Origin of the sequence: Methylobacter sp., from assembly GCF_036845245.1 — a bacterium.
Lineage (GTDB): Bacteria > Pseudomonadota > Gammaproteobacteria > Methylococcales > Methylomonadaceae > Methylobacter_A.
Window position 1 is genome coordinate 1 of record NZ_DAIUEH010000021.1, and the last position, 57671, is coordinate 57671.

A 57671-nucleotide genomic window follows, 5' to 3' on the forward strand; every position below is an offset into this window, starting at 1 on the left:
AGGATTGTTCGTGGGTAATTGGGCATAAGGTGTCATGACGATCCGTATTTTCAGAAGTATGGCTGTTATTTTAACCCCATAAAGAGAGGTGCCATATCGATTATTTAGGAAAGATGTCTATTGTTGATGAAATTGAAGTGTCTAATTTTTACAATAAAATCAATCAGTATCATCTAATAGTCTTTAAGCACAATATCCACCATGCATGACCAATTTCGATAAGGCGATAGAACTGTCTCAAATCCAAATACCCCTTATTTTGTTTTTGTAAAGGAAGCAATAGCACAGTTCAACCCCTAGCAAGGCTGATATTTCAGACTTTTGCTTATCAGGAACATCAAAATAATTCTTTAAGTCTGTCCTTAATTCAAAGTTCGAGAACCAATAAACACTTTCTATGTCAAGGCGCACAGTGTGTACGAGCAGTAACGTAAAGTAACTGAGCCCTGATAAAAATACCCATAAAAAAAACAACAAAATAACTTGCCATATTAAATGGTAATGATTATCATTCGTTTCGTAGGGTAGAGTAACTTCACACTTCTTTCAGCGAATACGGCATATATCTGGGGGGGCTTATGTTTCGACAGCAATCCACTCTTGAAAGGGGGGAATCAATTCAATTGCTCCCGACAACGTGTCTCTTGAAAGCGCAGTTTCTCAACAGTTATCGCTATTCTTTAAATATGGCAATTTAAAGCCAGGATATTCTGATGATACGAAAAAACGGCCTGCTTTCTATATTTTTTCTCGGCTTGGCGACACAATCAGTCGCTTACGGTTCTGATGTCGAGGACGAGCATATTCGACAGATTGTTCAAAGTTTGCTGAAGGAAAAAGACCGGAAGATCGAGCAGCTAGAAGCGCGCATCCAGCAATTGGAAGGGGAGCAGCATAACAGCACAGCCGTGCAAAATCAGAATCCTGCATCTCATGCTGCAACGGTAATGCCGGAGCCGGCAAAAACCGCGTTAACTGGTAAGATCGAGCCTGCGGTCAGCAGCAAGTTGCAGGATTTGGACAAAAAAATCGACGCGCTCAAAGAAGCGGCTTCGGACAGTGGCCTGGAAGTCAGTAGTTTTTTCGATGTCAACGCCAAAACCGGTAATTCCACCGATCAAACTTTCAGTGTCGGTTCTGTGGAATTGGATCTGGATTATGTATACGACGAACATTTCGGCGCCAGCTCGGCACTGGTGCTGTGCGGCAACTCGTCTAATGCCGATTACTCCGCCCCGGTCGCCATCACCTGCGGTAACAGCGGGCCGGGCGGGCTGAGCGGCGGCAGTACAGCCGCCGGCATTGCCGTTGCGCTGATCGATTACCATTTGTTTAACGATCGCATCCCGCCCCGTGGCCGGATTTTTAATAATCAGGGACTCCATATCCAGGCAGGCCGTTTCGACTTGCCGTTCGGCACTGATTACCAAAACTTTGCCAATAAGGATCGCATTACTGTCACTGCACCGCTTACCACATCCAGAATGCAGCTGGGCGGATATAACGGCGATGGCGTGCGTTCGTACGGCGCATGGGGACTGTTCAACTACTCGGTATTCTGGACCGACGCAATGTACGCCGACGACGGGCATGCGATCGGCGGCCGGTTGGGCATGGCGTTGGGACAGAGAGCTTATAGCGTTCATAACCCTAATCAGGATGGCATAGAATTCGGCGTATCCCATCTCAGCGAGCTGGATGGCGGCAACCACATTAGAAACACCGTTTACGGCGCCGATTTAAGCATCGGTTACGGCATGCTGCGTTTGCAGAATGAAGTCATGCTATTACAGGCCCACCAAGGTTTGACGGTGGCTGCAGAAAGTAACCCGGTTCTCGACGATTTCGGCAACCCTATCGGCAAAGTCCATCAACTCGGCTACCACGCTACACTGATCGCCAACCTGGAAAACGTCGTAAAGCACCCGATATTGGCGTTTGCCCGGTTCAGCCGTTGGCAGCCGAAGCAGGATTTCGGGCTCGATTTTGATGGTAGCCGGGTTGCTATCGGGGACATATCAATGCTGAGCGTCGGCTTCAACTACAAGTTCAACGATCACCTGCGCCTGAAATTCGAATATAACAATTCACTGGGCACGTCGATAGCGGAGCAATACTTCGACAAAAAACTGGCTATCGGCCAAATGGTTATCGCTTTCTAACGGATGGTACGAAAAATGACGGCGCTATTTTTTAATTTCCGGTTTTTCATCATCGCTAATGCGCAGCGCCCATGCCCCAATGTACGCGGCGTAGCGTATCGGAAAACAGCGTGCTTTACCCAGTATCCGTTTCTAATGAGCAAACGCTTACTTAAATCCTTAGTGACCGCCTCCTGCTTGATGCTGCTATTGTTTGCTCTGACAGCGTACAGTGCGGAGGATAACCCGCACATCGTTACCCAACAGACTAGCCAGTCAGGTTGCACCGACTGCCATATCAATACGCCGGAACTGAAAAATACCGGCATCCTGAATACCAATAATTTTCCGGTCGACCTTAGCCGGTTTAAACAGGATGGCGTGGCAATGTGTTCATCCTGCCACTCACACAAACATATCCACAAAAATGTTGCCGAGAAAGTCGATTTTCCGGTGCCGGTCGACATGCCCTTGAGCCAGAACCACGAACATATCTGTCTGACCTGCCATTACAGCCACGGCAGATTGGACAGCGACCAGCCGCAGGCAAATGTCAGTTTCATGGATCGCCTGTTCGATACTGAGCGTTTGCATAAAAGTTATTTACTCCGCCGCGACAATAGTGACGGAGGACTGTGTTTAATCTGCCACAGCTCTGATGAAGGTCCGGAACAATGAACGATTTTTACTTACCATTATGGGGCCGGATCATTGGTGGCCTGGAATTCAGTGCATACAACCTTTGTAAGCGTGTGACGCGGAGTTTTGCACCTATCCCAAAAAGCCTAAATGAATCTATCGTTATAGAGCTTCACTTAGACAGTAAGCGAATCGCAAGCCAAGTGCCGCGTCAAAGGAGGGTTTCGACGTTCGCCATAGCGTCCGGCTTTTTTCTTTTTCATGGAAGGGCAGCGTGATGTTCGCGTTTGAAGAACTGCGCGACAACCTTGCCTATGTCCGCATAGCCCATCATATCCGCGGCCGCATTCGGCTGAAGCTCGAAGCCAAGTTAGCGGTGGATGCGCTACCGGGCAGGCAGATACGGCAATTCCAAGCCATTCTCGATCGCACCCCGGGATTTCATTCGGCAAGGGTCAATTTTTTAGCACGCTCATGCGTCGTGGAATATGATCCGATAGCCATTCCGGAGCAAGCCTGGAGCGATTTTCTTAGCGGTACGGATTCTCCCGCCGCAAGCCTGCTCGAACAAATCCTGCGCGACACCTATCAGGAGATTATCAATGCAAAATTATGACGAACCCATCCTGCGGATGCGCAGGACTGACCTAACCGCACCTTTTCCGATAGTGCACCAAGCGGTGCGTATTGCCGTTTATGACAAATACGCCGCCCGCAGCTTTTATGCCGCAGTCGTCGAAGCCTTCGGCCAACGCCCGCCATTTGTCAATATTTTACGCTCGGAGGAGCAACATATCGCCGCGCTTTCAAGGCTGTGCGAGCGTTTGGGCATCCCTCGTCCGATGGACCCGTTTCTGCACGAAACTCAGATTGCAGCCACTTGGCTTGCCAATTGTGAGCGCGGTGTCGCCGGAGAAATCGCCAATATACGGCTTTATCAAATTCTGCTCACCCAAGTGGTAGAACCTGAAGTGCGGCACGTATTTCAAAATCTGCAAGCGGCATCCCTGGAAAATCATCTGCCCGCCTTTCGCGAGGCAGTGCTGGATGCAATGGCGCAGGAGCGTTATCACGCGGCCCAAGGCATCCCGCCGCAACAAGCTTATGTGCGGCACGGCCCCCTGTCCGATTTGATGGAAAAAGCATTGGTGCAGTTAGGCACTCATGCCGGACCGCTCGGTATTTTCAGTCCCCTTCTGCGTCACACCCACCCCGCGATGCTGGCCGGCATGGCGGTAGGTGGGGCAGGAGTTTATTTGTTGAAACACAAGACCGGTCGAAATAAACAGGAGAACTGACATGTCACATTTTATCCGCTTTGCTGCCGGTGTCATCACCGGCATAGCCGCCATGCAACTGATCAAGAGTAAATCAACCAAGACCGCTCTGGAAAACGCTCAAGGTCGGTTGCGCGATGCCGCTAGTGGCATCAACACAAGCCCTTTCACCGACAAACTGGAAAAAGCTCAGGAAGTGTTGCGTGATGCAACGGTCTCAAGCCTACAGGCTATTGAAAACGCTTCGGCGCGGGCACGTGCACAACTTGCTTCCGATTCAGCGGAGATAACTGAAGAGTCGCATAGCGTAATCGAACCGGCCGCCGAGACTCAGGAGAAAATTGGCGGAAGTGAGGAAGCATCATGAAATATCCACACCAATTCTATGTACCGGTCAGCATGACAACGCCGAGCGAAAGCAGTTTCACCAAAGGTTTTGTCGCTTCAGCCTGCCTGTCAGCGTTTCAGGAGGTTGCTGACCCGGTTTCCACGGCCAATCTCAAACGGGTGCTGCGTCATAGCCTGCAAGGAGGAACAGCGCTTGCCGCCGGTACCCACGCTTCAATGGCGCTTCGCTGTTGCGACTTTTCAGGCGCATTATTTGCTGCCGCAACGGGTGCCGTCGGTGTGCTGCTTATCGAAAACCTGCTGCGCGATGCAGCGCAACCTCAAGAGGAAAAACATCATGAGTAAAAAGCATAAAAAACATTTTAACAGGAACGGCTATGGCTATACTGCTCCGCCTCCCTACGGCACTTGGCAGCACAATGGCTTTGGCCCCGAAGCAGGCATGCCCGGTAACGAATATCCCGGCATGGGCTCAGGCTATGGCGCTCCCGGCTATGGCCCGGCCGGTGTCAATCCCAATACCGACTTTTTGCAAGGTATGTCCGGCTATCTGCCTACACGCCATACGGATCAGTTCCTGATGGGGCTGATGCTGGGCGCCGGAGCCGCCTGGATACTGAGCGACGAGGAATTGCGCGGTAAACTGATCAAGGCCGGCATGAAGTTCTATTCAGGCGTCGCCGGCGGCTTTGAAGAAATCAAGGAGCAAATGGCCGATATTAGGGCCGAGGTCGCTACGGAACGTCACGGAGACGAATAATGGCCGGCACCTGGTTCTCCCAACTGGTGCCGGTACACAAGACGCGCGCACGGGTGCGTTTCCGTTATCGTTGCCGATTGGGTACGTCCTTTGATCCGCGCCAGATTTTGCGTGCAGTCGAGGCGCATAAGGGAGTGCTAAAGGTGGAAGTCAATCCGGTCATCTGTTCGCTGGTGATCGAGTTCGAGCGTGGTATCACCGATGCAGATACGTTAAGCTCATCCATTCTCAAGCTCCCCCCTCCCGACATGGCGCTGCCCGCCGGCATGCATCACACGAGTGATGCTGCGCGCTTGGGCGCGGTAGCGATGAGCGCCGCCACATTGATGGCAAGCCGTAGCCTGCAACCAACCCTCCAGATGCCGGTAGCTTTCGCTACCGCCGTACCTCTACTTGGCGAAGCTGTCGATGATTTCCTGGAAAAGGGGATTACCTCGCATGTCCTGGAAGCCATGGCAGTGGCGATTTCAATTGGCCGACACGACTACATGGCGGCTAACACGACCTCTTTCCTGCTGGCCTTGGGGGAATATCTCGAACATTCTATCGAACGCCGTTCGGATGATTTGCTGAAACACCTGCTGCAACCGGCCGGCGACGAAGTGTGGGTCGAGCGCGACGGCGTTGAAGCCTTGATCGAAGCGGGTGCCGTACAGGTTGGGGACACGGTGATTGCCGCTACCGGTACCGTTATTCCGGTGGACGGCACAGTACTCGGCGGCGAAGCCCTGGTCAACGAAGCGACGATGACCGGTGAAAGCGTGCCAGTGGTGCGGGGCCGTGGCGACAGAGCGCTCTCGGGCACCTTGGTGGAAGAAGGGCGGCTGCGCATCTATGCCGAGCAGGTGGGACGTCAGGCCGCCGCCTCGCGCATTGCCGATTTTGTCGAACAATCTCTCACTATCAAGAGCGAAACCCAACTTGAAGCTTCGCGCCTGGCCGACCGAACGGTACCGATGGTGCTCGGCCTGGCTTGTGCGACTTGGCTGGCATCACGGGATGGCAAGCGGGTGGCAGCCGTATTGCAGGCAGACTATTCCTGCGCCCTGAAGCTGGCGACGCCGGTAGCTTTCAAGGCGGCAATGTACCAAGCCGGACATTCCAATATTTTGATCAAAGGCGCGAACGCGCTCGAACGTCTGGCCAAGGCCGACACCTTTGTTTTCGATAAAACAGGCACCTTGACCAAGGGCGCTCTGATGGTGACCGATTCGATCTCCTTCGGCAGCGACTACACACCGGAAGACCTGATCAATCTGGCTGCGTCGGTGGAGGAGCATTATGTCCATCCCATCGCCCACGCGGTGGTGGAAGCGGCCCACCATCTTGACCGCCAACACCATTTCAACCATCAGGCGGTGGAGTTTGTGGTCGCCCACGGCGTGGCGAGTGTGATCGACGGGCGGCGCATTGTGGTCGGTTCGCGCCATTTCATTGAGGATGACGAAGGCATTTCCGTCGCCGCCCATGTCCCGGTGATTGAGCGCTTGCAGGAAGACGGGAAAACCTTGCTGTATATCGGTTTCGGCGGTGAATTGGTGGGCGTGTTGGCCCTGACCGATACGGTACGCGACAACAGCGCCGCTACCGTGGCGCGCCTGCGTGAGCTGGGCGTCAAGCGCATCCTGATGTTGACCGGCGATAATCACGAGCGGGCTCGCGCCTTGGCGGAAGAGCTTGGGCTCGACGAATTCCGGGCCGGTCTGTTGCCCAACGAAAAAGCCCAAGTGTTGCAGGAACTTGCGGCCCAAGGCGCAAATATCGCCTTTGTCGGCGATGGCGTCAATGACGCCCCGGCGCTGAGCGGCGCCCTGGTCGGTATCGCGATGCATTGCGGCTCGGACATTGCCCGTCTGGCCTCCGACATCACGCTGCTTGAAGACGACATCGGCCGCATTGCCGACGCCCTGGCTTTGGCCCTGGACACCCGTAGCCTGATCGACAGCAATTTCAAGCTCACCGTAGGCCTCAACACCGGTATTCTGTCGGCCGCCGCTTTCGGCCTGTTGACCCCGGTAACCGCTTCGATGCTGCACAACGGCAGCACCATCGCCATCCTGCTGCGCGCATTGATCGGAGCCGGCCTGCCGCAACCCGCCAGACCGAAACGCGCAGCTTCACGCAGGTTGGACGGAAAGTCCGCATGAACGCAACGTCCGGCTCCCGCGCATTTCCGCTCTCGATGGCCGGTGAGAACGCCGCCGTTCGTGTGGTAGCCATTCTGGGCGGGGCAGGGCTGGCGCGTCGGGTCTCGGAGATGGGACTTAACGTCGGCTGTGAACTCATTGTGCTCCAGCGTCAAAACGCCGGGTTGGTGGTGATGCGCGGCGAGACGCGTTTTGCGCTCGGCGACGGCATTGCCCACAAGATCATGGTTTGCGAGATTTAAACCCGAGGAGATAAAACATGATGGCGAAAGAACTTAATGTTAGAGACCGGGCAAAAGCCGCCGGTTTTTTCGGCGGCGGCAAGTCCTACCGCCGTAAATCGCTTTCGATGGGTCCGCTAAACTCAGCATGAGAATGGGCGGTTGCATCCGCGGCTTTATTCTGTTCATGCGCAAAGACGAAGCCGGTGCTCCGTCAATGGAGAAACTGTAATGAAGACGAACTATACGATTGCCCTGGTCGGCAACCCCAACTGCGGCAAGACCACGCTGTTCAATGCCCTGACCGGGTCGCGCCAGCGGGTCGGCAATTGGCCGGGGGTAACGGTCGAGAAGAAAAGCGGCGAATATCGCCTGGATGCGTTGCATTTCGAAGTGGTGGATTTGCCGGGCACTTATTCGTTGGATGTGGTGGATCAGGAGATTTCGCTCGACGAAAAGGTCGCCCGCGATTACGTCCACGGCAACGAGGCCGATCTCGTCATCAACATTGTCGATGCGGCCAACCTTGAACGTAATCTCTACCTTACCAGCCAGCTCGCCGAAATGCGCGTGCCGCTGCTGGTGGCGCTCAATATGGTGGACGTGGCTAAAACCAAAGGCATCAAAGTGGATGCCCAAGTCCTGGCCCAGCGTCTGGGCTGTCCGGTCATTCCTGTCGTTGCTTCGGAAGGCGAGGGCATTGATGCGCTCAAGACGGCTATCAGTAGGGATATGACCGAGCCCCATCCCGCCAGCGCGGAGGTCCGCTATGAAGAGGCGCTGGAGCGGATTATCTCCGTTTTGGCCCCGCAACTGGCCGATATCGCCCAACAAAACAGAATTCCCTCACGCTGGCTGGCCGTGCGCCTGCTTGAGGGCGACGACTGGGCTCGACGTACCGCAGGCGGCGAGCTGAGCCGGAAAGTCGATGAACTCGCGCAGGATCTCGGCGACGATCTGGATATCATGATCGCGGACGCCCGCTACGGCCTTGCCAACCGTATCGCCGGCGATGCCGTCTCCGTCAGCGGACGTATCAACCGGGATCTGACCAATCGTATCGATCGGGTGGTGATGAACCGGGCTTTGGGCATTCCTATCTTCCTGCTGATGATGTACCTGATGTTCATGTTCACGATTAATATCGGCGGCGCTTTCATCGACTTTTTCGAGCAATTCAGCGGCGTCCTGTTGGTGGACGGTTTCGGCGAATGGTTAAGCCGTATCGGCACGCCGGCATGGCTCACTCTGTTGCTGGCCAAGGGCGTCGGTGGGGGATGTCAGGTGGTGGCGACCTTCATTCCGGTCATCGGTTTCCTGTTCCTGTTCCTGTCGGTGCTGGAAGATTCCGGGTACATGGCGCGGGCGGCTTTCGTCATGGATCGCTTCATGCGCTGGGTCGGGCTTCCGGGCAAGTCCTTCGTGCCGTTGATTGTCGGCTTCGGCTGCAACGTACCGGCGATTATGGCCACGCGCACGCTGGAGCATCGCCGCGACCGCCTAATGACGATCGCGATGGCTCCTTTCATGTCTTGCGGCGCGCGCCTGCCGGTGTACGTGCTGTTCGCCGCCGCTTTCTTCCCGGCAGGCGCGCAGAACGTGGTGTTCGGCCTCTACCTGATCGGCATCGCGGTAGCGGTATTAACCGGGCTGGTGCTCAAGAACACCCTGCTCAGGGGCGAGGCCACCCCTTTTATCATGGAACTGCCGCCCTACCACTTGCCCACGCTGAAGGGCATACTGATCCATACCTGGGACCGGTTAAAAGGTTTCATTATCCGCGCCGGCCGGGTCATCGTGCCGATGGTTTTGGTGCTGAATGTTTTGAACGCGGTAGGTACCGACGGCAGCTACGGCAATGAAAACAGCAACAATTCAGTGCTGGCCGCAGTAGGCCGCAGCATCGTCCCGGTTTTCTCGCCGATGGGACTGAACGAAGATAACTGGCCGGCCGCTGTGGGCATTTTTACAGGAGTGCTGGCCAAGGAAGCCGTCGTCGGCACGCTTAATGCCGCGTATTCTGCGCTTGCCGAGAGCGGCGGCGCTAAGAAGGAACCGTTCAATCTGAGCGCAGGACTCACTGCCGCTTTCGCCACCATTCCCGTCAATCTCGCCGATGCGCTCGGCGCTTGGGCCGACCCTCTCGGCCTGGACGTGGGTGACGTCAGCGACCAAGCGGCAGTTGCCGAGAAACAGGAAATCTCCACCGGTACCTTCGGTGCGATGGCGAGCCGCTTTGACGGTGCAGCCGGTGCCTTCGCCTACCTGTTGTTTATTTTGCTGTACTTCCCTTGTACCGCGGCTATCGCCGCGGTCTATCAGGAATCGGGTACGCGCTGGACGATCTTTGTCGCGGTCTGGACTACCGGGCTTGGCTACGGGATCGCTACACTGTACTATCAGGCCGCGACTTGGGCTAATCACCCCGACTCCTCGTCGGTCTGGATCGGCGCAGTAGTGACCGGCTTCGCGCTGGTGTTGTACTCGCTACGGCTTATAGGCCGGCGCGAGGCTGCCGGTTTGGCGTAGCGGTCGTAATAAAGCTGAGGGTAAGGGAATGATTTTATCGAATGTCAGTCATTATCTGCGTCAACATCGACGCGCCAGCCTGGACGACATAGCCCAAGGTACCGGCAGCACGCCGGAGGCCATTGCAGCCATGCTTGCGACCCTGGAACGCAAAGGCCGAGTACAGCGCCTGCCTATTGGGTCTTCCTGCGGAGCCTCTTGTTGCAAATGCGATCCGGCCAAGCTCGCAATCTACGAATGGACCGGAGAGAACCGATCCGGCGATAAAGGCGATAAATAAGTGTCGCAACGGTCTATGAAGTCCTTGCCATTATTGCTGATCGGCATTCATCGAGAGGAATTGGCCTTCGGTTTGGCAGTGGCTGAAGGACTGGATCCAACTCAAGTGGCTGTTTTGACCATACCGGAGGGAATTTCGGGACAACGTCCGCAGGCGGATCAACAGTTCCGCTACGAAACCCTGCATCGCGCTCTGTATCTGCAACTGCTGCCCCATGTGCTGGACCATTATCAATTATTGATCGATCTCCATACCGGTTTCGATCCACTCGGTCCCAGCGCAGACCTTATCTGTGCCGATGCCGCATTGCGCGCCCGTTTGGAGGTCGCTATCAGGGATAACACCGGGACGGCTAAGCGGAATATTCGAGTGATTTCGCTCGGGACCGGGGCTACCTCCATCTATGCTCGCACCGTTATTCCCCGGCAGATATGGGGAAATCCCGCGTTCAATTATGTCGGGATGGAAATTTATCTGCCCGAACCGGTAGAAGGTCAGGAAGTCGCACAGAAGCTTGCCCGGGAATTGGTCGGGATCACCGCAAACTGCGCAGCCATTGACCGGCATCAGTACAGCAGAGAACGGTGATATGCTCCCGGGGGCAGACAACGAAAATGCCGCCGGTGACAGCGTGCAAGCGTTTGGCCGGTAGCTCTGCAAGAGCAATGGGAGACGACAGTCTCCTTAATACTTCGCGTGGGCACGAAAAGCGTGTGCCTCCCTACCGGGGCTGAACGCTCACCATTAATCAAACCGCCGATGAAATACAGTACGATTTTGATATCCTTGACCAATAACCCGCTCAAGCTTGAAGGTTAACTTGATTGTTGACGCCAGTCCATTGATTGGACTGGTATTGGTTGATGGTTTAGTCTGGCATCCAACTTGACTTGATTACGGTCAAGTTGGGTACCTTGCAAGCTAAAGTCAGAGTTTGTCAAAGCGGTCCAAGTTCATCACCTTACTCCAAGCATTAACAAAGTCCTGCACAAACTTCTCTTTGGAGTCATCCGATGCATACACCTCTGCAATTGCACGCAACTCGGAGTTGGAGCCGAAGATCAGGTCGACTGGCGTAGCCGTCCATTTGACTTGGTCGGTTGTCCGGTCATGCCCCTCATAAACGCCCTCGGATGAAGATGATTTGGACCACTTAGTGGACATATCAAGCAGGTTAACGAAGAAGTCATTGCTTAATGTACCGGGTCGGCTGGTGAATACGCCGTGCTGGGAGTGCCCGGCGTTTGCATCCAGCGTTCGCATGCCACCGACCAGAACCGTCATTTCGGGCACGCTCAAGGTCAGGTAGTTCGCACGCTCGACTAGCATTTCCGCAGGCGAGCGAGCATTATCCTTACCGAAGTAATTGCGGAAACCATCCACTTTTGGCTCCAAGACCGCGAAAGACTTGGCATCGGTTTGTTCCTGCGATGCATCCATACGGCCCGGCTTGAAGGGCACCTGTACCTTGTAACCGGCTTTCTTGACGGCTTCCTCCACGGCCGCGGAGCCGCCCAGCACGACCACGTCGGCGAGCGACACTTTCTTACCGCCTTTCAGTGAGCGGTTAAAGTCGTTCTGGATATTTTCCAGGCTAGTTAACACCTTGGTCAGTTCGGCAGGATCGTTGACTTCCCAATCCTTCTGCGGGACCAGGCGAATGCGTGCGCCGTTTGCACCGCCACGCATGTCGGTACCGCGGAACGTCGCTGAGGAAGCCCATGCTGTCCTGACCAGTTCGGGAACCGTCAAGCCCGAGGCCAGGATAGTCGACTTCAGTTTGGCAATATCCTTGATATCGATCAGCTTGTGATCGACCTTGGGGATAGGGTCCTGCCAGACAAAGTCATCGGCAGGCACCTCGGCACCGACGTAGCGTGCCTTGGGCCCCATGTCGCGGTGAGTCAGCTTGAACCACGCCTTGGCGAAAGCAAGCTCGAACTCTTTGGGGTTATCAAGAAACCGTTTTGAGATTTTTTGATACTCGGGATCCATTTTCAAGGCCAGATCCGTGGTAAACATGATCGGCGCATGACGCTTATTCGGGTCGTGCGCGTCCGGTACAAAGTTATCGCCTTTGCCGTCCTTGGGTATCCATTGAGTCGCACCGGCCGGGCTCTTGGTTGTTACCCATTCAAACGAATACAGCCAGGTCAGGTAATCATGCGTCCAACGCGTCGGATTGGTTGACCAGGCGCCTTCCAGTCCGCTGCTGACGGTATCGGCACCATGGCCGCTGCCGCATTTGTTTGCCCAGCCCAAGCCTTGCGCTTCAATGTCAGCCGCAGCCGGTTCTTTTCCAACACACTCGGACGGATTGTGAGCGCCGTGTGCCTTGCCGAAGGTATGCCCGCCCGCGATGAGTGCTACCGTCTCTTCGTCATTCATCGCCATGCGGCCGAACGCCTCACGTATATCCTTGGCGGCCAATAAAGGATCAGGGTTGCCGCCGGGTCCTTCCGGATTGACATAGATCAGCCCCATTTGCACGGCGGCCAAAGGCTTTGCCAAATCACCCTTGGCGTCGTGACGCTCATCGGCGAGAAATTTCTTTTCCGTACCCCAGTCGACTACCTCGGCTTCCCAGTCGTCTGTGCGCCCGCCCGCAAAACCTAAAGTCTTAAACCCCATATCCTCCAAAGCGACGTTACCAGCCAGCACCATCAGATCGGCCCATGAAAGCTTGCTGCCATATTTCTGCTTGACCGGCCACAACAGGCGCCGTGCTTTGTCCAGGTTGACGTTATCGGGCCAGCTGTTGAGCGGCTCAAACCGTTGCTGACCACCGGAGGCACCGCCGCGTCCGTCAAATATGCGGTACACGCCGGCGCTATGCCAGGCCATGCGAATGAAAAACGGTCCGTAATTGCCGTAGTCTGCCGGCCACCAAGGTTGGGATGTTTTTAGTAAGATTGCAATGTCCTTTTTTACCGCTTTGAGGTCTAGCGTTCTAAATTGTTCGGCATAGTTGAACGCTTTGCCCATCGGGTTAGACTCAATCGAGTTCTGGCGAAGCGGCTTCAGATCCAACTGATCAGGCCACCAAAAACTGTTCATTGTCGGTTGCGTCTCGGCGAGAACCGGATTGACCATCAACGCTGAAGATACTGCAACTGCTAACGCAGAAACCCGGAATGTTTGTTTAATTTTCATAAAGCACCTATGCTCATTGTTGGGGGGTGAAGCGAAAAGCATGCCGGAGAATTTTCAGATTGGATGCCACCGATGAATAGAACCAGTGATTTGTCAAAACCTGGCTCTTTGCGGGAGATCAAGCGATTCAGACACCGAAATCGATCAAAACGGCACTGCCGATTTTTGTTTTTATGGAATATCTTCTCAATAAGTAACGAACCTATGGATTTCGACTCTGATAAGTGATAGTTTCGGCAAACGCATGCAACCGGATAACGCATTTATTTTGAAATTGATTTCATCGATAGAGCCATAGTAAGCGTAGGGTGGGCAGGCGGTTTTGCCCGCCGTTTACATTATTGTCGGGTTTGTTTCGGGTGGGCACGAGTGTGAGCTCGATTTCAGAACAAGTATGTTGCTTCATAATAAATTGGTTTTAAATTATATTTTTGAAGTGTTTGTCTTAAGCTCGACTTAAAACATGCGTTCGATTACGCTAATCGGACCTACGCGAGCTGGTGTTGTGTTTAGTGTACCACACTCGGCAACTGCTTAAAATCATTGGGTTTGTAATCGTAGGATGGGCAGGCGGTTTTTCCCGCCGTTTACATTATCGGGTTAATTCCGCGTGGGTACGAAAAGCATGTACCCATTATCGAGCTTACGAACGTCGCGGCGTCAAACTGGAGCCCGGCAAGCATTGAACAACAGATACTTAAACAGACATATCCTTTGGAGGAAAAACGATGGCAGGCGATAGTTACCAAGAACCCATTCATGAACTGAGCGATGAAACCCGCGACATGCACCGAGCGCTGATCTCGCTCAGAGAAGAACTGGAAGCGGTGGATTTTTATAACCAGCGCGTCGATGCCTGCAAGAACCCTGAGTTAAGGGCCATTCTGGCGCATAACCGCGATGAGGAAAAAGAACATGCGGCAATGATACTTGAATGGATTCGGCGCCAAGATCCAAGCTTCGAGCACGAACTGAGAGATTATCTGTTTACCGATAAAACTATTGCTCACGGTTAGAATAGCTCGGCAGAATCAAGGTAAGGATGTTTATATACCTGAACCGGCAGAAGAGCAGGAAGTCGTGTGGGAGCTTGCCCGTAAGCTGGTGGGGAGCAACCGCAAACGGTGCCGGCTATTGTGACCGGTTCAGCGCAACAGGGAACGGTGGTGTGTGCTCAAATGCACGCCAAGACAGGCAACGAAAATTCCGCCGGTGACAGCATGCAAGCGCTTTTGGCCGGTAGCCGCAAGCGCAAGGGAGGTGGCCAGGCTACCCAGCATGCCGGCTTTGGCATAGCGATTGACGCGCATTTTGACCGAACGATCGACAGCAGGGAGGGGTGTAGCAAGCGCGTTATCAACGGCCGCATCGACTGCCGCTTCCATCATCTCCGCGTCTGACTGCGCTGCATCAAAATACAAGATAATGCTGCCTGCACCCGGATTGGACTGGAGTGAGGTAATTCCTTCGATCTGTATCAGCTCAGCTTCAAGTTGGTTCAGTCGCCTCTGATTTCGCAGCACCCTGTCGCGGATGCGGATGCGTCCCGGTAGCGAAGAAACAATTCTACTCATTCTTACCTAACCAACTTCAAAATAAATTGAGAATTTACGATCTTGCAGCCAAAGCAAGGTCGGTCAAATGGGATTCATAGATGTATATCAGAACTCCGGATGAGAATTATACCCATTTGTAGATATTTAGCTAACCATGAAAGACAAGGACGCTCCTTGTCAAACCGGCGAATGGGACAGTCTCGTATCCCACCGAGCGTAAAGACGGATAAATCCGCATCTCATCAGTGTTAAAACCATGAATTTGTGCTTACACAACCGGTAAAAAAATAAGCGGACACCCATGCTAATTGGTGTCCGCTCTGCAAAGCATCCCTGCTGCAATAGTGAGCTCTTTTACCCATCAACCTGAGGCTTTTGCCAGAGGTTCATGAAATCCTATAGGATGCTCCGATCAATCCATATCGGTTATTACATCACTTAAACATCCTTGCCATTCCGGCCGCTGCCGACCTCCTGTATTTCCGCATCCGTTATGTAATCGGCTGCGGAAAAAATTTATTAGACGATTCGTACACCGTATAAAAATGTCTTTATACAGATTACGCTACATTTTTTATCACGGAAAAATGAATACCTAGATTGACAAACTCCGCAGATAACTGATTAATCCAGATACTGACTCGTTCAGCGGTTAGTTCCGGCTGTTGATCTTCATCCAGCGCCAAGCCATAAAAATAGTTTTCTTCAATAAGGCTCTGCGATTGTTCAAAGTGGTAGCCGAACGTCGGCCACTTACCTACTAAAATGGCTCCACACGCTAACGCTTTCCTGGCAAGCGTACCCATCGCATCGACAAAATAACGGCCCCAATTTTCCTGATCACCTAAGCCAAAAACAGCGACAATCCGTTGATTTAAGCAAGTTGTGTTCATTTTCTTAACCATGAGTTCCCAATCCGATTGTAATTGCCCGTCATACCAAGTCGGTACGCCAAAAATAAATACGTCGTATTGGGAGAAAATTGTGCTATCGATTGCATACACGTCATATAAATCGACAATATCTTGACCCAATCCCGATTGAATTAAATAGGCAACACGCTCCGTATTGCCGGTATCTGATCCATAAATGACGGCTATTTTCATAATTTTTTCCTTTACACAAAATGGGTTACGACGTTCGGGTATATAGAGTGCTGACCAAGAATTGCTGGGAGAGCAGTCTTTGTCATTAACTAGTTACATCTCGATCAGCACTCTATATACCCGGAGATTTGTAGACATTGATTACTTAACAATCATTAAGTGTTTTAGCTTGGTTTTTTTTGATTGAGCCATTATTTTTCCGGTTGCTTCATTTAAAGTACTGGTTAAGCCAATGAAGGATTCCACACTGAATTGCAACGACAAATTTTGCAGGTGTAAATGTACCTTTCCGCATTCCCGGCAAATTAACACCTGACCAAACTCTGTTGCCGCCAAGTATTCATGTGTACAGGTTTTTTTATTCATATCGTTTATTTTTTAAATGGTTGAGACGATGTTGTACCTGTTGGTAGCAGGGTAATACAGGGATTTCGCAGAGCCTCATTTTGAATATCAACATATTCAATAGTCATTATTAATGGCCTCTTGCTGATCTTTTTCAGACATAATAATTCTCCTTGGATCTGAGATTTTTCTTTTGCGTTAATTTCACAGTGGATAGGAGTAGTTTCCAGACTGTTTTTTTCGAATCAATATCCAGACACTTAAAATCCACCGCATGAATACATTCGTTTTCAATGAGTGATGCCAAGGTATTTGCGGAAATTGCTATGCGTACCAGGTTATTTTTCATAGTGAAAACAGGTCAAATTATTTCGTTTAAATGATAATCATTCTTATTTGATAAGTCAATACTTGTTGATCTTCACAGCAGATGCTTAAAAAACCGATTGAGTGGGTATTCGCACTGTTGATTAAATGACGTTTTATAATTTATGTCTTAGGTTCTGTTGACGATTCATCTGAGCCATAAAAGTACCGAGGAAAATGACATCATCTATATGTAATTAATCGTCTTTTTCTCGTATCGAGTGGCAATTCTACGGTAGTGCTTGAGCTTGCCGAACATGCATTCGACCGCATGCCGCTCTTTATAATGCCAATAATCGCACTCAATTTCTTCTTTCCGATTCGATTTTGGCGGTATGACTGCTTTTATTACCCGACATTCCAACCACTCCCTCAACTCGTTTGTGTCGTAAGCCTTGTCCGCCAAAACGGCTGAGGCACTAACATTTTCCAGTTAGGCTATCGCTTGCTTACATTCAGCCGCCTGACCACCTGTCAGTATGCACTTAATCGGCATGCCCAAGCCATCACAGAGGGCGTGGATCTTACAGCCAAAACCGCCTTTGGAACGACCAACGCCTCATCATCGCTGGTGCCGTTTGCGGCCCCAGTCGCGCAGGCATGTGCTCTAATCACCGACCCATCTATTGAAACATCTTGTAAATTATGCAGACCGAACCAAGCACCAAAGGCCGGTCAGGGCAGGTACGGCAAGGGCAATCCAGGATACGACATCGCCGATACCATCAAAAAGCAGAGCCGCGACAAGACCGCAAGCGCTGATTAAGCCCAGCATGATCGGCACTGTCCAGATTTGTTTTCCGTTCAGTAATATTTTCATAGGGCATCGGCCTGTTTCGCGGAGTTAATCGGCAATGTAACATTCGCCGCATCCAGCCGGGTTTCGAACGGGATATTGCGCTTTTTCAGCCACAGGTATAAACCGCTGCCGAGCACCGCAATGCAAAGCCCATCGAGCAATGCCCAGATGATTTTCAGCGGCAGGCCGCCGTAATCGCCGAAATGCAGAGGCTTGGAAACCAGCAAAGCGGTGACATACCAAGGTAATTCGCGCATTTCAACCACTGATCCTGTTGCTGCGTCGAGCAATACCGGTTTGAGCAATTTGGAGGTTAGGGGAGAGTTACCCTGCATGAATGCGACGAAATGGCGTTTTCCGGCAAAGCTATTGCCGGGAAACGCGATAAAACTGAGCGACATGCCCGGCGCGGCCTTGAGCGCGGCATCCAGCGCATGTTGCACTGTGTCGACTTGCTGGATAGGCGGCATGTTCCGGTACGGGGCAATCATCTCGGCCAATTCGCCGGATTGCCATTGGCCGAATATCGGCGTTGCCAAGGTATTAACCACACCGGTAGCGCCGACAACAAAAAACCAGACCAGAGTAACGATACCGAGCAGGTTATGCAGGTCCAGCCACTTCAAGCGCGTCGATTGATTACGGCGCACGGTGCCGAATGCAAGTTTGCGCATGAAGGGCGCGTACAATACGACGCCGGACACTAATGACGCGGCCAACAGCAATCCCATGAAACCTAAAAACAGCGTCCCCGGCAGGCCCGCGAACATATCGACATGCAGCCTCAGCACGACATTCATGATGCCTTGATCCAGAGGATATTCATGCAGGTAGTCGCCGGTGCGGGCATCGAACGCATAGAATGCCGAGGGATGTTCCGCATCCACGGTCTCGGCCATCCGGACAAACCACAAATCAGGTTCGTCCGGTTCTCCGACGATAAACTGCACCGCATGACCGGGCTTGCGCAGTTTAGCCGCTGCGACGATAGCATCCAGGTTCGCCCGTTGCCCGGACTCAGCCATAGGCGGTGCAGCTATGCTATAGCCGAGCGCATGATCGATTTCGTCAGCGAAAATCAACGGCAATCCGGTCAGGCATAACAGCAGCATGAACAGGGTGCATATCAGGCTCGTCCATTTATGCACGCGATACCATAGTTTGATTGAACCGGCCGTCAGCATGAAGATTCAATCCCCGTCATAGGCAGACCTCTACGGTTTCAACACTGCCGGTTTGAATTTTGAAGGCCGCGATCGGATTCTTTAACGTACCGACAAATTTCAGGTTTTTAGACGGATCGGCCAGGTCCAGCATTTGCCGGTTATTGCCAAGCTGTAAGCGGTTCAGGCAAGAGCGGATAAATTCCGGTGCGAAAAGGTCGTGACGTTCGAATTTATCCGCCAACTCGGGGTGGGTGCGTTGATAGTCCAGTATGCAATCGGCAACCAAACGCCAAAACCGCTGTTCCGGGAAGTCGGCATGTTCAAGCAAAATGTGGGACATATAACGAAAAATCAAATCGAAACAGTCCGTGAAGATCGACAATATCTTCAACTCTTCCGGCACGAATACTGAAAGGCGCTGCACTTTCTCGGACAACACGATGTCCGTATTCATAATCGCGGCTTCCTCGGCGATGTCTTTCATAATGGCGCGTACCGGAATATTGTTCTCCAGTACCAGGATCAGGTTTTCGCCGTGCGGCATAAAGACCAGGTCGTAGGCATAGAAACAATGCAGCAGCGGACTCAAGTAGCCGTTTAAATAATGTTGCAACCAGGCTGTGGTAGTGATGCCGGACGATTTGATCAACTCGGGCAATAATGCCGTTCCCTGGGCATCGGTATGCAGCAAAGCGGCCATCGTCATCAGGCGTTGCCCCGGCTTTAATTGCGGCACCGGGCTTTCCCGCCATAACGCCGCCAGCATCTTTTTATAGGGACTGTCCTTGGCAGTGGCCATTTCAAAATAATGATTGCGATAGCCGATAGCGGCGACTTCGCGCAGTATGCTGAAACCTTTTTCGGCAAGATACGGATCGTGTTCAATCAGTCCGTTAATGCAATCGTTAATGGCCGGCGTCGTACTCATATAATAAGGCGAGAGCCCGCGCATAAATCCCATGTTGAGTATCGACAGCGCGGTTTTTACATAGCGTTTGTGCGGATGGCTGGTATTAAAGAAAGTGCGAATCGATTGTTGGGCGAGATACGCATCCTCGCTTTCTCCTAAGCAAACCAAGTGACGCGCGGCAATGTCGGGGGCAAAGATCAGGGCTAATTTGTTATACCATTGCCATGGATGTACCGGCATAAACCAATAGTCATCAGAATCCAAGCCTTGCCGTTCCAGAGTTTGGTTAAATTTTTCAAGGTTAGCCGCGCCCAGTTCCTGTTCCAGCAATTCGGCATAAGACAAATCATCGCTACAGCTAAAATCCGCTTTGCTTTTATGCGCCGCCAGCCAAATCAACTTAACCGGAGCGGCGGCTTCCGGTGCGTAGGCCCGATAGTCGGCCGCATCGAAACCGATACGGCCGTTATTGGCGAGGAAAGCGGGATGGCCTTCCATCATTGCCGTTTCTATCGTCTGAAAGTCGGCATGGATAAGCTCCTCGACATCAACTCCTTTCTTGCCATGTTTATAAGCGCTGCCGTAAAGCGTACTGGCGATTTCTTCCATATAAGTCGGCAGCATCGACGCGTCAATGCCCAAGGCTTCACTGATTTCCAGAATAAAAGCTAACGAATCAGGAGCCGCTTTATTGCCGTCGACGAATTTTTCAATGGAGTGTTTATCGATATACCAGTGTTCCAGGCTTAACAGTTGCGCACGAAAGCGATACTCGATACCCGGCTTGTCGGTTTTCAGCCGGTAGTATCCCCAATCGTCTTCGGAGAACTGAAGCTCGGGCTGTATGATTAATTCGTGCGCGAATTCACTGATGGCCTTACTCAGGTGCAAGGTATTCACCGTAGCCCATATATCGGGCTGTAAATGCGCAACAATTTGTGTGGGCGATGATTTCGACGATGCGGTTATTGCTTGATTGTTCAGTGCGGACAGGTATTGTTCCCGGGTGCAGAATGCCAAGTGCGCGGTTTTATGGGCCAATGTGATTATTTTTTGATATTCAAACCCGGCCCGTTCGTTCAGGATATGGATTTTTTCATTGTTAATGTCCGGTTCGACCACTATCCGTTGCACCTTCGGATCGCTGAACATGAAAGCCATGATCACGCTAAAAACCGACCCGGTGAAATTCGTTATCGGACGCTCGGCAGGCGCAATCAGGATATGCATGCCCCGGTCGCCGGATTGCCGTGCATAATGTTGGCTAAGCTCATGATGTTCGGGATCGTAACATTCGAGAACAAACGCCGGCTGATCATTGCAAAAGCCCAAATAAACCCTCGCCTGTTCGGAGATTTTGCGATATTCCGCTTCTACCTGTTCCACGGAATAGCCCAGCAATCCCCAATAGCTTGCGTATTCGCGGTTGACCCAATTATGTATCAACGCAATATCTTGCGGGATTTGCAAAGGGCGTAAACCGAAAGTGCCTATCGTCGGCACATATTTTTTGAAGATGAAAGATTCATTGCTCATGTTTTATTACTCATTGTTAAGGGTCATGCGGTGACGGTTCAGGATGCTTCGATAACGGCATGCATTGATTTGATCTTTGCTTTAAACAGCAAAGAGAACAACAAGGCGGTTAATGCCAAGCCCAGGGCGCCGGCGATAAAGGGAGTCGACAGGCCGTAAGCGGCCACTATCGAACCAGCGATAAATGATGCGACCAGCGCTCCCAGACTTTGAAAAAAATAGATCTTGCTGAAATCGGCGGCATAAGACGCGGGCGTACTGATCGCAAATAACAGTAAATCCAAATGCACGGTGGCGTGGAACAGCGCCCAGCCGAACACACAGCGGCCTAACAGCACCCATTCCTGCTGCCCGGAGGCTTGCAGCAAAAGCCCGGCCGCGCCTAATAAAGCCGCGCGAATAATCCTTTGCTTGCCGCCCATATTTTTATTGATGCACAAGGCCAGCAATGCCATGACGCCAGGTATCGCGAATACCAAGCCGGAAATAATCTCGCCGTTCCAGGCCGATATCGATTCCCAATAGCGCGAAAAAAAAGGCCGCACCAGATAAACGCTGAAATAAAACAGGAACATAATCAAGCCCAGTTTATAAACCGGCCACCCGGTTAAAACCGCTGTCTTATGCTCGGGCCGGTTTTGCGGATGCGCTGTTTGAACAGGAGCCGCCGCTTTGTCTTTGCCCAGCAAGAAGAAACACACGAACATCTGCAAAAAATCACCGGCGGACATCAGCAAAAATGCCAGCCTCGGTTCCAACAGTTGCAGCACGAATCCGCCTATCCCGGCGCCGAGTATCGCCACTAAATGCGCAATGACCGACAGCAGCCCAATAGTGCCGCCGTGCTTATCCTTATGCTCAAGGCTCATGACATAAGGGTAAATCAGCAAATAGCTGGCTTTGAAGATTTGCATCAATAAAGACAGCAACCAAAACTCCGACACTGAGCCCGCGCCGTAACAACCGATGCTTAAGATGCCTGCGGCAAATTGCGTATAAATCAGCAACCTGAGCACCGGCACCTGCTTGGCCGCGGCCGCCCAAACAGGAAATGCCAACATGACCGTAAAACAGACTGCGCTCAGGTAGAGGCCGATGTGTTGAGGATCGGTGACAGAAAATACCGCGGCAAAGAATTGCGGATAAAACGGAATCAACATCGAGTCGCTGACCACCGAAACCGCAATCATCGCAACCAGAAAAGATTTCAAATGCTTGTCCATGCTCAAATCTCTTCCAAGCCGAATGTGACTATCCGTTCTTCCGGTGCCGAGAACTGCTGAAAGGCAATGCTTTGCTCTATCGGGTAATGTTCTTTACCGGTGACGGTTTTGATAATGCAGGCATTGCGGTAACAGACCATGCCCAAATCCGGCGTAACAAAACCGTGCGTATGCAGCCCCACATTCTGTACAAAGATTTCGCCGCCGCTATGGTCGATACTGTAGTTTCTGTCGACAGCGAACCGGCCTTGCTGATCCCAATTAACACGGGAGGCAATACCTTCCATAAAATCCGGCAACTGATAGCGGTAACCCGTTGCCAGCACCAGGCCTTCGGAACGATGGCGATAGTCGACTTCTTGTTCGTCCTGAAGCAGTCCCAGTTCAAAATGCCCATCAAGCGCATTGAACGCGGCGGCCTTTAATTCCGAATTGGTCAACAAATTAACCCGGATATCATGGCTTAAACGTTTGACGTACATCAGGTCGTAAATATCGTTAATCAACGACCCGTTAATGCCTTTGTACAGATTTTTTTGAGCGGCGATTAAACGCTCTCTTTTGTCTGCGGGCAGCCGGTAAAAATAATCCACATATTCCGGCGAGGTCATCTCCAGCGTCAGTTTGCTGTATTCCAAAGGAAAGAACCGGGGAGAGCGGGTGATCCAGCTCAATTCGTAGCCGTAACTATCGATGTCTTGCAGCAGGTCGTAAAAAATTTCCGCCGCGCTTTGTCCGCCGCCCACCACCGTAATCGAGCTTTTGCTTTGCAGCGCTTTTTTATGCGGCAGATATTGCGATGAATGCACCGATTGATCGGCTATTTGCTCGCAACATCCGGGCGCATAAGGTACGGTCCCGGTACCCAATACCAGTTTTTTGGCATGATATTCCTTGATTTGTCCGGTTTTCGTACAACGCGACTGAATGACGTAACAGCCCGGGCTATCGCTGTAATCGACTTGCTCCACTTGCGTGTTGAACTCGATAGTATCGCCCAGCTTATTGACCGCCCATTGGCAGTATTGATTGTATTCGCTGCGCATCAGGAAGAAGTTTTCCCGGATGTAAAACGAATAAATCCGGCCTTGCTCTTTGATATAGTTTAAAAAACTGAACGGGCTGGTCGGGTCGGCCAAGGTCACCAAATCGGACAGGAACGGCGTTTGCAAATGGGCGTTTTGCAGCAAAATGCCCGAATGCCAGTCAAAGCCCGCGCTTTTGTCCAAAAACAGGCAATTCAATTGTTCGATAGGTTGCAGCAGACAAGCCAGGCTTAAATTAAACGGGCCGACACCGATGCCGATCAGGTCGTAAGTTGTTTTACGCATCGCAGGCCTCCTTGATAAAGTCCTGATTGGCGGCCTGATAAGCCGGTTGGGTTACGGTTGTGTCGGATGAGTTGAAGTAGTTCTGTCCATGATATTTGATCAGTTTGAGCACGGCCTGCATGTCTTGAATCGTCGTCAACGGGTTCAGTAAGGTGAATTTAAGGTATTGTTTGCCTTGCACTTTGGTGCCGGCTATCACCGCTTCGCCGGATCGGAACAGGGCTTTGCGGATATAGGCGTTGACCTTGTCGATGTCTTGCTCCGAATGCCGGCGCGACGGACGAAAGCGAAACACCAGCGTACTGAGCTGCGGCTGATGGATCGTTTCGATGTTTTGCTCCGACAGCAGCAGCAAATAAGTTTGTTTGGCTAAATGAATATTCAGGTCGAACGCGGCGCCGAGTTGGTCGGCGCCCATCGTCCGTAAGGTCAGCCAGAGTTTCAGTGCGTCGAAGCGTTTGGTGGTTTGCAGGCTTTTATTGACCAGGTTAGGCGTGCCTTCACTGACTTGACTGAGCGGGTTCAAGTATTCGGCATGGTGGGTGACCACGGCTAAATGCCGCTTGTCTTTGACCAGGAACGCGCTGCAACTGACGGGCTGCAAAAAAGATTTGTGATAATCGACGGTGACCGAATCCGCTAACTCAATACCGGCCAGCAAATGGCGAAATTTGGGCGATACCAGCAAACCGCAACCATAAGCGGCATCCACATGCAGCCACAATTGATGCAAACGGCAAAGCTCGGCGATTTCAGTCAAGGGGTCGATACTGCCGAAATCGGTGGTGCCTGCGGTCGCGACAACGGCCATCGGTATCAAGCCTTCTGCCAAGCATTGTTCGACGGCTTGTTGCAACGCTTGCACATCCATTTTGAAATAACGGTCGCAGGGTACCGATATCACCGAATCGTAGCCCAAACCCAGTATTGCCGCCGCTTTTTGCACACTAAAATGGCTCATCTGTGAGCTGAAAATGCGTAACTTACGAAAATCTTGCGCCAAGCCCTGGGTTTTGTTGTCGTTATGCGGCCATTTTTTGGCACAGAAACTGTCGCGCGCCAACAGCATCGCCATCAGGTTCGATTGCGTGCCGCCGCTGGTAAAAATACCGTCCGCTTGGGAACCCAGGCCGATTCTTTCAGTGGTCCAATCGATCAGCTTCTGTTCGATCAAGGTGCCGCCAGCACTTTGATCCCAAGTGTCTACTGAAGAATTGATCGAAGTCAGCAGCAGCTCGGCCAATATAGCGGGTATCACGACCGGGCAATTAAGATGGGCGACATACTGGGGATGATGAAAATAAATCGCATGATTGAGGTAGAGTTGTTCAATTTCAGCCAACGCATCGCTAAGCCGGTCGCAGGATTGATTCAAATCAATCGCTTTAAATTGAGCCGCCAGTTCATGCGGTAAAATACCGCTAAACGGTTTGACGGCCGCGGACATGCTTTTTTGTATCAGCTCAATGCCTGTCAGTAGGCTTTCTTTGTAGTGAGTCAGGTTTTTATCGTTGAAGATAAAGTCAGAAGTTTGAGAACGCTGCCGGTTTTTTTCCGCTGAAGTTTTTACCGCTTTCAGTATGAAGTTTTCGTTATTCATGTGCTTATCCTGTTCAAGAGTGGGATGAAGGATGCGCTATACCGGTAAATCGGGCTTTACCGGTATAGCGCTTGGCTTAAAAGCTGTATTTGATGGAGCCCGTTACCATGCGCCTTGCGCCAAAGGTGGCAGAATCGCCGAACGCGGTCGCAACATATTCTTTGTCGAGCATGTTCTGCATGTTGAAGGCGAGCTGAACCTGCTTCCAGGTGTAATGCACAGTGGAATCGAACAGCACGTAACCCGGTATTTCGGTGGTGTTCCGGGCGTAATAGGTGTTGCCGAACGAGGCGCCGATATAGCGTGCGCCGCCGCCTATGCCCCAGCCTTTGGCGACGCCGGACGGCACCGTGTAATCCGCCCATAAGGTGGCTTTGTGATTAGGCACGTATTCCAGCGGCTCGCCGACTTCGTCGGCAAAAGAGCTTTTGGTCACTTTCGCATCCAGATAGGAATAGCCCGCGGTCAGGTTTAAGCCGTTATCGAAACTGGCCACGCCTTCCAGCTCAACCCCGCGCGAATGGGCTTCGCCTTTTTGCACGTTATTGAAAGTCAAGGAGTCGAGGGTCAGGTAGTTTTGCCGGGTCAGGTCGAAATAGGCCAGGGTGATAAAACTGTTTTGGTTTTTCGGTTGAAATTTGACGCCGAACTCATATTGTTCGCCGGTTTCCGGTTTAAAGGCTTGCCTGGTATTGGCATCGGTGCCCAATGCGGGAAGAAAGGATTGGGCATAACTGAAATAGGGCGCCAAACCGTTATCGGCCAAATACACCAGACCTGCGCGGCCGGTCGGTTCACTGTCGCTTTGGCTGCTGCGGGTACCGGCGAGCCGGTCAGCGGTTTCGCTGTCCGCCATATCGAAGCGGCCACCCAATGAGGCTCGCCATTTCTCGCTGAATTTGATTTGATCTTGCAGATAAAGTCCGATTTGATCTTGGGTCATTGCATCGTTTTGATAGGGCGATGCGGCAGGAACGGTCTTTCCATAGACCGGATTGTAGATATCAAGATCCGGCGCACCCCCGAAAGGCAGTACGTTAGTGGCATCGGTGTGCTGAAAATCGAGCCCAGCCAACAAAGTATGAGCCAGTATGCCGATCGAGAATTTAAACTGGGCCTGGTTGTCGAGATTAAAGCCGTCTACGTTGCCGTCGATTTCATAATAATAGCGGCTGATGGTGCGCTGGTCGGGTTTCAAGCCGGCCGTATAAACGCTGCGCACATCGAGTTTGTTGTTGTAGTAACGGGTGTTTTGACGTAGCGTCAATAAGTCGTTGAAACGGTGCTCGAACAGATAGCCCAGCGCAAACTCTTCCCGGTTATAGCGATCGACGCCCGGCTCGCCGGTAAAGCGGTTGGTCGGTATTTTACCGTTAGGATTGCCCGTTAACGTGCCCGCCTTGGGCAAGCGTTGCGAAGGCTGGGTTTCATCCTTCTGATAATGGCTTAAAAAGGTTACCGTGGTCTTGTCGCTTGGCTTCCAGGTCAGTGCCGGTGCAACATAAATGTGGTTGTCCTTGACGTAATCGACTTGGGTATCGCTGTCGCGGCCCAGTGCGGTTAAGCGGTAAGCCACGGTTTTTTGTTTGTCTATCGCGCCGCCGACATCGAGTTCGCCTTGCAGACGATCGTAACTTCCGGCTTCAAATTTGATGGTTCCGAACGGATCGAAAGTCGGCCGCTTGGACACATAATTGACCAGGCCGCCGGCACTGCCTTGCCCGTAAAGCACGGACGCGGGGCCGCGAGGTACTTCTATGCGCTCGGCGCCGAAAGGTTCAAGATTATAGCTGACGGCAGTTCCCGGATTGACCAGTTTCAAACCGTCACGGTAAAGCCCTGTATAGGTGGCGTCGAATCCTCGCATGGTTATCTGGGTCATACGCGGTTCGAAACCGAACGTTTCGCTTTGTACGCCCGGCGTGTAACGCAATGCCTCGGCTATGTTGCTGACATTCTGCGCTTCCATTTGATCGTTGGTAACCACCGAGATCGATTGGGGCGTTTCTATCAGCGGGGTATCGGTTTTGGTTGCCGTGTTTGCACTGTCAACCTTGTAACCCAAAGATGAGTTGTCGGACTTTTTCTCTTTAACCTCGACAGTCGGCAACGTTACTTCTTTTTTGTCGGCAGTCTTCTTGTTGGTGTCCGCATCGGCGGCTAAAGCCATACTGCTCAAGGCGGCTCCCAATGGTAACAGCGCGACCAGCCGCCATTTGGCGACGGTCATGGTGTTGGCTTTTTTTAACCTCATATTGCTTTTCGGCATGCTCTTTCTCTCTCATAGTTGATGAATTGAGTGATGGCTGCCTGGCAAAAGAAGCTGGGTGGCTGGGTTTCTAGTTGAGTGGACTTTAGTGTGTTATTGGCCGCGGCCGCCCTTCGTACCGACCGCGGTTTCTTCGATCAGTGCCCGCGATTATTTCCAAGCCGGACTAATAGTTTCCAGCCAGTCGCTCAGTCTGTCTGCGCTCAAGTCCTTTTGGTTGTCTTCGTCCAAGGCCAGTCCGACGAACTCGTCGCCCTGCAAAGCTCTGGACTTGTTAAAGGTATAGCCGGCACTGCTGGTCATGCCGACGATGGTCGCGCCGGCCTCATCGAAAGCGTCGTAAATAAAACCCAAGGCATCGACGAAATTGTCCGGGTAACCTTCCTGATCGCCCAAACCAAAGAGCGCCACGGTTTTGCCGGAGAAATCCGCGCCGATCATTTTCGGCAGAAACTCTTCCCAACTTTCGTTGTCGTGCCCGGCGCTCAAGCCCGGCAATTCGCCGTCGCCGTAAGTCGGCGAACCCACGATTAATACGTCGTAGGCCAGCAAATCGTCCACGGAAGCCTTGCTGATATTCACCGGCTTATCCGCCGCGTCGCCTAATTGGGTGGCGATTTGTTTAGCGATCTTGCGGGTATTGCCGGTGTCGGTTCCAAAAAAAATGCCTACTTTTGCCATGATGATGTCTCCAGTTAATTAAATCAGGTTTAAATTTGTAATAAGCCGGAATTGGTCGCCGGCTTAGGGAGTATAAGTTTTCAGTGTAACGGCGTGCAACCGGCTTTAAGCTAATGCTTCACTTAGCGTAGCTATCATGCTGTGATTTTGCTCGATTATTATTTGACCGTCCCCTCCGTTACTCCGGTACATAGACCATCGTCCCGTCCTTCAGGCGATAAGCCACACCGGCCTTGGCGCCTTCACCCTGGCCGATTTTGCCGCTGGATTTGTACTGCTCGATTTTTTTGCCGTCTTTGACGATCATTTCCATGTTCGGCTTGCCGGGGTTTTTGATCACGGTGACGTTATCGGCGGTAAACGGGTTCATCGGGTTGTTGGCTACCGCCAGCAGCAACGCAGCGATAATCACCAGGAACACGTCGATGATGTTGACCACCGACAGGATAGGATCGTCGGATTCCAAATCGTCCATCAGGCGCAGACTCATTGTGCGCTCCCTGCCGCCAGGACAGCCGCAGGATCATGGGCAACGGCATCGTGCCCGGCGGTCGGCTGCTTGACGCCATGCTCCACTTCGGCCAGCTCGGTGGCGTACCAGCGGCGGCGCACGTTCACCGTCCAATACGTGAGGCTGGCGGCGATCAAGGACAGGATGACGGCGGAGAAAGCGACCATCAGGTTCGCGCTTACTTCCTGCAATTGTCCGTCGGCCAAGCCTTTCAGCGCCGGTCCCATCGGGATCATCGTGGCGACCAGGCCGAGCATAGGGGCGACACGGCTGATCAGGCGGGAAATTTCCAGGCGTTTTAGCGCCAATGTCTCCAAATCGATGACCGTCAGCGACGGGTCATTGTGTTTTGCGGTGAGCAGTTCAAAGCCGCGCGCATCGCCACGATGCCGCTGCACGGTTTGCCACAGGAAAGCTCCCAGTGCGTAGAAAGCGTAAAAAAATACGCCGATCACGGTCAGCAGGACCGGAATCAGGAACAATTGGCTGATGCTGTACAGGTTGGTTTCGATGATATTACTCATAAGGATTCCTTAAGTGGTTTGAAATTTTTACTCGGGTAAATACGTTGTTTTACGGCATGAACCTGATTACTATGGTGACAGTCATAAACAGGAGAAACGATTATGCAAACTATCCAGGCATCTGAATTCAAAGCGAATTGCCTTGCGCTGATGGATGAGGTCGAGCGTACCGGCGAGGCGATACTGATCACCAGGAACGGCAAGCCTGTCGCTGAACTGCGCCCATACGTCGATGAAACGCGGTCATCGCCGTTCGGCCTGCATAAAGGCATGGTCGAAATCAAAGGCGACATCATGTCGCCGATTGACGTGGAATGGGAAGCCAACTCGTGATCTTGCTTGATACTCACGCACTGGTGTGGATGGATCAGGACAATGCGGCTTTGGGCAAAACTGCGCGCAGCATCGCGCAAGCGGCATGGGAGTCCTGGCAATTGGCGGTGAGCGCTATCAGTTTCTGGGAATGCGAAATGCTTCACCGTGCAGGTCGTCTGGTGCTTCCGCAATCGCCCAGCCGATGGCGCGACGAACTTCTTGCCACCGGTTTGATTGAGTATCCCATTGACGGTGAAATCGGCATATTTGCGGTTGCTCTGGAAGGACTGCACAAAGATCCCGCGGACCGCTTCATTGCGGCTACCGCCATCCTCAAAAACGCGACTTTGCTCACCGCCGACGCAAAGTTGCTGCAATGGCAACATAGCCTTAAACGCCATGATGCCGCCCAATAGACCTATACTGCTGCCGCCAGATGCCCGCCCCCATAGCGAGAAAGATCAGGCCGATACTCAGGTAAATGCTTTTGCTTGGGTTGGCGGCCGGGGTTTGCTTCACCATCTGTTGTCCGGTGACCATTTTCGAAGGCGTCGGTGGAGCTGAGGGCGCTGTCTGGGCAGCTTCGGCTTTAGTCTGAGCCGGCGGCGGCAGAGCACTTAGCCCGAAACCCGCAACGCCTTGTTCCGCCGCCTGTTTAATTAAACCCTCAGTGTATTCGCTGAATTTTTTATTGTCGGTTCTGACATCGAAACGCTGCGCCAGTTCCTGATAGCGTTGCGCCAGCTCGGTCAGGCTTTTCGCGTCGGTCTGCCAGTAACCCTTGCGCGCCGCTTCCAGCATGCGTTCGATCATCTGCGCCTGGGCGTGGGGATGGTTTTTCTCGAACCATTCCTTCATGCCCAGTTGGTATTTATCGTTGACATAGACATCGCGTATCTCGTCCCACTGATCGTTGCGCACGGTTTCCGGCGCTACGGCTTGCCAACCCCAGAGATTATTCACCGCATCCAGCATATCGATCGCACCGCTGTAGCCTTCCTTTTGCATTGCCGCTATCCAGCCGGGATGCAGTTGGCGGGTCTTGAGTTCCTTGGCCAGAAAACCCGCCGCCGTTTCCAGCTTGGGGGTGCCGGAATCGCGCAGGTTGGCGATATAAAGCTCAGGACTTTTACCGTTCAAACTGCGCACCGCAAGACCGATACCGCCCAAGTACTGGAAAGGGTCGTCGGTGGTCAGCATGCCGTAAAGGTTGGAACTGCGCGAAAGCAGCGCCGCTTGCACGCCTTTGAGGTTCTCGGCATAAAGATTGACGCCTTTTGCCGCATCCGGCGGCAGGCTGCCCCATTCTTTTTCGTCCGGGCCGTAGGCGTACTGCATCCGGTTAAGATAAAGATCAGCGAGTTTCTTGTCGCCTGCCGCACGGTCTTCCTTGCCGTTCTTGCCCGTACCCCAGGTGTCGGAGGCGAGCGTCGCATCGTCCAGGCCGGTGCCGTAGCTGCCCGACTGGTTGGAGAAAATGCGTGTGTCGGCCAGACGCCGCGCCAATCCGGCTTCGACGCCGCGTTTTAACAGGTCGGCTTCGATCCCGCGACTATGCGCCGCCACCGGATTATCCGGCTCGTTCAATGCGGCGGCCTGCGCCGCAGCCGTCGCCAGCCAGCGCATGACGTTGGGGAAATGGTCGCGGTACAGGCCGGTCGCGGACAGCACCACGTCCACGCGCGGGCGTTTCAGCTCGGCGGCCGGGATAGCTTCGATGCCGATAACCCGGCCGCCTTCATCCCACTTGGGTTTGAAGCCGAGCGCGGCAAAGGCCTGCGCTTCCAGTACGCCGAAATGGCGCATGGTCTCGACCGACCATAAGCTGAAGGCGAGTTTCTTCGGATATTCGCCATGTTTTTCGCGGTATTGGGCGATCAGTTTTTCGGTTTCCGCACGTCCGGCTTCCCAAGCCGCCTGCGTAGGAATGCGTGAAGGATCGAAGCCGTAGAGGTTGCGTCCGGTGGGCAGCGCGTCCGGATTTTTGACCGGATCGCCGCCGTAGGAGGTGGCAATGTAATTTCCTTGCAAGGCCTGGAGAAAGTTCTCCATCTCCTTGGTTTGCGTAAGATTCAGCCAGTATTCGCGAGCCTTGACCAGCATCTCGCCGACCTTGGCGTCGCCGGTGTAAGGCTCGTTTTGCCTGACGTGTTTATCCAGCAGCTTCCAGACCGGTGTGTCGCGCAGTTTTTTATAATCGCCGACGATCATCTCTTCAGGATCTTTCGGTTGCAACGCGGCAATAAAAGGTTTGCCGAGCATCTGCATGACGGTGAACAAGCGCAGGTCGGCTTCGGCAGGCAGCCCGAAGGTAGCCAGTCCCAGCGGCTGGTTGGCCAGCGCGAGGTCGTGCAGTTGGATATGCAGCGCGTCGGCGAAGGCTTTAAAGTTGTCGTGAATGCGAGAAGGTTCCCAGGCCATGTCGCGGTCGATTTTGTTTTGCGCGGCGACCTGGATAATCTCGTCGCGGGTTTTGTCGCGCACTTCGCCTTCGGTCATATTAAGCCAGGTGTGCAGTAAATCGTGGAGGCGATTGATTTCGCCATGCAGTCCGGCCGGTGCGAACGGCGGCGTGGCATGCGATATTACCGTGGCGCGTCCCCGCCGCTTGGCTTGCAACGCTTCGCCGATGTCGTCGACGATGTACGGATAGACGATGGGGGTATCGCCCAGCAGCAGGTAAGGGGAGTCGTAAATCGACAGTCCGCGCTCCTTGCCCGGCGTCCATTCCTGGCTGCCGTGGGTGCCGAAATGCACCAGCGCGTGAGCGCCGTGCAGCTCGCGCGCCCACAAGTAGGCGGCGAGATAAAAATGATTCAGCGGCGCGGTAGTGGAGTGATACAGCGCTTTTTCCTTGTCGTCTTTTTTCTCGCCGCGCGGCGGTTGGGGCAGGATGACGGTGTTGCCGAGATTCAGGCGCGGAATGACGAAGAACCATTCGCCGTTTTCCTGTATCGCCATGGCGGATTTTTCCGGTGCGCCGAAACGGGTGGTCACGGCTTCTTTGACCGGTGTGGGCAGGGTATTAAACCATGCCCGGTAGCGGGTCATCGGCAGGCGCGCGGCCAGGCCGTCGTGCAACAGCGACGGCAATTGCCCATCCCGGTACAACGGAGCCAGCAGGCGTTGCAGCTGTTCGGTGAGTTGCGCCTGATCCGGGGTTTGAGTGGCATAGCCTGCCTGTTTCATCGCGCGCAGCGTGTTTTCCATGCTGTGCGGCAAATTCATGAAAGACGCGCCGAGGTTTTTTTCTCCGGGCGGATAATTCCAGAAAAAAACGGCGATTTTTTTCTCGGCGTTCGGCAAGTGCCTGAGCTTGGCCAGATTCACCGCCTTGTTGACGACCGACTGCAACTGGTAGTCGATAGCCACAATGTCGCCGTCCGCTTTGCGCGAGTAGGCGGCGATGATCGGATCGGTGATGCCGGTATATTCCGGCTGGGCCAGGTAAAACGGGATATCCATGGTGCTAACACCGGCGTTGTCTTTTTCCCAGTCGGCCTGTTCGCCGCGCCGGAACGGCATCGCCTGGATGACCGGGATGCCGAGCGTCTCGAATTCGGTGCGGCGGCCTTCCGCATTCAGCATGATCTGGTTGTTGATCAGGACGTCGGCAACGGCTTTGCCGTTGCGGCTGATAAGCCGGGTGATGTCTCCGTTAGTCATCATTGACGCATAGACCGGCAGTGCAGCCGCGCCGGCCGCTTCGAGTCGGCGAATGGTGTCGTCGAGAAAGCCGGTCAGTTCGGAAGCGAAATGCGCTTGATGGAACAGGATCGCGATGACCGGCTGGCCGATCTTGGGCTTTTTCCAATGCAGATAGTCCTCCAGCGTGGGAAATACCCGTCCCGTATAATCGGGATGATAAATGCCTGCGTCCGGGAAGATTTGCGGCGGCAGGCAAGCGCGGGTGGCGTGTTTAAACACCTGGGCATGCACTTGGCAGAAAAACTCGGCAAAGTTAGCCCGCCCGCCGTTGCTGTAATAGCTGTGCAGCGTTTTCATCAGCATGGCGTCGATGCCTTTTGCTTCAGGAGCCTCGTTTTGCATCCAGAGCCAAGGCGATTTGATTTGCGGCAGCAACGGACCCAGGCGTTCCTTGGCCACGCCTTGGGTTGGACCATAGGGCGCATCGATAACGACAAGGCCGAAGCGGTCGAAATCACCGGGTTTTTCCTGTCCGGTGAATTTATCCAGGAAGCGTGCTTCAATCTGTATGCCTTCCTGTGCGGCAATAGTTTTCAGGTGTTCAAATTTACCCGGCTGCGTTGGTGCGGAGGCAAGGAACAGAATAGGTTTGGCAGCAGGCGCCTGCTGAGCCAATGCTATCTCAGGACTGATCGACACCGTAAACCATAGCGTAACTAAGGCAAAAAACGCTAAATGTTTGAATGTTGCCAAGTATCTTTGTTTGTGCATGTATTCTATTACTCCGTTAGTTGAACTGGATGTGCGGATAAATTACTGAACAAAATTCTCGTCGCTGTAGGGCGCGTCGTAAGGGCTTTTCCTGATGCTTGAAAATTTTTTTTATCCCTTTGGCGCGCACGGCGCGCCCTACTCGATTACTGTTTTTAAATCATTAATCTTCTGTCATTAAGTTAAGTGTTGTAGGAGCGGGCCATGCCCGCGATGAAGTCGCTACAACGCGTGTAATCATCCTCCAAGTCGCGGGCATGGCCCGCTCCTACGAGGTTATGACGTTTAATTGCCACTTTGAACTTCCAAATACTTTCACAACGACTTGTGTTGTCGTTTGGAAACGGGTGTAAGTAAATATTTTTCTTCCTGTTCTTCGTATCTTCGTGGTGAAAAATGCCTTAGCCAAAATGCCGGGCAACAAAGAGCTGTTGCTCGGTCTACATGGTTCCTACGTGGGAGAAGGAAAATCCTCACCAGTCGACATTCAATGCAACCGATACGTTACGACCGGGCTGGCTGTAAAAGTCGACACCCACAGGATTGGTCGCATCGGCTTGACGGATGTCGCTCCACAACCAGTATTTCTTATCCAGCAAGTTATTGATGCCGGCGGTGATGCGGGTGCTTTTATGCGGCTGCCACCACGCGGTAATGTCGGTCGTCACATAGCTGGGCGGCCGAAACCAGACGCCGTCGGTATCGTTCACTTCAGTCTTGCGCAAAGCGGCCCGCAGGCGTGTTTCCGCGCCCCATTTGCCGGCATCGTGCGCAAGCCCCAAAGAAAACCGGGTCGGATCGATGCTGTTGATCGGCTGGTTGATCGCATTGTTGTTGCCATAGATGTAAGCGGCGGCGCCATCCACTCGCCATCCCGGTATAAAGTCCCAAGCGCCGCGTGCATCCACGCCGCGAATATTGACCTTGCTCTGATTGACCGACATAAAGGTAGACGCCAATGAGCCGATACAGCTGGGATCAGAGGGGCAATTCAGGCGCACGTTTTCGATAAAGTTCCGGTAATAGTTGTCGAATACGGAGACTTGCGAACGCAGATTATCGGAGGAGTAACGCAGCCCCAGCTCGAAGCCGACGCTGGTTTCCGGTTTTAAGCTCGGGTTGGGGCTGATGCCGTATTGTTGCGCGGTATTACGGAAGCTGCCGTTTACTTCGTTATAATTGGGCGCTCTAAAGCCGCGCATCACTTGCCCCCAGCCTGCCACTTCCGGGGTGAAATGCCATAAAGCGGCCAGTTTGGGCGAGACCGCGTTGTCGGTTTGTTGCACGGCTTGTTTGCCGTTGGCCGTCAACACTTGCTGAGCCAGCGCGTCCACCTCAGGACTGAGCCTGCGCCAGTCGTAGCGCAGTCCGGGCGTAACCGTGAGCCTGTTTCTAAACAGGCCGCTGATTTCGTCCTGGAAGAAAAATCCCAGGGTGTCGGTCGAGCCGTTGGCAAAATCCCGTAGCGGGAAGACATCGCCTGCGAGGCTTTTGGAGGGTGTTGCGGCGTTATTGAGAAACAGGTTCATATCACGCAGCTGTTCCGTTTTGTCGTTTCGAATGTCGGTACCGTAAGTTAAAAGGTGGGTGTGCGATCCGAAGTCGAAGGCTTTCTCAAGCTGTAGACCACCGCCTGTGGATATTTGCGAGAATAAAAAATCCTGGTCGATAAAACACGAGTTGGTGCCGGAGGTAACCGCGGAACAACTGCTTGAGGTGTTGGTGCGTTGCTGGGTATTGGAATTTTCGGTATTGCTGTCCTGATAGTAGAATCTAGCCTGCAACCGATCATAGATACGGGTCGGCGCCTTATGCTCCCATTCCAGACTAGTGCGTACTCGGCGGCTATTGTCATCGCCCTGCATGCTGGTAACTCTGGGCAACGAGCTGGCAAGCCGCAACACGTCGGTCTTGGTATTTTGGTCGCGTGCCTCCAGCTGAGCTGTGATTTTGTGTCCGTCGAAAGGACGGATAATCAATTTGGCCAGCAGTCCCGAGTCCCAGCCATCCTGGTTATTCGGGGCGGTACGGCTATCGGATTTGCTATTGTTCTTGCCCTGATTGTCGGCTTCGTTGCTGTGTACGCCGGACAGGCCGATCAGTCCTTCCGCGATGCCTTCGCGAAAGGCCACCAGACCGGTATTGGAAATGCCATCGTTGGCGCCGAAATAGCCGGAGCGATAGCCGACAGCGACAGCGTCATCGCCTTTGAGCAAATCCTCCGGGTTTAGCGAGCGGTAACCGACCACGCCGCCGATAGCGTCGGATCCGTACAGACTGGATGCGGAACCGCGCAGGATTTCCATGCGCTTGATGAAATCGGGCATGATCAGTTGCGGGCCCGACATAGTGAAGTTGGTGGGGCCGCCGCCGTTGTAGAAGTCGGGCAGGCGCACGCCGTCCACCATTTGCACGACGCGCACGTCCTCCAGACCTCGGATGTTGACGCGGGTGCTGCCGAAACGGCGTAAATCGCGGGCAACGACCACATCCGGCTCGTCACGGAACAGGTCGGCTTCATCGCGTGGTAAACGTCGATCCAGGGTGCTGCGATCCAGGGTGCTGATGTCGGCCGGAATATCCTTGACGTCGGCTTCACTGCGGGTGGCGGTTACCGCGACCTCTTGGAGCATGGCTGACGGTTTTGTTGTGGCGGCTTTCGTTTTCACGGCCGGAGTTTGCAGTGGAGCGATTTCCCCGGCTTCGGAGCACAGTGTGTTCAACAATGCGGCAATAGCCAGCAATAGTCGTTGATTTTGGTAATAGCGCATAAACACCTTCTTGTTGTAGTTAGCATGCTTTTGGCTGGCTATTCACACACAAGGCGATGGCTGGCTTTAAATGGGGATGGTTTTTCTGTCTGGCTTAATATTTGTCGATTTCTTTAAGGTCTAGATTATTCCAGTGTTTTTTGTTAATTGCTGATGATTTGTGGCTTTTAGTCGTAACACAAGCTCCTGTAACCAACCCAGGATGGTACGAGTAATACAACATGACTAGAGCTTCCCAACATAAGCGCGAAAGTGCTATCAGGAAAATAGGACTTGGTGATTGGAAAACCTGATTCTAGTGAATACGGCTGAGTCTTGACCGCTGAGCATTATTATTCTTTGCTGGTGACGCATTTTTCATTTGGGCAAGTTGTACTTTGGCGTGATTTAACACTGAACTAAGTATGCGTAAAGATTCATAATTGGTACGTATCGCTGTTTCGCCCAAATTGATTTCTAATACGCCGCAATCAGGACAAAGTATCACCTGGCAATCGCCGTTACTGGCAAGGCTCACTTTCTTGTGTCGTTTGTTTGGATTCATCGAGTTCACCATCTGAATGTTAGGCAGGATAAAGTCTGCCGAAGCTGCGGTAGGCAGCGTTTCTTTGACATTGGCTGGCTATCAACACTTGAAGGTGTCGATGAATGGCTGGCTGCTCTTACTTATATTTTTTGCACTTTATTGTCGGCATGTTCATCCTCCTGATTATGATCAGGAGAGGTCGGTAGGTAGGAGGAAAATAACCTGCCGACAATAAAGTGTAATAATTATGTTAAGAGAGTAATTATTTAGTCAGGATTAATTTGCCCTGACGTGTTAAACGTAACCGGTATTCTTCACCGGCATGTTCAATGACAACCTCGCGTCCCGTACTGAATAGCTCTGTGCTATGTAAGCGCTGCCGTAAAGCCGGCGTTGCATCCTGCTTTGTAGACAGTGTTAAGTCTAAAGGTTCAATAGTGTTGGGAAGTTGTCTGTTCATGGGTTTAAATAATAATGATTATCATTTGGCGAGTCAACACTTGTTGTTCTTTTTTGAAAAATTACTCAACAACTGGAACACAAACATATATTTGGATAGCGTATGTTCAAGGTAGACATTGATGCTAATCAATGTTGGAAAGCCCGTTCGGTAATATTCAAAGGATTTCTTTTCAGGAAAGGCAAGGTGCTTTGAAATTATAAAGCTGTCATTTATTATGGATAATTTGAGCTTAATGGGGCGGATAACAGGGTAGGGCAAAGAAATGATTTTTTCAAAAACCGGAAAAAAGAAAAACCACATTGTTTGTCGAATTTAGAATATGATCTTGAGGATTAAGAGCACCCTGGCTATGAGTCTGTCATACATGCGTCATAATGAGAATGTCTAATATTGAAAGTCAATTGTTCCTATGAAACCAAACCTGGATAGATAAACCATGACCACCCCATCGACCAAGCTACTACCCGAACAAGAAATCAATAAGATTAACGCCTATTGGCGTGCCTGCAATTATCTTGCGGCGGGCATGATTTATCTGCGCGACAATCCGTTATTGCGCGAACCGCTCAAAATAGAGCATGTTAAGAGTCGTTTGCTGGGACATTGGGGATCAAGTCCGGGATTATCTTTCACCTATATCCACCTCAATCGGCTGATCAACAAGTATGATCTGAATGCTATTTTTATGGCCGGTCCGGGACATGGTGCGCCGGGTATACTCGGCCCGGTTTATCTGGAAGGCGCTTACAGCGAAATTTATCCGAACAAGAGCGAAGATGAACACGGTATGCGCCAGTTCTTCAAAGAATTCTCCTTTCCGGGCGGCATCGGCAGTCACTGTACACCGGAAACGCCGGGCTCGATTCATGAAGGCGGCGAACTCGGTTACAGCGTTTCGCATGCGTTCGGCGCGGCTTACGACAATCCGGATTTGATCGTTGCTGTGATGGTCGGCGATGGCGAATCCGAAACCGCGCCGCTGGCGACTTCCTGGCATTCCAACAAATTCCTGAATCCGATTCGAGACGGCGCGGTATTGCCGATCCTGCACCTAAACGGTTACAAAATCAACAACCCGACCATCCTGTCGCGTATCTCGCATCAGGAACTGGAAAACCTGTTCAAGGGCTACGGCTGGACGCCTTATTTTGTCGAAGGCAACGACCCGGAAAGCATGCATCAAGCCATGGCTGCCACGATGGAACAGTGCGTGCTGGAAATCCGCAGCATTCAACAGGAAGCGCGCAGCAGCGGCAAGCCTATTCGTCCTTATTGGCCGATGATCGTGTTACGCAGCCCCAAAGGCTGGACCGGGCCGAAAGAAGTCGACGGTAAAAAAGTAGAAGGTTTCTGGCGCGCTCACCAAGTACCTCTAGGTAACGTGCGCGATACTCCGGAACACTTTAAGCAGTTGGAGGACTGGCTGCGTAGCTATAAGCCGGAAGAACTGTTTGATCAAGACGGCCGCTTGTTACCTGAACTCAAAGTGCTTGCACCCAAAGGCGCGAAACGCATGAGCGTCAACCCGCATGCCAATGGCGGCTTGTTGCGCAAAGCTTTGCATATGCCGGATTGCCGCGAATATGCGGCAAGCGTGATCAAACCGGGAACCACCAGCGCAGAGAACACCCGTCCTCTGGGCAAATTCCTGCGCGACATTATGCACCTGAACATGAACAATTTCCGCGTGTTCGGACCGGACGAAAACAGCTCGAACAAGCTGGACGACGTATACGAGGCCAGCAAAAAAACCTGGCTGGCCGATTATTTGCCGGAAGATGCCGACGGCGGCGAATTGTCGCCGGACGGACGGGTCATGGAAATGCTGTCCGAACACACGCTGGAAGGTTGGCTGGAAGGTTATTTACTGACCGGCCGCCATGGTTTTTTCTCGACCTACGAAGCTTTCGTGCATGTGATCGATTCGATGTTCAACCAGCACGCCAAATGGCTGGCCATGTCCAAGGAAGTCGCGTGGCGCGCGCCTGTTTCGTCGCTGAATCTGTTGATTACCTCCACCGTATGGCGTCAGGATCATAACGGTTTTACCCATCAGGATCCGGGCTTTCTCGATCTAGTGGTCAACAAAAGCCCGGAGGTGACGCGCATCTATCTGCCGCCCGACGTGAATTGCCTGTTGACGGTTGCCGATCATTGCCTGAAGAGCACCAACTACATCAACGTTATCGTCTGCGACAAACAGAAGCATTTGCAATTTCTGGACATGGATGCAGCGGTCAAACATTGCACCAAGGGTATCGGCATCTGGGATTGGGCAAGTAACGATCAAGGCGTAGAGCCGGATCTGGTGATAGCCAGTGCGGGCGATATTCCTACCAAGGAAGCGCTGGCAGCCGTCGTGTTGCTGCGCGAGAATTTCCCCGAACTGAAGATTCGCTTCATCAACGTGGTTGATCTTTATAAGTTGACGCCTGAAACAGAGCATCCGCACGGTTTATCGGACAAGGATTTCGACAGCCTGTTCACGCTGGATAAACCTATCCTGTTCAACTTCCACGGTTATCCCTGGTTGATCCATCGCTTGGCTTATCGCCGCAATAACCACAAGAACCTGCATGTGCGCGGTTACAAGGAAAAAGGCAGTATCAATACGCCGTTGGAACTCGCGATCCAGAACGAGATCGACCGTTTCAGCCTGGTGATTGATGCGATTAATCGTATTCCTGCTTTGCGTGTGGCGGGCGCTCATGTGAAGGAAAGCATGAAAGACAAACAGATCGAATGCCGCAACTATGCTTACGAACACGGCACCGATTTGCCCGAAGTTGATAACTGGGTATGGCCGTATTGAAGCGCTCGGTTCTAACGATCAACAGCGGCTCGTCTTCGATCAAGGCGAGCCTGTTTTCTGCTGACGGTACGCGGCGCAATTTTCGTTATGAGCATGTTTGCGACCAAAAGGAAGCGTTCGACCTGCTGTTGCACGATCTGGCGGGTGAGGTGCCTGAGCGGGTGGGGCATCGCTTTGTCCATGGCGGCGATATCAACGATCCGGCCAGGCAGGTCGATGCGACCGAACGTTCCCGCTTGGAAGGGCTGATCGATCTTGCCCCGTTACATTTGCCGGGTAATTTGCTTGGGCTGGATTTATGCCTGCAACGGTTCGATGCGCCGCAAATCGTCTGCTTCGATACGGCTTTTCATGCCACGATGCCGGATTTGTCCAAGCGTCTGCCGATTCCGAATGAGCTTGGTTTACGCCGCTTCGGTTTTCATGGACTTAATTATGCCTATATTGCCGAAATGCTTGCAGGGATTTTGGGCGATGTGGCTTATAAAAAAATTGTCGTCGCGCACTTGGGCAGCGGCGCGAGTCTTTGCCTGATGGAAAACCTGAAATCGGTGGATACCACGATGGGCTATACCCCGGCGGGCGGCATTCCGATGGGAACCCGAAGCGGCGATCTCGATCCCGGCGTAATGCTGGAGCTGGCGAAGCGGTACGATCCGGAAAAATTGAGCGATGTCGTGTTTCACAAGATGGGTTTGATGGCTTTGTCCTCAGGTGAAAGTTCGGAAATGAATGATCTTCTTTCCAGTCACAGTGAAAACGCAAAATTCGCTGTCGAATATTTCTGCCGACAGGTCAGGGCGGCCATCGGCGGTTTTGCAGCCAAAGCGGGTGGCATTGACGCGCTTGTTTTTACCGGCGGCATCGGCGAGCACTCTGCCGAAGTGCGTGAAAAAATCTGCGCTCCGTTGAGTTTTCTCGGATTTGCGTTGGATCAGCCCGCCAACGACGCAGGGAGCAATGAAATCGGCTTGGCCGGTTACAAACCGGTGCTGATTATTCCGGCAGATGAGGAAGTCATGATCCGCAACCTTTGCTTGGGCTTATGCCCGTAAATAGGCCGTCAATTTGAACTGCATTCCGGAAATAAAAAACGATATTCGGGCATTCCCAATCACAAGTGAATGGCTGACAGTTTATTGACTTGCGGTGGTCAGATTGAGTGATGAATTGCCTGACGGCAAATTCGCTGTATGAAGGACACTTTCGACTCTATTACGTCCAAGCCGTTTCGCTTCGTAGAGGCAAAGATCGGCTTGGCGCAACAAGTTCTCCCCGTTGGCAAGTTCAGTCGAATATTCGGCCACGCCAATGCTCATGGTGACAGCAATGGCTTGCCCATCAAAGAATATCGGGGTCTCTGCCAGAACAGCGCACAGTCGTTCGGCAATAGGGACAGCGTCCGCAGCTTCGGTATGCGGTAACAGCACGGCAAATTCTTCGCCACCCATGCGGCCAAGCACATCCAACGCACGCAACTGTTCAAGGCTGCGCATCACTGTTTCCTGCAAGACCCCATCGCCCGCCGCATGCCCATAAGTGTCGTTGATTTGTTTGAAATGATCGAGATCAAGCATCAGCACACTGAAAGGGATCGCATAGCGGCGATGCTGCTCTAATGTCATGTCCAGACTTTCCATGAAGCTACGCCGGTTGGCGATGTCGGTGAGCGGATCGGTGTTGGCTAGTCGAGCAAGCTGAATATTGGCATCATGCAGGCGCACCATGAGATCTTCCACGCTATAAACTCCAGAAAATGATCGACTGCTGAGAAAAGCTTGCATGACACCGTAGCTCAACATCAGAAAACCGCCGGCAAAGATAACGTGGGCCAGCCACCATTGATGATTCCAGGGTCGGGCGAGCAGAAAAGAGATCGAGGATTGTGCGAAAACCACCAGTGAAATCATAAATAATGTCATCAGGGGGCCGTGAACCCGCCGCATCAACATGAATAAAAGGTTGGTTAGAAAAACTGCTACAGCTCCCCATTCCAGCCAGCGGCGAAGTTTACCGATAAACTCGTTGTTGATCGTCATACCCATTTCGATCGGGCAAAGATGGCCGGAATGTGATAACACCAAAGCAATAAGAAGATCCAGGACAAGAAACAGGATGACGGCTGTCCACCAGGGTTTCAGTTGCGTTGTTACTTGGGACGGATCTGCCGGACGGCCGTAATTGAGTAGTCCTATCAAAAGGCAGAGGGCAAAAACCAGGCGGGAAACCGGGCCATAAATCAAAAACAGGCTCAAATTGCAATTCGATAATTCGGTGAATAGACCATGGCAGGCGTAAATGATAGAGAAACCCAGAAAACCAAACGCCAACCAACGCAAAAATATTTCTCCGGATGTGCGGTAACACAGCCATGTTACCCAGGTAACAAAGCTGCTGATCAAGGTTGACATGCCGATAGCCAGATGGTGCAGGCCAAAGTTTATGTAATGCGTATTTACAGGTGGAAATGTATACAGGTAGGCGATCGCAATACCGGGCGTGAAGGCGAACAGGAATTGAAGCACACAAACATAGCTCCTGATTAATCTCATCAGGACTGGCGTGTTGTTGAAATCGTCCGCCATGGGCATCTCGAAAGGAATCTGATTAAGCCCATACGCGCCAAAATTAAGGCATGAATGGCAGAGAAAGGCGGCAGTGTAGATGGGATTGAACCTTTTTACAACCGGATACCGAAAGCCGGGCAATAAAAACTGTTTGCCCGGCTTTCGATACTTTTTAATTTGACACGATTATTTGCGCTTTACCGGTTGAGGTTCCAATTTCCATATGTCCCGATTGTATTCTCCAATCGTCCTGTCGGTGGAGAATTTACCGCTGTTCGCACAATTTAAAATGCTCATTTTGGTCCAATGATCTTGATCCTTATAGGCATCTTCAACGCGTTTTTGGGCATCGATAAAACTCCTGAAATCGGCAATCGTCATCCAGGGGTCGTGCGGGCTTTTTATCGAATCGATCAGGTCATCGAAGATGCCCGGTTCGAATTGATTGAAATAGCCGGATTCCAGAAGATGCATGACCTGCTGCAAGTCTTCGTCCTGTTCGATCAGGTCGAGCGGATTATAATGAGCGCGCCGGGCTTCAACTTGCTCTTCGGTCAAACCAAATAAAAAGAAGTTTTCATCGCCGACCTCTTCGCGTATTTCAATGTTGGCGCCATCCAAGGTGCCGATGGTAATGGCGCCGTTCATCATCAGCTTCATATTGCCGGTTCCTGACGCTTCCTTGCCTGCGGTGGATATTTGTGCGGATAAATCGGCGCCGGGGCATATTTTTTCCATCGCGGAAACGCGATAGTCCGGCAAAAACAGCAAGGTTAATTGAGTGCCTACGTCGGGGTCTGAGTTAATGACTTGTGCAACATTATTGATCAGTTTGATGGTTCTTTTCGCCATGCGATAACCGGGAGCCGCTTTGCCGCCGATTAATACGCATCGTGGCACCCGGTCTGTATCGCCTTTTTTAATACGGTTATAAAGATGAATAACGTGCAATACATTGAGCAGCTGGCGCTTGTATTCATGAATGCGCTTAACCTGCACATCGAATAGGGCATCGACACTCAGATGCAGTTCGGTATTGTGTTTGACTTTTTTATAGTCGATCAAACGTTGTTTGGCAGCTTGTTTAATAGCGCGCCAGCGTTTCCGAAATTGAGCGTTTTCAGCGTAGGGTTCCAGCTTTTTCAGTTGCGATAAATCGATAATCCAACGATCGCCTATGGTTTCCGTTATCAGGCTTGCCAGTTCGGGATTACAGGCGGCTAACCAGCGCCTTGGCGTCACGCCATTGGTTTTATTGTTGAATTTATGCGGCCATAAGTCATAAAAGTCCTTGAACAAGTCTTGCTTCAGCAACTGAGAATGCAGCTGGGCGACGCCGTTTACCGAAAAACTGCCGACTATCGCAAGGTGGGCCATTCTGACCTGTTGCGGACAGCCTTCTTCAATGATCGACATTCTGTTTAAACGTTCATTATCGGCGGGCCAGTGCATGGAAACTTCGGCCATGAAACGGGCATTAATTTCAAAAATAATCTCCATCAGGCGAGGCAATAACCGTTGCATCAGGGTAACCGGCCATTTCTCCAGCGCTTCGGGCAACAACGTGTGATTGGTATAAGCCATGGTATTTTTGGTGATAGCCCATGCTTCATCCCAGCCTAAACCATGATTATCCATCAACAAGCGCATCAATTCGGCAATCGCAATACTCGGATGGGTGTCGTTTAACTGAAAGCAGCTTTTTTCAATAAAATGATCGAAATTATCGCCGTGCAACCCGGTCCAGTGGGCGATAACATCCTGCAGACTGGCCGAGGCCAGGAAATATTGTTGCCGTAATCTCAGCTCTTTGCCATTTTCATTGGCATCATTGGGATACAACACCATGGTGATATTTTCAGCGGTGTTTTTTGCCGCAACGGCTTCCGCATAATCGCCGGCATTAAATTCATCCAGGTTAAACTCTTCGGTAGCGATGGCCTTCCACAGTCGTAATGAATTCACCGTGCCATTTTGATAACCGGGTATCGGCGAATCGAAAGGCACTGCCAGCACGTTGCTGGTGGAGATCCAGCAATGCCGTTGGTTGCCGTTTTCATCGGTCTGTATTTCGGTATGGCCGCCGAATTTAATGGAATGCGAATATTCCAGGCGCTCAATTTCCCAAACGTTGCCGTGACGTAACCAATGATCGGGCTTTTCGACCTGTTCGCCGTTGACGATAGTTTGGGTAAACATGCCGTATTCATAGCGTAAGCCATAACCGATCACCGGCAGTTGCAAGGTTGCGCAGCTGTCGATAAAACAAGCTGCGAGACGGCCCAGGCCGCCATTGCCCAAGCCAGCATCCTGTTCGCTGCTGATCAACTCTTCGATGGAAATACCAAGATCGTACATGGCCTGGGCAACGGTATCGGTTACGCCCAGATTAAGCATCGCATTGCTTAACGTCCGTCCCATCAGGAACTCCATGGACAGATAATAACCGCGCCTACAGTCATTGCTTTTATAGGTTTGGTGGGTGGTTTTCCAGCGCTCCATCAAGCGGTCGCGAATCGCCTGCGATAAAGCTTCCCCTGCATAATACGGCGAGCGGCAGTTTTCATCCCTGCCCAGCAAATGGACGTAATATTGTTTGAAATCATTAATAAAATCGACTTTTTTCCTGCCTTGTTCGGGGAGTTGTGTGATTGACGGCTTGGGGTTGCTAACAACAAATTTATTGGTGGGCATGATCTGATCCTGAAAGAAATTTTTCTCGTTCGTGTGCTCTCGAGACTGTGAAAGTATTTTTGAAAATATGACGCATACTATTGTAGTGGCTTCTAAGTCATTGTTTTATTGATTGTGGGAGGGGCTTTAGCCCCGACTTTCGGGGCTAAAGCCCCTCCCACATGAATACTTTCACAGTCTCTCTCGCAAGATACGCTGTGCATACCGTTATAAATTGCTATATAAATCAATACAAAATGATACGCATGGCTAATCCTGCGGTGATTTTTCAAAAACCGGGAGCCTGACTGCTCAGAGTAGGGTATTCCGGCGCCGCTTAATTAGTATGGTCTGCCTTATTCAGGTCACGGTCAACCAGCTTTTCGAATTCATTTAACGGCATAGGTTTGCCAAACAGATGGCCTTGATAAGCCGAGCAACCGAGATGTTTTAGACAGGCAAATTGCGATTCGGATTCTACGCCCCCTGCTATCACGTTAATCCCCAATTTGGCAGTCATGCTTATGATGGTCTTTACGATCATTGCATCGCAACTGTCGATCGCGATGTCGCGCATAAGAAATTGATCGATCTTTAACTGGTCGATGGGTAATTTTTTTAGATGGCTTAATGAAGAATAACCCGTACCGAAGTTATCCATTGAAAACCGGATACCCAGCAGTTTTAGCGACTTAATTTTTTTGATGGTGTTGGAGATGTCGTGCAACATCAGGCTTTCGGTCAACTCCAATCTAAGCCGTGTTGCGTCGATTCCGGTTTCCTCCAGTATCCGGCGCATTTGCTCAACGAATTTGAGCTGGTTAAATTGACGGGCGCTGATGTTGACGGAAAGCAGTAGATCCTGTTTAAGCGGGTCGCTCCGCCATAGTTTGAGCTGCTCGCAGGCGGCTTGCAGCACCCAGGCATCTATCAGCAGGATCAGGTCCGATTGTTCCGCTATGGGGATGAACTGATCAGGAATAAGCAATCCATATTGCGGATGCTCCCAACGCAGTAAAGCTTCTACAGCGAGCATTTGGCGATTGCTGTCTACCTGCGCTTGATAGTAAAGCATGAACTGGCGTTTTTCTAACGCAAGGCGTAGCTCCGGTTTCAGCGACTTCCGGCTATGTTCAGAATCGGTTAGTATGTTTTTGTGTGTTAAAGGCGGTGTTGTATCTGTTTTGCCATACCAATCAAGATCGAGCTGTTTAAAAAGACTTTGGGTCAGCTGATGAGTGATCAATTTGCGTCCTTCTTTATTCTTGAACAGGAGCGCATCCGGAATCGTATTGATCAGTTGGGTTAATTGCTCATTAAAAATATGTTGCTTGCCCTCGTTCTTGTGCAATGATCCCATTGCATTGATTTGTTTTTTTATCAAGGCATATTGATCCTGCCTTGCACTTGATATTTTTTTCTTCAATTTCTTTTTCATAACTTTTTCGCGAGGACCAGGGTTGTAATTTGTAGCCTGTACAGAAGAAGTGTTCATTATTAAAATTCCTCCCAATCGTCATTGGCAACAACTAACAGTTGAAGCTTGGCTTTGGCTGCCGCCGCTGCATTTTCAAAGTTGTGTAGGCTATTATTTTTGGTAGTTCTTATGGTATTCCAAATAGTCTGTTCTTTATGTTCCCTATGATGCGATGGATAAAGTTCCGGTAGTGCCGTAGCGGCAGCGTAAAAACCATTGCAACTGACCGGGCTGTCATCCAGTCTAAAATCGCTCACAGTGATGGACAGATTCTGCGCCTGTTCTTCCAGCGATTCAGCTGCGGAGGCGGCTTGCTCCACCAAGGCGGCGTTCTGTTGAGTCACATAATCCATTTGGCTGATAGCCAGGTTGATTTGTTCGATACCGGAGCTTTGTTCAACCGAGGCCGCGGTTATTTCCGACATCATGCCGGTAACGCCACGGATGGCGTTGAGAATTTCTTCCATGGTAAAACCGGCGTTGGCGGCCAGTTCACTGCCGTCATCGATCTTTTTTACGGTGTCTTCAATCAATGTCTTGATTTCTCCGGCAGATGCGGCGGCGCGTTGCGCAAGGCTACGTACTTCACCGGCTACGACGGCAAAGCCTTGTCCTTGGGTGCCTGCACGCGCGGCTTCTATGGCGGCGTTGATAGCGAGAATATTGGTCTGGAAAGCGATGTCGTCTATTACCGAGATGATTTGCTCGATCTTCAGTGAAGCTTCCTTTATATCATTCATCGTGGCGACAACTTGGCCGACCACCACACCGCCTTGACCGGCTATGTCGGCAGCGCCAATGGCAAGCAGGTTGGTTTGTTTGGCGTTTTCGGTATTATGCTGCACGCTGGATGTGAGTTCTTCCATGCTGGCGGCGGTTTGTTGCAAACTGGAGGCTTGCTGTTCGGTACGATGCGACAGGTCATTGTTGCCGGAAGCAATTTCTTTTGCCCCGGCGTTGACGCAGTCGGTGGCGTCCTTGATTTGATGAATGATGCTTTTAAGTGTTTCCACCGTAGTGTTGGCGTTGTGCTTAAGCTGCCCGAAAGTGCCTTCATAGTCATGGCTGATGGCTTCCGTCAGGTCGCGACGGGACAGGGCGCCCAGTACGCGCGCCACATCATTCAGGCCGGTTTCGCCGGCATCTAGAAGCCGGTTGAGGCCAGCTCCCAACTCATGCAAGAAGCCTTCCTTGCCTTGTAAATCGAAACGCTTGCTAAAGTCGCCCCTGGTCGCGGCAAGCACAAAGTCGGACAGTTCTTTTTCCACGGCGATTTCAGCGGTGCGATCCTGCCATTCGGCGACAGTGCCCAGCCGTTGGCCTTGTTCATTAACGATTGGATTGGCCGTCATCACCATGGCGCGGTCGCCTAACAGCACACCGGTTTTATAGGCGCCGGTTAAAGATGAGAGCAGCCTGGCCTGGTGCGTCGGTTTTTTGTGCAAAGCATCAATGTTAGTGCCGATCAAATCGGTAATAGAAAACCCCGGTAATTGCCGGCGAATGTCCGCTTCGATTCTACTAAGAATATTGGTTACCGAACTGTTGACGTAAATAATGTTACGGTCGTTATCGGTAATCATCACGCCGGTGCAGATACTATCGAGAGCAAGTTTGAGGCGCATGATTTCTTCAGCGGCTTTATGCTCTGCGGTTCTGCGGACCAGCAGTTTCTGCTGCATGTTTTTTATCGCATGTAGCAGGCTGTCTTTGTCGTCCGCATCCAGGTGGATAGACCGGGACAAATCACCTGCGGCAATTTCTTTAGTGATCCCTTTGGCATACAAGGGATCAATGCCGATTTGTTTGCTGAGATGGCGGGTTAAAAACAAAGCGATGCCCAGCGCCAAGGTGATGATTACCAGAGACATGACCCAGAGGATTGAAGAGGCCTGAGTTGTAACTTCGGTACTTTGGGTGACACGATACTTGGCGGCGTTTATCTCAGTATTCCTGAGTTTGATTATTTGCGATGTCAAATTGTACGATTGGTGATCAAACTCTTGCATGGCCGCATTTCCGGCATTCACGCCTTCATTGACGTAAGACGCGGCCATGCGCTTGCCATCTTCATAAAACAGGCCGAAGTTTGCCTCAAGTATGTCTAATTCCTTTGTTTTTTCGGCATTGCCGATAAAATTCCGGCGGAACTGCGACAATCCCTGTTTAAAGTCCTGGGCGGATTTTTCCGCATCCTGATAGCCTTGTGGAGAATGACTGGCCGATACATTGGTTAAAAATTGTTGTACCAGCACAATATCGCGCGCCATTTGTCCCATCAGCAGGGCATTGGGCAGCAGGTTATCGTTTATTTCATTCAGGTCGCGCTCTGTATTGGATAAATTAATCAGGCTTGATGCGGAAATGATCGTCATCAAGCTGATGATAGCAAGGAAACCGAGCAATATACGGGCTTTGAAGTTGATATATTTAAGCATTTTGATAACCTTTCGAGTGTGCGTTTTATGTAAAGTGACGCTTTTTTACCCATATAGGGCGCTAGAGACGATGTATCAGGGACTATTTCACCGCATGCAGTTTGGTTGCTGAACTATATGGAACGGGTTGAGGATTTCCCGGTTTTTTTACAGTCTTTCGTTGATTAATAAATAAACTGTTGCCGGGAATTTTTTTTGCCATTTTTTTTGCTTCAGACGCTAAATCGGCTATATCGACATGAGAGTGGCACCGACTGGTCGATACGGGGTCTACCAGGCCGATGGACAGACTGACCAGCGGAAAAAAGCATTTTTCTCCGACTCTGTTTTCAGTATGAATGCCGCCGGCTTCTACATCCTCGTCACGGTAATATACCGGTACGATGTCTTTAAAAGTTTCCAATATGTTTTGGCAACGCCTTAACCAGTCGTCGCAGGTGAATATCACTATAAAATCATCGCCGCCTATATGGCCTACCACACCGCTCTCTGCCGGAATACAGTGAGTCAGCGTATTAGCAACCGCTTTTATGATGTCGTCGCCGGCATCGTAACTGTAAACATCATTAAAGGGTTTGAAGTTATCAAGATCGAAATAGCCGAAGCTAAAGGGTATTTTGTTGGCCAGTAATTGATTAATCTGGTTATTGATCGGCACACTGCCGGGCAATAGCGTAAGAGGATTGGCATGCTTGGCGTTATCAATTTGCTGGCGGGTAAATTCGGCGAGTAAATCCAGCAACGTGCCTATGCCCATATATTCGCCGTTATCGGTAATGATAAAAGCCGAATCATTGGTCATTAACGATGTCAGCTGTTTACTGACCAAATCGATAGGCATGTTTTTATCGATACATAACGGGGTGTTATCAACAAACGTTTTTATGGAATTTTTCCCGTGCAGGTCAATGCCGTATCGACTGGAGAACAATTTGGTAAGAAATTTGTCACGAAAAATAATGCCCGATGCGATATTGTCATCAACCAATGGCAATATGGTCAGCTCACTATTGTGATGAAACAGATACATCACATCGCTAATCTTGGTTTTTGCCGAAATAGGGGTAATGTCCCTGATGATATGAACGGCTGTGGTGGCGTTATTAAATGGCGCTGTTTTGTAGCTTTTAGCGTAGTTGACAGTAAATAGCGAACTGTCGATCTTTTCTATCGGGATAGCGGTCGGCCTGGCAAAGTAAAAACCTTGGGCATGGGGAATGCCGAGTTTTTCGATAGCTTTAAATTCTTCTTCTGTTTCGATGCCTTCCGCAATGACATTGCAATTAAGAGAAGTCGCCATGCCTTGAATTGAGCGGACAAAATTAAGTTTGACCTGATCGTTATGCAGAGCGTGAATAAAATGCTTGTCTATTTTTACGTATTCGGGCAGTAGTTCCGCCCACAGTCTTAATCCTGAATAACCGGCGCCCAAATCGTCAAGCGCGATTTCAAAGCCCATGCTTCGATAGTGTTTGGCCGATGCGCGCATGATTTCGTAGTTATCGGCCGGTTTGTGTTCTGTTAACTCAATGACCACCGCCCGAGGGTTAACACCGTATTGATCGAGCAGCCTGAGTGTTTCGCCTTTTTTAAACTCCGGTTGCAACAGCACTAGAGGACTGGCATTGATAAACAGCTTTTCTCTAATATCCAACTCGGCATAGCGTTGTATCGTTATCTCCCGGCAAAGAAACTCCAGCCTAGTGCTTAAATTATAGCGCTCGGCAGTGGTGAATAAATTAAACGGGCTATGCAATGGGCTATCGGAGGGTCCACGGATTAGCGCTTCGTAGCCCATGATTTTCTTTTGAGTCAAACAAACAATAGGTTGGAAATGCGGCGTTAATAACTTGTCATCGAGGATGGCGGTTATTTCTTTGCGTAGATCTGGCATCTGATAGAACTCTATGCATGTTGGAGTTAACAGCAGCATAGAGGGCTTTTATTACATTAATATTTCTTTATGATGACATGGGCATTTCCGCATCTGAGCTGACAGCGAGGAAAATTACTTATATGTTTGATCTATATATAAAATATTCTTATATTGCGGGTTTGGAATTGACAATATGCCTCAGCAGGATATGCCATCTTCGGACCATAAAGCAGATGCTGTTTTTTAAACAGGGATGTGTGGCAGCAAGCTTCCTACGGCGTCAAACAGTGACATGAAAATATTCATTGGCATTTATGCTGTATCGTAAACAAGAGTTGATGAATTTATCAGTCCGGCTATCGGGGTTGAGTTTGTTGGTTTTTAAGGATTAGCCTTTATCCCGGATAGTTTAAGTTTTTCACGCAACAAATATTGAATGTTAAAACTTTCGCTTAATTCATTTATTTTCTGGTTTATCTCATCTTCAAGTTGCTCGATATTGGACAACTAAAACTCTTCCCACTCATCACTAATAGATTGCAGGACCGGTTTAGGTTTGACTGCCGTCTGCGATGGCTTGTGCAATATGGCACTTCCTTCGTCCATCGAGGTTGCTGGTTTGGTTCTAGGCAGTGCCGTTTCTTTTTGTGGCGGCGCTGAACGAAAGGAACCGGCAGGTCTGATTTGAGATGCATGGTTAGAGTAATCGTCCACTTTAAAGTGCGCTACCGTGATCGACAGGTTTTGCGTTTGTTCCTCCAGGGATTCCGCAGCAGCGGCGGCTTGTTCTACCAGTGCGGCATTTTGCTGGGTGACATCATCCATTTGACCGATGGCCTGGTTGACTTGCTCGATACCGGCTGTTTGTTCCGATGAGGCGGCATTGATTTCAGACATCATCACGGTAACGCCGCGTATCGAATTGACGATCTCTTCCATGGTTCGCCCGGCTTGTGTGACCAACTTACTGCCGCTGGCAACTTTAACGACCGAATCATCAATCAGCTGTTTAATTTCCCCGGCAGCCGTGGCGGCGCGTTGCGCAAGGTTACGCACTTCTACGGCCACTACAGCGAAGCCTCGGCCTTGATCACCGGCGCGCGCGGCTTCGACGGCGGCGTTGAGGGCAAGGATGTTGGTTTGGAAAGCAATGTCGTCGATGACCGAAATAATGTCGCCGATCTTGCGTGAAGAATCGTTAATGTCATCCATGGTGCGAACCACTTGGCCAACCACTTCGACGCCTTTACTGGCGATATCGGATGCGGCAGCGGCAAGCTGATTTGCCTGTTTGGCGTTTTGACTATTGGCTTGTACAGTAGAGGTCAGTTCTTCCATGCTGGCCGCAGTTTGTTCCAGACTGGCGGCTTGCTCCTCGGTACGATGCGACAAATCGTTGTTACCGGAGGCAATTTCTTTGGATGCGGTGTTAATGCTGTCGGTGGCATATTTGATTTGGCTAATGATGTCTTTGAGTTTTTCTACCGTGGTATTGGAGCTGTCCTTGAGTTGCCCTAAAGTACCCTGATAGTCGGCAGTGATGGTTTCGGTCAGGTCGCCGCGGGATAAGGCGTCAAGTACTCGCAACACTTCATTGAGGCTTGTTTCGCTGGCGAGCAGAAGCTGGTTGAAGCCTTCACCCAACTCACGCAAGAAACCTTCCTTGCCGGTTAAATCAACACGTTTGCTAAAGTCGCCCATAGTAACGGCAACCACAAAGTCTGCTACCTCTTTTTCCACCGTTACCTCGGCGGTTCGGTCCATCCATTCCGCCACCGTGCCCAGCCGTTGTCCTTGTTCGTTGACCATTGGGTTGGCAGTCACCACCATGGTACGGTCGCCGAGCAATATACTGGCTTTATAGGTGTCGGTTAAAGTGGCGAGTAATTGCTTCTGATGCGAAGGATTCTTGTGAAAACCGTCAATATTTGTACCCTGCAAATCGGCAATAGAGAAATTCGGCACGATCTGACGAATATCCGCTTCGGTTTTACCAAGAATATTGAGCACCGCTTTGTTGGCATAAATGACGTTGCGGGTATTATCCGCAATCATCACGCCGGTACAGATGCTGTCCAATGCAATCTTAATACGGAGATTCTCATCGGAGATACGTTTGATCTCGGCAACATCGAAACCGAGCCTGGTCTGCATCGATTTAAGAGATTCCATCACTTTGCCGATTTCGTCCTGACGTTCGATTTCAATAGCGTTGCTGTAATTACCCTGAGAGATTTGGCCAAAGTGTTCGATGGTGCTGTTAAGCGGACGCACAATGGAGCGAATCATGGTTCTACCCAACCCAAGAATCAGCGCGATACCCACCGAGATCAAGCCGATGGAAATATTGCGGATGTTGTTATAGCGCGAGTTGGCTACCTCGAACCCCTGCTTGGCGACATCAAGCTGCAACTGCAAAAGATTCTGAATATCCTCGCCTACCGGTTGGTAGAGAGGGCGTATTTTTTCTTCAATAATCTTGTTAGCTTGTGCGAATTCACTGGCGCGCAGGGCTTCGATAGCCGGTTTCAGGCCTTCCGCCACAAAATGCTTTCTATCCACTGCGAATTTTTCCGCCAAAACTTTCTCTGTCGGCGTCAAATAGGTCGCTATATAAGCTGACCAGATCCTGGTGATTTCCTGGATGTTTTGCTCCACTTCAGCCGTATTTTTCTTGACCTCTTCGACTGACGAGGTGGATAGGCTGGCGGTAATGCGTAGCCGGTTGGTTAACAGCAATTTTTGGATAGTGGCAATCTGGTTCATCGGAATGGTTCTATCTTCATACACCGATCGCAGGCCGTCATTAGCTTTACTCATGCCGAACAAGCCCATTCCGCCAACGATCAATAACAGAATCGACATGATGGCGATAACTGTAGTTAAACGGGCGTTGATGGTGAGATTTTTAAACACATTAATTCCTCTAAACAAAGTTGATTTGACGACTTTTCCGTCCTGTATTTTCAAATTGACGGCTTTGCCCTCACGAAATTGCCGGTAGGCATTATCTGCCGCTTTGATTTGTGCCGGAATAGGTTTGCTACGGACAGACATATAGCCGACCAGCTGGTTGTTTTCGTATACAGGGGTGGCATTGGCTAACACCCAGTAATAATCGCCGTTTTTACAGCGATTTTTGACTAGCCCGGTCCAGGGGCGGCCTGCTTTTAACGATTTCCACAAGTCCTCGAAGGCTTCGGTCGGCATGTCCGGATGGCGCACAACATTGTGCGAGACACCGATCAACTCTTCCCTGGTAAAGCCGCTGATTCTGATGAAGTCTTCGTTGATGTAGGTAATAGCCCCTTTTAGGTCTGTCTTTGAAACAATGCAATCACTCTCCATAAGAGTGAATTCCACGTTGGTTACCGGCATATTAATTTTCATGGGTTATCTTCTAAGTTTTTGTCGAGGGTTAATTTATAGTTATATTCGCCGGCTTCCCTCGCGCCGGTGTTTGAAGTTGAAACTGATTGAACTTTTACCTTTGTAGATAGAGCTAACCCTGCCTCCTGGCGGAACGGGTTTTATCACTGTTTGGTCCTATACTTCCGCTTGGATGAAGCGTCTTTATTAATGCAGATTCTTCGGAGGATAATCTGTGTAATAGCTGAGTAAACTCTTTAGCAGGAACCGGGTAGCCCACAAATAGCCCTGCACATCGTTACAGTCATGCATGTTCAGAAATTTTAATTGCTCGACTATTTCGACACCTTCTGCAATGACCTCTAATCCCAAACTATGCGCCATCGCAGTAAGGACCGCATTATTTGGGGCGCTTGCCAGGTCGGAGATAAATGAATGATCAATTTTCAACCTGTCTATCGGGAATTATTTCAGAGTACGCCGATACAACGGTTCTCCAGTGTCAATGGAGACATATTAACGGATGATGGCCGGCTTTTCGGTAGCAATGCATCAGCTAATCGAGTGTTTAATGCTGTTAAGCCATCGGATAAATAAACGGGGGAAAGGGTGTCGATGCATTGCCTGAGCGAGACATTTAAGGAGGTATCTTTATACTCCAGCGTTATACCATGGATATGTTCGGCTCCGCTGCCGGCAGCCCCCGCTACTGATAGCGCGGCATCCTGTCCTATCAATCCGCCCCAGAACAGGTCAAAGGAGATAGAGGAGAATAATAATTTATCGCAAATTCGTTGTAATACCAGGGTTTCGTCGGTATTCCAGGTCATCAGGATGTCATGAACATCCAATAACACGGCCATGTTATTTTGACCAAGCTTAAAAGGTGCATCCATGAATGAAACGATTCTCTAATAAGTGACAACGTATTATTGCGGAAATCATAGACGTTAGAAATCAGTGGAGTGCTATAAAACGTATAAGGTTTACAGGAGATATTTTGTAGGATATTACCTACATAGCATAAGGGATGTTATCCGCATCAGTCTGCGTTGCTGTTACCGTGGCCCAATCACTGGCAGGTCAGGACAATAGGCAAACCCTGCGAAGCTTTAATTGAGCAAGTTATTCTTAATCGCGTAATGGATGATTTCGGCGTTATTAGACATGTTCATTTTTGTCATCAGGCGGCTTCGGTAGGTGCTGATTGTTTTGACGCTAAGCGCCATATGCCGGGCCAGATCAGTAATGCTTATACCTTCGCATATGCCGCGAAAAACCTGAAACTCACGGTCGGTTAGCGTGGTATGCAGAAGTTTTTCCTGGTTTGGATTCAATTCCGCAATCAGTTTTTCAGTCATCGTCGGGCTTATATATTTTCCTCCTTTGGCAACCTTGCGAATGACTGACACCAATTGCTCAGGCGCGCTTTCTTTGGTGAGATAGCCGTCCGCGCCAGCGCGCAGCATTCTGATGGCGTATTGATCTTCCGGATACATGCTTAGAATCAGGATAGGCAATTGCGGAGATTGATGCTTTGCCAGCTTGATCAATTCCAGCACGTTTTTACCCGGCATGGCGATATCGAGCAGCATGATATTCCAGCCCTCATCCCGAATAAACTTTAGCACCTCATCACCCGAACTCGCTTCGCCGAATATCTCCATATCGGGAACATCGGAGAGAATTTGCTTCAATCCTTCTCTGACGATGGCATGATCATCGGCGATAACTATTTTAATCATTATAGCGACCGCTTTCGGGTGAGTTTAGAGGCATGTTTAATACCAGTGTGGTTCCTTTTCCGGGGCTACTGACGATTGCGAGGTCTCCCCCAAAATGACGTACGCGTTCATGCATGCCCAGAATGCCGTATTTACCGGAGTTATGCATTTGTGCTTTCGTCATACCGCAGCCGTTATCGGCTATCTTTATGATCAATTTATTTGCACCAGTTTCAATATCAATAGCTACTTTGGTAGCTCCGGAATGTAGGGTAATATTAATTAATGCTTCCTGCATAATCCGGAAAGTTGCGATATCCCTGTTTTTATCCATCACGATATCATCTTCCGGTTCGGTTAAAACACATTGCATACCGGTTTGCTGTCTAAATTCATCTATTTTCCATTCTATGGCGGCTAATAAGCCAAAATCATCCAAAATACTCGGTCTGAGATCGGTAATGATTTTTCTGACTGACTGAATCGCATCTTTAAGATGCCGATTCATTGCAGCGACTTTTTTATGGCAGTTGAGCAAATCTTCCGGCAATTGTTTAGCTAACCAGCTTAAATCCATTTTGAGAACTGCCAGAATACTGCCCAATTGATCATGAACCTCCCGTGCAATTCGCGTTCTTTCTTCTTCCCGTGCCGACACCAAGTGACTGGATAAATTTCGTAGCGCTTCCTCGTGCTGTTTACGGTCGGTAATATCAATAATGGAGCCGACCATGCGTACCGCACGGGCACTTTTATCGCGGATAGTATCGCCTCGTGAAAGTATCCATCGGTAACTGCCATCCTTATGGCGCAACCGGATTTC

General features: G+C 51.1%; 46 protein-coding genes (1 of these 46 running past the window's edge). 17 read left to right on the forward strand and 29 right to left on the reverse strand.

Annotation, left to right across the window (positions count from 1 at the left end; translation table 11 throughout):
- Positions 1-713: 713 nt before the first annotated feature.
- The 12 genes from V7051_RS10670 (at position 714) to V7051_RS10725 (ending at position 10930) form a co-directional block, all read left to right on the forward strand.
- Entirely contained in the window at positions 714-2162 is a 1449-nt protein-coding gene (locus V7051_RS10670; protein WP_333874945.1) for a hypothetical protein, read from the forward strand.
- Positions 2163-2177: 15 nt separating this feature from the next.
- Positions 2178-2819, forward strand: coding sequence for a hypothetical protein (locus V7051_RS10675; protein ID WP_334181141.1), 642 nt, complete (start codon positions 2178-2180; stop codon positions 2817-2819).
- A gap of 238 nt (positions 2820-3057) precedes the next feature.
- A complete protein-coding gene (locus V7051_RS10680) occupies positions 3058-3396 on the forward strand; it encodes a hypothetical protein (protein ID WP_333875011.1) in 339 nt (112 codons plus the stop codon).
- Positions 3383-4078, forward strand: coding sequence for a ferritin-like domain-containing protein (locus V7051_RS10685; protein ID WP_333874947.1), 696 nt, complete (start codon positions 3383-3385; stop codon positions 4076-4078). The genes V7051_RS10680 and V7051_RS10685 overlap by 14 nt, the downstream gene beginning before the upstream one ends.
- A gap of 1 nt (position 4079) precedes the next feature.
- The gene (locus tag V7051_RS10690) at positions 4080-4424 is read left to right on the forward strand and encodes a hypothetical protein (RefSeq protein WP_333874948.1); all 345 of its coding nucleotides are present in this window, start codon (positions 4080-4082) and stop codon (positions 4422-4424) included.
- Entirely contained in the window at positions 4421-4750 is a 330-nt protein-coding gene (locus tag V7051_RS10695; RefSeq protein WP_333874949.1) for a hypothetical protein, read from the forward strand. The genes V7051_RS10690 and V7051_RS10695 overlap by 4 nt, the downstream gene beginning before the upstream one ends.
- Entirely contained in the window at positions 4743-5165 is a 423-nt protein-coding gene (locus V7051_RS10700) for a hypothetical protein (RefSeq protein ID WP_333874950.1), read from the forward strand. Before V7051_RS10695 ends, V7051_RS10700 begins: the two co-directional genes overlap by 8 nt.
- A complete protein-coding gene (locus tag V7051_RS10705; protein ID WP_333874951.1) occupies positions 5165-7312 on the forward strand; it encodes a heavy metal translocating P-type ATPase in 2148 nt (715 codons plus the stop codon). Before V7051_RS10700 ends, V7051_RS10705 begins: the two co-directional genes overlap by 1 nt.
- A complete protein-coding gene (locus V7051_RS10710; protein ID WP_333874952.1) occupies positions 7309-7554 on the forward strand; it encodes a FeoA family protein in 246 nt (81 codons plus the stop codon). Before V7051_RS10705 ends, V7051_RS10710 begins: the two co-directional genes overlap by 4 nt.
- Positions 7555-7764: 210 nt before the next feature.
- On the forward strand, positions 7765-10062 hold the full coding sequence (feoB, locus tag V7051_RS10715; RefSeq protein ID WP_333874953.1) for a Fe(2+) transporter permease subunit FeoB: 2298 nt from the start codon (positions 7765-7767) through the stop codon (positions 10060-10062).
- Positions 10063-10090: 28 nt separating this feature from the next.
- Positions 10091-10342, forward strand: coding sequence for a FeoC-like transcriptional regulator (locus V7051_RS10720; protein ID WP_333874954.1), 252 nt, complete (start codon positions 10091-10093; stop codon positions 10340-10342).
- A gap of 15 nt (positions 10343-10357) precedes the next feature.
- On the forward strand, positions 10358-10930 hold the full coding sequence (locus V7051_RS10725) for a hypothetical protein (protein ID WP_334181142.1): 573 nt from the start codon (positions 10358-10360) through the stop codon (positions 10928-10930).
- 339 nt (positions 10931-11269) lie between these two features.
- On the opposite strand, the gene katG is transcribed toward V7051_RS10725, so the two are convergent.
- Positions 11270-13495: a catalase/peroxidase HPI gene (katG, locus tag V7051_RS10730; protein WP_333874956.1), complete on the reverse strand. Its 2226-nt coding sequence runs from the start codon at positions 13493-13495 to the stop codon at positions 11270-11272.
- Between the two features lie 728 nt (positions 13496-14223).
- Here katG and V7051_RS10735 point away from each other — a divergent pair.
- Positions 14224-14511: an encapsulin-associated ferritin-like protein gene (locus V7051_RS10735; protein ID WP_333874957.1), complete on the forward strand. Its 288-nt coding sequence runs from the start codon at positions 14224-14226 to the stop codon at positions 14509-14511.
- Positions 14512-14640: 129 nt separating this feature from the next.
- Here V7051_RS10735 and V7051_RS10740 read toward each other — a convergent pair whose 3' ends face one another.
- The 14 genes from V7051_RS10740 to V7051_RS10805 form a co-directional block, all read right to left on the reverse strand.
- Positions 14641-15069: an HMA2 domain-containing protein gene (locus V7051_RS10740; protein WP_333874958.1), complete on the reverse strand. Its 429-nt coding sequence runs from the start codon at positions 15067-15069 to the stop codon at positions 14641-14643.
- Between the two features lie 542 nt (positions 15070-15611).
- Positions 15612-16157: a flavodoxin gene (locus tag V7051_RS10745; RefSeq protein ID WP_333874959.1), complete on the reverse strand. Its 546-nt coding sequence runs from the start codon at positions 16155-16157 to the stop codon at positions 15612-15614.
- Positions 16158-16298: 141 nt separating this feature from the next.
- Positions 16299-16523 (reverse strand): DUF6686 family protein, encoded by a 225-nt coding sequence (locus tag V7051_RS10750; RefSeq protein WP_333874960.1) that lies wholly within the window; start codon positions 16521-16523, stop codon positions 16299-16301.
- Between the two features lie 532 nt (positions 16524-17055).
- Positions 17056-17274: a transposase gene (locus tag V7051_RS10755; RefSeq protein ID WP_333874961.1), complete on the reverse strand. Its 219-nt coding sequence runs from the start codon at positions 17272-17274 to the stop codon at positions 17056-17058.
- Positions 17275-17511: 237 nt separating this feature from the next.
- Positions 17512-17688, reverse strand: a complete 177-nt coding sequence (locus V7051_RS10760; RefSeq protein ID WP_333874962.1) for a hypothetical protein — start codon at positions 17686-17688, stop codon at positions 17512-17514.
- Positions 17685-18851, reverse strand: coding sequence for a PepSY-associated TM helix domain-containing protein (locus V7051_RS10765; RefSeq protein ID WP_333874963.1), 1167 nt, complete (start codon positions 18849-18851; stop codon positions 17685-17687). Before V7051_RS10765 ends, V7051_RS10760 begins: the two co-directional genes overlap by 4 nt.
- A 16-nt stretch (positions 18852-18867) precedes the next feature.
- Positions 18868-21279 (reverse strand): GNAT family N-acetyltransferase, encoded by a 2412-nt coding sequence (locus V7051_RS10770; RefSeq protein ID WP_333874964.1) that lies wholly within the window; start codon positions 21277-21279, stop codon positions 18868-18870.
- Between the two features lie 38 nt (positions 21280-21317).
- Positions 21318-22502 (reverse strand): MFS transporter, encoded by a 1185-nt coding sequence (locus tag V7051_RS10775; RefSeq protein WP_333874965.1) that lies wholly within the window; start codon positions 22500-22502, stop codon positions 21318-21320.
- A gap of 2 nt (positions 22503-22504) precedes the next feature.
- The gene (locus V7051_RS10780; RefSeq protein WP_333874966.1) at positions 22505-23833 is read right to left on the reverse strand and encodes a lysine N(6)-hydroxylase/L-ornithine N(5)-oxygenase family protein; all 1329 of its coding nucleotides are present in this window, start codon (positions 23831-23833) and stop codon (positions 22505-22507) included.
- Positions 23826-25433, reverse strand: a complete 1608-nt coding sequence (locus V7051_RS10785) for a pyridoxal phosphate-dependent decarboxylase family protein (protein WP_333874967.1) — start codon at positions 25431-25433, stop codon at positions 23826-23828. Before V7051_RS10785 ends, V7051_RS10780 begins: the two co-directional genes overlap by 8 nt.
- A gap of 76 nt (positions 25434-25509) precedes the next feature.
- Entirely contained in the window at positions 25510-27702 is a 2193-nt protein-coding gene (locus V7051_RS10790) for a TonB-dependent siderophore receptor (RefSeq protein WP_333874968.1), read from the reverse strand.
- Between the two features lie 150 nt (positions 27703-27852).
- Positions 27853-28383: a flavodoxin gene (locus V7051_RS10795; protein WP_333874969.1), complete on the reverse strand. Its 531-nt coding sequence runs from the start codon at positions 28381-28383 to the stop codon at positions 27853-27855.
- Positions 28384-28561: 178 nt separating this feature from the next.
- Positions 28562-28873 (reverse strand): DUF2149 domain-containing protein, encoded by a 312-nt coding sequence (locus tag V7051_RS10800; RefSeq protein ID WP_333874970.1) that lies wholly within the window; start codon positions 28871-28873, stop codon positions 28562-28564.
- Positions 28870-29418, reverse strand: coding sequence for a MotA/TolQ/ExbB proton channel family protein (locus tag V7051_RS10805; protein WP_333874971.1), 549 nt, complete (start codon positions 29416-29418; stop codon positions 28870-28872). The genes V7051_RS10800 and V7051_RS10805 overlap by 4 nt, the downstream gene beginning before the upstream one ends.
- Before the next feature lie 102 nt (positions 29419-29520).
- On the opposite strand from V7051_RS10805, the gene V7051_RS10810 reads away from it, so the two are divergent.
- Entirely contained in the window at positions 29521-29751 is a 231-nt protein-coding gene (locus V7051_RS10810) for a type II toxin-antitoxin system Phd/YefM family antitoxin (RefSeq protein WP_333874972.1), read from the forward strand.
- The gene (locus tag V7051_RS10815; protein WP_333874973.1) at positions 29733-30149 is read left to right on the forward strand and encodes a type II toxin-antitoxin system VapC family toxin; all 417 of its coding nucleotides are present in this window, start codon (positions 29733-29735) and stop codon (positions 30147-30149) included. The genes V7051_RS10810 and V7051_RS10815 overlap by 19 nt, the downstream gene beginning before the upstream one ends.
- On the opposite strand, the gene cobN is transcribed toward V7051_RS10815, so the two are convergent.
- From cobN to hemP, 4 genes are all read right to left on the reverse strand, one after another.
- Positions 30124-34134 carry a cobaltochelatase subunit CobN gene (cobN, locus tag V7051_RS10820; protein WP_333874974.1) on the reverse strand — a complete coding sequence of 1337 codons (4011 nt, stop codon included), beginning with the start codon at positions 34132-34134 and terminating at the stop codon, positions 30124-30126. The two genes, V7051_RS10815 and cobN, sit on opposite strands and share 26 nt — an antisense overlap.
- Positions 34135-34625: 491 nt before the next feature.
- Positions 34626-36923: a TonB-dependent hemoglobin/transferrin/lactoferrin family receptor gene (locus tag V7051_RS10825; RefSeq protein ID WP_333874975.1), complete on the reverse strand. Its 2298-nt coding sequence runs from the start codon at positions 36921-36923 to the stop codon at positions 34626-34628.
- Between the two features lie 295 nt (positions 36924-37218).
- A complete protein-coding gene (locus tag V7051_RS10830) occupies positions 37219-37467 on the reverse strand; it encodes a hypothetical protein (protein ID WP_333874976.1) in 249 nt (82 codons plus the stop codon).
- A gap of 244 nt (positions 37468-37711) precedes the next feature.
- Positions 37712-37909: a hemin uptake protein HemP gene (gene hemP, locus V7051_RS10835; protein WP_333874977.1), complete on the reverse strand. Its 198-nt coding sequence runs from the start codon at positions 37907-37909 to the stop codon at positions 37712-37714.
- Between the two features lie 439 nt (positions 37910-38348).
- On the opposite strand from hemP, the gene V7051_RS10840 reads away from it, so the two are divergent.
- Positions 38349-40724: a phosphoketolase family protein gene (locus V7051_RS10840; protein ID WP_333874978.1), complete on the forward strand. Its 2376-nt coding sequence runs from the start codon at positions 38349-38351 to the stop codon at positions 40722-40724.
- Positions 40712-41779 carry an acetate/propionate family kinase gene (locus V7051_RS10845; RefSeq protein ID WP_333874979.1) on the forward strand — a complete coding sequence of 356 codons (1068 nt, stop codon included), beginning with the start codon at positions 40712-40714 and terminating at the stop codon, positions 41777-41779. Before V7051_RS10840 ends, V7051_RS10845 begins: the two co-directional genes overlap by 13 nt.
- 81 nt (positions 41780-41860) lie before the next feature.
- Here the strand turns inward: V7051_RS10845 and V7051_RS10850 are convergent, their stop codons facing one another.
- The 10 genes from V7051_RS10850 to V7051_RS10895 all read right to left on the reverse strand — a co-directional run.
- Positions 41861-43309: a sensor domain-containing diguanylate cyclase gene (locus V7051_RS10850; RefSeq protein ID WP_333874980.1), complete on the reverse strand. Its 1449-nt coding sequence runs from the start codon at positions 43307-43309 to the stop codon at positions 41861-41863.
- Between the two features lie 168 nt (positions 43310-43477).
- Positions 43478-45985, reverse strand: coding sequence for a glycogen/starch/alpha-glucan phosphorylase (locus V7051_RS10855; protein WP_333874981.1), 2508 nt, complete (start codon positions 45983-45985; stop codon positions 43478-43480).
- A 316-nt stretch (positions 45986-46301) separates the two neighbouring features.
- The gene (locus tag V7051_RS10860) at positions 46302-47402 is read right to left on the reverse strand and encodes a putative bifunctional diguanylate cyclase/phosphodiesterase (RefSeq protein WP_333874982.1); all 1101 of its coding nucleotides are present in this window, start codon (positions 47400-47402) and stop codon (positions 46302-46304) included.
- Positions 47403-47461: 59 nt separating this feature from the next.
- A complete protein-coding gene (locus tag V7051_RS10865) occupies positions 47462-49879 on the reverse strand; it encodes a methyl-accepting chemotaxis protein (RefSeq protein WP_333874983.1) in 2418 nt (805 codons plus the stop codon).
- 82 nt (positions 49880-49961) lie between these two features.
- On the reverse strand, positions 49962-51773 hold the full coding sequence (locus tag V7051_RS10870; RefSeq protein ID WP_333874984.1) for a GGDEF domain-containing protein: 1812 nt from the start codon (positions 51771-51773) through the stop codon (positions 49962-49964).
- 489 nt (positions 51774-52262) lie between these two features.
- Positions 52263-55145, reverse strand: coding sequence for a methyl-accepting chemotaxis protein (locus V7051_RS10875; RefSeq protein WP_333874985.1), 2883 nt, complete (start codon positions 55143-55145; stop codon positions 52263-52265).
- 186 nt (positions 55146-55331) lie between these two features.
- Complete coding sequence (locus V7051_RS10880; RefSeq protein ID WP_333875012.1) at positions 55332-55583, reverse strand: EAL domain-containing protein; 252 nt, start codon at positions 55581-55583, stop codon at positions 55332-55334.
- Between the two features lie 11 nt (positions 55584-55594).
- Positions 55595-56020, reverse strand: a complete 426-nt coding sequence (locus V7051_RS10885) for a hypothetical protein (protein ID WP_333874986.1) — start codon at positions 56018-56020, stop codon at positions 55595-55597.
- A 216-nt stretch (positions 56021-56236) separates the two neighbouring features.
- Positions 56237-56869, reverse strand: a complete 633-nt coding sequence (locus V7051_RS10890; RefSeq protein ID WP_333874987.1) for a response regulator transcription factor — start codon at positions 56867-56869, stop codon at positions 56237-56239.
- Positions 56862-57671 carry the 3' portion of a PAS domain S-box protein gene (locus tag V7051_RS10895; protein WP_333874988.1) on the reverse strand. 1803 nt of this gene lie beyond the right edge of the window, so 810 of the gene's 2613 nt are visible here — the last part of the coding sequence; its start codon lies off the right edge, out of view; its stop codon occupies positions 56862-56864. Before V7051_RS10895 ends, V7051_RS10890 begins: the two co-directional genes overlap by 8 nt.

What these genes read in the sequence shown, in the direction of transcription:
- V7051_RS10670 (WP_333874945.1), top strand. Translation starts at nt 714, where the DNA reads ATGATACGAAAAAACGGCCTGCTTTCTATATTTTTTCTCGGCTTGGCG.
- V7051_RS10675 (WP_334181141.1), top strand. Translation starts at nt 2,178, where the DNA reads ATGACGGCGCTATTTTTTAATTTCCGGTTTTTCATCATCGCTAATGCG.
- V7051_RS10680 (WP_333875011.1), top strand. Translation starts at nt 3,058, where the DNA reads ATGTTCGCGTTTGAAGAACTGCGCGACAACCTTGCCTATGTCCGCATA.
- V7051_RS10685 (WP_333874947.1), top strand. Translation starts at nt 3,383, where the DNA reads ATGCAAAATTATGACGAACCCATCCTGCGGATGCGCAGGACTGACCTA.
- V7051_RS10690 (WP_333874948.1), top strand. Translation starts at nt 4,080, where the DNA reads ATGTCACATTTTATCCGCTTTGCTGCCGGTGTCATCACCGGCATAGCC.
- V7051_RS10695 (WP_333874949.1), top strand. Translation starts at nt 4,421, where the DNA reads ATGAAATATCCACACCAATTCTATGTACCGGTCAGCATGACAACGCCG.
- V7051_RS10700 (WP_333874950.1), top strand. Translation starts at nt 4,743, where the DNA reads ATGAGTAAAAAGCATAAAAAACATTTTAACAGGAACGGCTATGGCTAT.
- V7051_RS10705 (WP_333874951.1), top strand. Translation starts at nt 5,165, where the DNA reads ATGGCCGGCACCTGGTTCTCCCAACTGGTGCCGGTACACAAGACGCGC.
- V7051_RS10710 (WP_333874952.1), top strand. Translation starts at nt 7,309, where the DNA reads ATGAACGCAACGTCCGGCTCCCGCGCATTTCCGCTCTCGATGGCCGGT.
- feoB (WP_333874953.1), top strand. Translation starts at nt 7,765, where the DNA reads ATGAAGACGAACTATACGATTGCCCTGGTCGGCAACCCCAACTGCGGC.
- V7051_RS10720 (WP_333874954.1), top strand. Translation starts at nt 10,091, where the DNA reads ATGATTTTATCGAATGTCAGTCATTATCTGCGTCAACATCGACGCGCC.
- V7051_RS10725 (WP_334181142.1), top strand. Translation starts at nt 10,358, where the DNA reads ATGAAGTCCTTGCCATTATTGCTGATCGGCATTCATCGAGAGGAATTG.
- katG (WP_333874956.1), bottom strand. Translation starts at nt 13,495, where the DNA reads ATGAAAATTAAACAAACATTCCGGGTTTCTGCGTTAGCAGTTGCAGTA.
- V7051_RS10735 (WP_333874957.1), top strand. Translation starts at nt 14,224, where the DNA reads ATGGCAGGCGATAGTTACCAAGAACCCATTCATGAACTGAGCGATGAA.
- V7051_RS10740 (WP_333874958.1), bottom strand. Translation starts at nt 15,069, where the DNA reads ATGAGTAGAATTGTTTCTTCGCTACCGGGACGCATCCGCATCCGCGAC.
- V7051_RS10745 (WP_333874959.1), bottom strand. Translation starts at nt 16,157, where the DNA reads ATGAAAATAGCCGTCATTTATGGATCAGATACCGGCAATACGGAGCGT.
- V7051_RS10750 (WP_333874960.1), bottom strand. Translation starts at nt 16,523, where the DNA reads ATGAATAAAAAAACCTGTACACATGAATACTTGGCGGCAACAGAGTTT.
- V7051_RS10760 (WP_333874962.1), bottom strand. Translation starts at nt 17,688, where the DNA reads ATGAAAATATTACTGAACGGAAAACAAATCTGGACAGTGCCGATCATG.
- V7051_RS10765 (WP_333874963.1), bottom strand. Translation starts at nt 18,851, where the DNA reads ATGCTGACGGCCGGTTCAATCAAACTATGGTATCGCGTGCATAAATGG.
- V7051_RS10770 (WP_333874964.1), bottom strand. Translation starts at nt 21,279, where the DNA reads ATGAGCAATGAATCTTTCATCTTCAAAAAATATGTGCCGACGATAGGC.
- V7051_RS10775 (WP_333874965.1), bottom strand. Translation starts at nt 22,502, where the DNA reads ATGGACAAGCATTTGAAATCTTTTCTGGTTGCGATGATTGCGGTTTCG.
- V7051_RS10780 (WP_333874966.1), bottom strand. Translation starts at nt 23,833, where the DNA reads ATGCGTAAAACAACTTACGACCTGATCGGCATCGGTGTCGGCCCGTTT.
- V7051_RS10785 (WP_333874967.1), bottom strand. Translation starts at nt 25,433, where the DNA reads ATGAATAACGAAAACTTCATACTGAAAGCGGTAAAAACTTCAGCGGAA.
- V7051_RS10790 (WP_333874968.1), bottom strand. Translation starts at nt 27,702, where the DNA reads ATGCCGAAAAGCAATATGAGGTTAAAAAAAGCCAACACCATGACCGTC.
- V7051_RS10795 (WP_333874969.1), bottom strand. Translation starts at nt 28,383, where the DNA reads ATGGCAAAAGTAGGCATTTTTTTTGGAACCGACACCGGCAATACCCGC.
- V7051_RS10800 (WP_333874970.1), bottom strand. Translation starts at nt 28,873, where the DNA reads ATGAGTCTGCGCCTGATGGACGATTTGGAATCCGACGATCCTATCCTG.
- V7051_RS10805 (WP_333874971.1), bottom strand. Translation starts at nt 29,418, where the DNA reads ATGAGTAATATCATCGAAACCAACCTGTACAGCATCAGCCAATTGTTC.
- V7051_RS10810 (WP_333874972.1), top strand. Translation starts at nt 29,521, where the DNA reads ATGCAAACTATCCAGGCATCTGAATTCAAAGCGAATTGCCTTGCGCTG.
- V7051_RS10815 (WP_333874973.1), top strand. Translation starts at nt 29,733, where the DNA reads ATGGGAAGCCAACTCGTGATCTTGCTTGATACTCACGCACTGGTGTGG.
- V7051_RS10825 (WP_333874975.1), bottom strand. Translation starts at nt 36,923, where the DNA reads ATGCGCTATTACCAAAATCAACGACTATTGCTGGCTATTGCCGCATTG.
- V7051_RS10830 (WP_333874976.1), bottom strand. Translation starts at nt 37,467, where the DNA reads ATGAATCCAAACAAACGACACAAGAAAGTGAGCCTTGCCAGTAACGGC.
- hemP (WP_333874977.1), bottom strand. Translation starts at nt 37,909, where the DNA reads ATGAACAGACAACTTCCCAACACTATTGAACCTTTAGACTTAACACTG.
- V7051_RS10840 (WP_333874978.1), top strand. Translation starts at nt 38,349, where the DNA reads ATGACCACCCCATCGACCAAGCTACTACCCGAACAAGAAATCAATAAG.
- V7051_RS10845 (WP_333874979.1), top strand. Translation starts at nt 40,712, where the DNA reads ATGGCCGTATTGAAGCGCTCGGTTCTAACGATCAACAGCGGCTCGTCT.
- V7051_RS10850 (WP_333874980.1), bottom strand. Translation starts at nt 43,309, where the DNA reads ATGGCGGACGATTTCAACAACACGCCAGTCCTGATGAGATTAATCAGG.
- V7051_RS10855 (WP_333874981.1), bottom strand. Translation starts at nt 45,985, where the DNA reads ATGCCCACCAATAAATTTGTTGTTAGCAACCCCAAGCCGTCAATCACA.
- V7051_RS10860 (WP_333874982.1), bottom strand. Translation starts at nt 47,402, where the DNA reads ATGAAAAAGAAATTGAAGAAAAAAATATCAAGTGCAAGGCAGGATCAA.
- V7051_RS10865 (WP_333874983.1), bottom strand. Translation starts at nt 49,879, where the DNA reads ATGCTTAAATATATCAACTTCAAAGCCCGTATATTGCTCGGTTTCCTT.
- V7051_RS10870 (WP_333874984.1), bottom strand. Translation starts at nt 51,773, where the DNA reads ATGCCAGATCTACGCAAAGAAATAACCGCCATCCTCGATGACAAGTTA.
- V7051_RS10875 (WP_333874985.1), bottom strand. Translation starts at nt 55,145, where the DNA reads ATGAAAATTAATATGCCGGTAACCAACGTGGAATTCACTCTTATGGAG.
- V7051_RS10885 (WP_333874986.1), bottom strand. Translation starts at nt 56,020, where the DNA reads ATGGATGCACCTTTTAAGCTTGGTCAAAATAACATGGCCGTGTTATTG.
- V7051_RS10890 (WP_333874987.1), bottom strand. Translation starts at nt 56,869, where the DNA reads ATGATTAAAATAGTTATCGCCGATGATCATGCCATCGTCAGAGAAGGA.